This is a genomic window from Stenotrophomonas sp. YJH_SMC_48-3, from assembly GCF_059369375.1.
Genome location: NZ_JCAFSQ010000009.1, coordinates 111,532 through 168,059 on the forward strand (window position 1 = coordinate 111,532; position 56,528 = coordinate 168,059).

Genomic DNA, 56,528 nt, shown 5'->3' on the forward strand with positions numbered 1-56,528 from the left:
TTCGGGTGGAATCCGGGTGTGGATGTAGGCGGCAAGGAGGATGAGGCCGAGGGTGATGGTCGCCAGCAGCGCGATCACCATGGAGAAGCGTTTCAGGAACTCCAGATCGTAATTCCGCACTCTTCGTTACCCCTGGCTGATAGTCGTTGGACCACGGCTGAGCGACTGCGTGATGGGCCGAGTATAGAACGCGCTATGCGTGCGACAACAGGCGTCATGCTGGTGCGGCGCAGCATGCGGCCGTGGCCGCATGCGGGTAGCGCCGGGCCGTGCCCGGCGAGCGCGAAGCGCGGCAACAACGGTCGAGGATGGCAACAGCCGCCGGGCATGGCCCGGCGCTACCGAATTGCCGGGGCACCGATCGCGCGCAGGCAGAAGCTGCAGATTGCGTTCACCAGTGCATCTTCGTCGCGGTGTGCTTCGCGGCTTGGCGCGGTCGGGCCGACCATCGCCTCGGTGAAGGCGCCGACCAGGCACGCAGCGGCCACATGCGCGTCCTGCGCAGGCAGCTCACCGGCCGCCACGCCCTCCTCCACCAGCCGCAGGAACACGTCGCCGAAGGCGCGACGACCGCGCATGCGCTCGGCTTCCACGTCCGGGTCGACCGGTTCGACGATGAAGGCGTGCGCCAGCCCCGGCCCAGCCAGGGCACGGCGTACGAAGGCGGTGATCGCCAGCCGCAGGCGCTCGCTGGCCGCCTCCGGGCCACTGGCGATGCGCTCCATGATCGCCACCTCGTGGGCCACCGCGGCGTTGAGCACCTCCACGAACAACTCGGCCTTGGACGGGAAGTGCCGGTAGATCAGGCCGGTGGACACCCCCGCCAGGGTCGCCACGGCGGTCACCGGGGCATTGCGCCAGCCGCCAGTGGCGACCAGTTCACGGGTGGCCAGCAGGATCCGTTCACGGGCCCCGGCCAGGCGTTCTTCCATCAGTGCAGAGCGTTTGTAGGCCATGTTTTGATTCTGGTTTCAATTTTTGAATTTGTATTCACTTCTTATCCGAACCCCGCTACGCTGGGGTCCAATCGCCCGTGCGGGCAGCGGTCCTGCAGACCGCCGCCCGCTCCCCCGCCGGGTGCGTCCATTTCCTGCCATCCCGTCGTGGAGCCACCACAATGCACGTGCCATCCCTGAACTTCGACCTTGGCGAAGACATCGACCTGCTGCGCCAGAGCGTGGCCCATTTTGCCGCCGCCGAGGTCGCGCCGCTGGCCGCCGAGGCCGATGCCAGCAACCAGTTCCCGCTGGCTCTGTGGCCGAAGCTGGGCGAACAGGGCCTGCTCGGCCTCACCGTGGAAGAAGCATACGGTGGTACCGGCATGGGCTACCTGGCCCACGTGGTGGCGATGGAAGAAATCTCGCGCGCTTCCGGTGGCATCGGCCTGTCCTATGGCGCGCACTCCAACCTGTGCGTGAACCAGCTGCGCAAGAACGGCAACGAAGAACAGAAGCAGCGCTTCCTGCCCGGCCTCTGCAATGGCAGCCTGGTCGGTGCGCTGGCGATGAGCGAGCCGGGGGCCGGTTCGGACGTGGTGTCGATGAAGCTGCGCGCCGACAAGCGCGGCGACCGCTACGTGCTCAACGGCAACAAGATGTGGATCACCAACGGCCCGGATGCTGACGTGCTGGTGGTCTATGCCAAGACCGACATGGAGGCCGGCGCCAAGGGCATCACCGCGTTCCTGGTCGAGAAGGGCATGAAGGGCTTTTCCACCGCGCAGAAGCTGGACAAGCTGGGCATGCGTTCTTCGCCCACCTGCGAGCTGGTGTTCCAGGACTGCGAGATTCCCGAAGAGAACGTGCTGGGCCAGGTTGGCGGTGGCGTGCGCGTGCTGATGTCCGGCCTGGACTACGAGCGCGTGGTGCTGTCCGGTGGCCCGCTGGGCCTGATGGCCGCGGCCATGGACGTGGTGATGCCGTACGTGCACGAGCGCCACCAGTTCGGCGAGCCGATCGGCAGCTTCCAGCTGATCCAGGCCAAGATCGCCGACATGTACGTGGGCCTGGGTGCCTGCCGCGCGTATGTCTATGCCGTGGCACGCGCCTGCGACCAGGGCCGCACCACCCGCCAGGACGCCGCCGGTGCCATCCTGTACGCCGCCGAGAAGGCCACCTGGCTGACCGGCCAGGCGATCCAGATCCTCGGCGGCAACGGCTACATCAACGAATACCCGACCGGCCGCTTGTGGCGCGACGCCAAGCTGTATGAAATCGGCGCCGGCACTTCGGAGATCCGCCGCATGTTGATCGGCCGCGAACTGTTCCAGCGCACCCTGTAAGGCCAACGCGATGACCGTCCTGAACAGCCAGCTGCAACCGGGCAGCGAAACGTTTGAAAGCAACCGCGCGGCGATGCAGGCCGTGGTCGACGACCTGCATGCCACCCTCGCGCGCACCGCGCTGGGTGGCAGCGAAGCCGCACGCGCCAAGCACACCGCGCGCGGCAAGCTGCTGGTGCGTGACCGCATCGACGCCCTGCTCGACCCCGGCAGCGCCTTCCTGGAAATCGCGCCGCTGGCCGCGCACGGCATGTACGAAGACGCCGTGCCGGCCGCTGGCGTAGTGGCCGGCATCGGCCGCGTGAGCGGCGTGGAATGCGTGATCGTGGCCAACGATGCCACGGTCAAGGGCGGCACCTACTACCCGATGACGGTGAAGAAGCACCTGCGCGCGCAGGAGATCGCCGAACAGAACCACCTGCCGTGCATCTACCTGGTCGATTCCGGTGGCGCGTTCCTGCCACTGCAGGACGAAGTCTTCCCCGACCGCGATCATTTCGGCCGGATCTTCTACAACCAGGCCAACCTGTCGGCGCAGGGCATTCCGCAGATCGCCTGCGTGATGGGCAGCTGCACCGCCGGTGGTGCGTATGTGCCGGCGATGAGCGACGAGACGGTGATCGTGCGCGAGCAGGGCACGATCTTCCTCGGCGGCCCGCCGCTGGTGAAGGCGGCCACCGGTGAAGTGGTGACGGCCGAGGAACTGGGCGGTGCCGACGTGCACACGCGCATCTCCGGCGTGGCCGACCACATGGCCGACAACGATCTGCAGGCGCTGGCACGGGTGCGCGCAATCATCGCCCAGCTGAACTGGCGCAAGCCGGAACCGGCGATGGCGGTACAGCCTTCCGAGGAACCACTGCTGCCGGCGCATGAACTGTATGGGGTGATTCCCGCCGATACGCGCAAGCCCTACGACGTGCGCGAAGTGATCGCACGCCTGGTCGATGGCTCGCGCTTTGACGAGTTCAAGCCGCGCTATGGCGCAACACTGGTTACCGGCTTCGCGCATCTGAACGGCTACCCGATCGGCATCATCGCCAACAACGGCATCCTGTTCTCCGAGTCGGCACTGAAGGGCGCGCACTTCATCGAGCTGTGCACCCAGCGCAACATCCCGCTGGTGTTCCTGCAGAACATCACTGGCTTCATGGTCGGCCGCAAGTACGAACAGGGCGGCATCGCCAAGGACGGCGCCAAGCTGGTATTGGCGGTGGCCTGCGCCAAGGTTCCCAAGTTCACCGTGGTCATCGGCGGCTCGTTCGGTGCCGGCAACTACGGCATGTGCGGCCGTGCGTACTCGCCCAACTTCCTGTGGATGTGGCCGAACGCGCGCATCGGCGTGATGGGCGGCGAGCAGGCCGCCAGCGTGCTGGCCACGGTCAAGCGCGATGGCATCGAGGCCAAGGGCGGCCAGTGGCCGGCGGCGGAGGAAGACGCGTTCAAGGCACCGATCCGCGAGCAGTTCGAGCAGCAGGGCCACCCGTACTACGCCAGCGCGCGCCTGTGGGACGACGGCGTGATCGATCCGGCCGACACCCGCCGGGTACTGGCCCTGGCGCTGTCGGCCAGCCTCAACGCCGCCCCGCAGCAGACGCGCTTCGGCGTGTTCCGCATGTAACCCGTGCCATGACCGAGCACGCTCCCATGAAGCCCGTTGCCATGTTCACCAAAGTCCTGATCGCCAATCGCGGCGAAATCGCCTGCCGCGTCATCGCCACCTGCCGCCGCCTCGGCATCGCCACCGTGGCGGTATATTCCGATGCCGACCGCAACGCGCGCCACGTGCGCCTGGCCGACGAAGCCATCCACATCGGTCCGGCCGCTGCACGTGAAAGTTACCTGCGCGGCGATGCCCTGCTCGACGCCGCACGCCTGACCGGCGCGCAGGCGATCCACCCCGGCTACGGCTTCCTGTCAGAGAATGCCGACTTCGCCGATGCCTGCGCCGCCGCCGGCATCACCTTCATCGGGCCGCCGGCCAGCGCGATCCGCGCGATGGGCGACAAGAGCGCGGCCAAGGCGCTGATGGCCAAGGCCGGCGTACCGCTGACCCCGGGCTACCACGGCGACCAGCAGGCACCGGACTTCCTGCGCACGCAGGCCGACGCCATCGGCTACCCGGTACTGATCAAGGCCAGCGCCGGTGGCGGTGGCAAGGGTATGCGCAAGGTCGAGCGCAGCGAGGACTTCGTCGATGCGCTGGCCAGCTGCCAGCGCGAGGCGGCCTCGGCGTTCGGCAATGACCACGTGCTGGTCGAGAAGTACGTCGAGCGCCCGCGCCATATCGAGATCCAGGTGTTCGGCGACAGCCACGGTGACGCGGTGTACCTGTTCGAGCGCGACTGCTCGGTGCAGCGCCGCCACCAGAAGGTGCTGGAAGAAGCGCCGGCCCCGGGCATGAGCGCGGAACGTCGTGCTGCGATGGGCAAGGCGGCGGTCGATGCCGCGCGCGCGGTGGGCTATGAAGGTGCGGGCACGGTGGAGTTCATCGCCGGCCCGGACGGCGATTTCTACTTCATGGAAATGAACACCCGCCTGCAGGTCGAGCACCCGGTCACCGAGTACATCACCGGCACCGACCTGGTGGAGTGGCAGCTGCGCGTGGCCTCAGGCTTGCCGCTGCCGCTGCGCCAGGAGCAGCTGGCCATCCACGGCCACGCGATCGAAGCGCGGCTGTATGCCGAGGATGCCGATCGAGGCTTCCTGCCGTCCACCGGCACCCTGCGCCGCCTGCGCCTGCCGGCGCCGTCGGCCCATGTGCGCGTGGATACCGGCGTCGAGGAAGGCGACAGCATCACCCCGTACTACGATCCGATGATCGCCAAGCTGATCGTCTGGGACGTGGACCGCGACGCTGCACTGCGCCGCATGAGCCAGGCACTGGCCGACTGCCAGGTGGTGGGCGTGACCACCAATGCCGGTTTCCTGCGCCGCCTGGTGAACACCGATTCGTTTACCCACGCCAAGCTGGATACCGCGCTGATCGAGCGCGAGCAGGCGGCATTGAGTGCCGTCGTCGACGCGGGTGCGGACCTGTGGCTGCTAGCCGCCGTGGCCGCAGTGGCAAGCACGGCACCCGCCAGCACCGACGCGCGCGATCCGCATTCGCCGTGGCAGTCACAGGACGGCTGGCGCCTTGGCGCGCCCGCGCCGCGCGTGCTGCCGCTGCAGCAGGGCGAACGCCGGCACACGCTGAAGGTGTGGGCGCAGGCCGATGGCTGGCGTGTGCAGTGCGATGACGCGGCACCCGTGCAGGTGGTCGGCACAGCCGATATGCGCGGGCTGGTGGTGCAGCTGGGCGGGCGCCGCTGGGCACTGCAGCTGCTGCGTGACGGAGACCAGCTGTACCTGTTCGGTGCTGACGGCCAGCATCGTTTCACCCTGCATGATCCGGTGGGCGAATCGGACCACGCCGTGGCCGATGCCGGCAGCCTGCTGGCACCGATGCCGGGCAGGATCGTCGCCACGCTGGTCGCCGCCGGTACCGAGGTCAAGCGCGGCACGCCGCTGGTGGTGCTGGAAGCGATGAAGATGGAGCACACCCTGCAGGCGCCGGCCGACGGGACGGTGAAGGGCTACCGCGCCAAGGCCGGCGACCAGGTCGGCGACGGCGCGGTACTGGTGGACTTCGAGGCGGCGTGAACGCTGGGGTGGCGACCGCTCAGCGGTCGTCGCCCGCTACCACCCGCCCGGCGGGATCGAATTCGGCCGTGTCCAGCGTGGCACTGCGCCAGCCCAGGCCGCAGATGGCCATCGCGCTCTGCCCGATGCCGTCGAAACCGAAGGCACGATCGACATCGGCATCGTTGATGGCCGCCGTCACGAACGCCGCCAGCCCGCGCTCGGTCGCACACAGGTACAGCAGCTGCGAGATGTGACCGACATCCAGCGTCACCGCACGATGCGCCTTGGCGTGGTTGCGGTACTTCCAGAAGCAGCGGTCATAGCGCGGCGCCAGCACCAGCAGCGCCGGCGCATCGGCGAACCACGCCTGCCCGGACAGCATCCGCCGCGCCAGCGCCGGCAGTGCCTGCGGCGGTGGCGAGGGCAGCGGCAGCACGGCGTGCTGCACCGGGTGGTAGTGGTACAGGCCCGGTGCCAGTCCTTCCACGTTCTGCACCAGCAGGAAGCCTTCGGTGGGATGCAGGCCGCCACCGGAAGGCACGTTCTTCTTCAGGAACTCGGTATCGCGCTCGACCTTCTGCACCGCGTGGGCCATCAGCGTGCGCTGCAGCACCTGGGCCAGCAACGGCAGCGGCAGCGCGCGCTGGGTATCGAAATTGCGGCAGGTGCTGCGGCGCGCCAGCAGTGTGTCGAACGGCGCCTCTTCGCTGCGCGGCAGCGGCTGGTAATCGCCCTGCATCGGCTGCACCACCGGCGGTGGCGGCCCGAGGCGCTGGCGCAGGCCGGCAGCGGTGTCCAACCCTTGCCGACGCATGTCCTCCACGCTGTCCACGGCCTGCCAGCGCGCATGACGATGGGCCAGCGCCGCCAGCGGCCACCACTGGCTGCGCCGCAAAGCCTCGTCGCGCAGCTGGTGCCCCACCTCGCTCGGTGGGTCGGTCAACAGCAGGCCCTGCTCGACCAAGCGGGCCAGCATGGCCGGGCAGGCATCGGCGGGCGGTTCGCACCAGCGGTGCGCACTGAGCTCGCCGAGCAGCTGGCGCTCCTCGGCGTCCACCGGCAGTGGCTGGTCCAGATGCGCGGCCAGGGCCACCCAGCTGATCTGGCTGTCCATCTCGGCGTGGCCGGCCAGCATCGCGCGCAGGTCGAGGGTGATCGCCTCGCGGGGCTCGAACATCAGGCTGGCGCAGCGGCGCAGGCGCATGGGATTCCTTCCTTCTGCCGCACAACCGGCATAGCAGCAACGACCGCAGCGCGGCCAACTTTAGCGACGTACGCAGCGCGGCCCTCAATGGCAGGCTGTCGCGGCCGATACGAGAACTTCAGCCTACGGACGATCCCCATGAGCACCCATCCCCGCCTTTCCGCCGCAGACGCCAGCACCCTGCTGGACCACCTGATCGGCAACGACGACTTCCGCAGCCACTTCACCGCTTCGCCGGCCAAGGCCCTGGCCTCGATCGGGCTGGACGGTGCGGTCGGCGAAAGCGACTGCATGAAGATCGGCACCCTGGCTTCGGTCGAGGAGCTGAGCCAGGTGCGTGACAGCCTGCAGGCCCACCTGTCCGGGTCGGTGGCGGCGATGACCGTGGTGTTCTGCTTCGAAGCGGGCAAGGTCGGCGAGCGCATCGACGGCTGACCCGTCATCAGGGCGCGCCGGCCGCGGCCGGCGATGCCCACGTGGACACGTCGTGCACATTCAGTGGTTGCCAGACCTGCATGGCGGTGACCTCGGCAATGGCCTGGCCGCGATGCTGGGACAGCCAGGCCTGCTCGCGGCGTACGGCAGCTTCATTGCCCTGTGCGCGCAGCGCGAGCAGCAGCACGACGTGTGCCTGCACCGGCTCGCTGCCATCGAGCATTGGCTCGATCAGGGCGCGGGCAGCTTCGGGCCGCTGCATCTGCAGTTCATCCACGGCGCTGACAATGCGCAGCCAGCGATCGGCGACCGGACTGCGCAGGCTGCGCAGCAGCGGCCGCTGCTCGTCCAGCCAGCGCCTAGCCAGCTCGAACTGGCCCTGTCGCTGGGCCAGATGGACCAGAGCCAGCCATTGCAGGCCGCGGGCATGCAGCATGGGATCATCGCGCTGCTCCAGCAACGGATGCAGCAACGCAGCGATGGCCTGCAACTCGGCGCGGTCCGCGCTCGGGCACAGAGCTGCCACGCTGGCGTGCTGCAGCCGCTGCTGCACCTGGAAGTCGACCAGCGCCGGCGCCGACGCGTCGTCGCGTACCGCCTGCTGCATGGCCGCGCAATCGCGCTGCGTGGCCGCCAGCAGCAGCTGCGCACGCAGCTTCATGCGCTGCTGCAGGGCATCGTTGGCACGGATCTGCGGCAGCAGTTGGGCCGCCTTGGCGTACTTGCCCTGCGCGACCAGTACGTCCACGCCGGTCTCATCGGCATCATCACGACCGCGCAGGACCTGTGCCTGGGCCAGTGTCTGGGCCGCAAGCTGCGGTTGGTTGGCGGCGATCTGTATCCGCACCAGGTGGATCAGCGGATACAAGCGCAGCGGATCCTGCGGCACCGCAGCCGCACGCGCGTAGGGTTCGGCCTCGCTGAACTGGTTGGCCTGCAGCAGGTACCACGACGTGTTGGACAGCCCGGCGAACGAATCCGGGTAGACCTTGGCCAGCGTGCGCCAGTGCTCCAGCGCCCAGCCACCAGGCTCCAGTTCGGCCATCCAGGCCTTCAGGTACAGGCGCTCGCGTGGCGGCAACCGATCCTGCAGGTCCAGCGCGTGCTGCATGGCTTCGCGTGCGCGCCGCCCTTCATCGACGCGCGCATGCAGTTTGGCCACGCCCATGTAGGCCAGGGCGAAACCGGGATCAATATCGATTGCAGCCTGATAGAGGTTGCGAGCCTCCTCGAAGCGACGCTGGCCCAGTGCATTCTCGGCCAGCGCGAACGCTCGCAGTGCGCGAAGGTCCTGGGTCGATGCCCGCGGCAGCGGCAACGACTGTTCCAGGCTCGCCACCGATTCGCCCAGTCCGCGACGCAGGCGCCCGACCACGTCGTCCACCGCGAATACCATCTGGTCGGATCGATCCGTGGTGGCGGTGAACGTCTGGATCACCTGGCCGGTGCCGGGTGCGGCGACATCAATGGCCAGCTCGTAGCCACCGATCTTCTGCCGCACCGTCGGCAGCAGCACGGCGCGCGCGCCCTCCCGCACCGCCACGTTGGCCGCGGTATCGCGGCTGAGCCGGGTATCGCCCGAGAGCCGCGCCATTTCCAGGCTTTCGCGGATCTTGCCCTCCGACAGCACGTTCACGTAGCGCGACTGCTCCAGCGCGATCCGGATCGCGTGCCGCATCGAGTCGTCGAAAATCGGGTCGCCGGTGAGGTTGTCGACATCGCCAAGCACCACCCAGTCCCGCTCGGCGAACGCGATCGCCGGTTCCGACCGCAGCAGCAACCAGCCGCCCAGCACGGCCACCGTCAGCACCAGGCCCTCGGCGGCCAGCACCAGCGGCTGCCGCCACAGCGGCAGGTCACGGCGTGCCTTGGCAGTGGCGCGTGGCATGCGCAACGGCGCTGAACCGATCTCACCCACTTCGATCACTTCCTGCACCACCGGCATTCCCTTGAAGCGCCAACGGCCGTGCGACTTCCACAGCAGGCGCGCACCCCGTTCCCCCAGCGCGCCGGTGGCGCGACGGGTCAGCGATTCGGCCACCGCCGACAACAGGATCTGGCCAGGGCGGGCCAGCGTCATCAGGCGCGCTGCCATCGGCTTGGCCAGGCCTTCCACTTCCATCGACTTGGCGCCGGCCCGGACCGCCTCGGCACTGTTCTCCCAGGTCAGCACGTCACCCACATGCAGGCCGGCACGCGCGCGCAGTTCGATCGCCCGCTGCTGGCCCAGCGCGTGCAGTTCGCGCTGGTAGTCCAGGGCGAAGCCCAAAGCATCGATGGCCCGCTCGAACAGCATGAACAGGCCGTCGGAGCGATCGATCAGCTGGCCGTTCCAGCGCTGCTGCAGGACCAGCACCAGGCGGTCGTGTTCCTGGAACAGGCTGGCGGCCGCCACATCGCCGATCCGCTCGACCAGTTGCAGCGAATCACACAGATCGGTGAACAGCAGGGCGCGTAGCTGTGGGCTATGCGGGGCTGACGTTCCGTTGTCGCCGTCCATCGCCTGCCTCCCCCTATTGGCCGTCCGGATCATTCGCCCAACGCAGGCAGTTGCCGCCATCGCGCTTGGCCTGGTACAGCGCGCGATCCGCGCGCGCGTACCACTCGCTCCAGCCTGCCTCCGGCGCCAGCAGGCACGCACCGATGCTGACCAGGCTGACATGCGGCGTACCGGGGCTGCGTTCGAGCAGGCCATGCACCGCACTGAGGATGAACTCGGCCGCGTGCTGCACGATCTCGTGGTTGCCGCGGCGCAGGATGAGGCAGAACTCATCACCGCCAAGGCGGCAGGCCAGGTCATGCTCGCCGGCCATCGAGCGCAGGATGTTGCCCATGCTCTGCAGCACGCGGTCGCCGGCCTGGTGGCCGTGGCGGTCGTTGATCTGCTTGAAGCGGTCACAATCGATCAGCAGCAACGCCTGCGGCAGCCCCTCGGCACGCTCGCGGCACTCCTGCAGGTACAACGTGAGGCCACGGCGGTTGTGCAGCCCGGTCAGTTCATCGGTGCGCACCAGCTCGCGGGTATGGGTCAGCTGATGAGTGGTGATGTACAGGTTGTCCAGCGCGGTTTCCAGATCGTGGTTGCGGCGCCGCAGCTGGCTGATCAGGGCCTGTTCGTTGGTCAGCACGCGCATGATCGTGCGACGCAGGAAGTAGGCCACCAGCCCGGGATCGGATTCGACCAAGCGGTGGAAATCGGCCGGCCCCAGCTCCAGGACATCGCAATCGACCAGCGCGCGCGCGCTGGCGCTGCGCAGGTGGTCGCCAACCAGCAGGCCCAGTTCGCCGAAGAACTCATACTGCCCGAGTGTCTTGATCACCAGGTCCTCGCCGAAGTCCAGTTCGATCTGGCCGTCGAGGATCACATACATGCGCTCGCCGCGGTGGCCCCGCTGGAACAGCCACTGTCCGGCATGAAGCTTGCATGGGCGGGCGAATCTGGCAAACAATGCCACCTCGGCGTCCGACAACAGCGCATGCACGATCTCGGCCATCGCCACCCGGGCGATACCTGTCGTCATATCACTGTTCTCGGCCGCACCCCTGCCGGTCATTCCCTGCACCCGCCGCCAGCGTCCCCTGGTGAGCCGCGGAGCATAGCACCGCTTTAAAGTGTGCGCCCTATCTCATTTTGAGCCTCAGGGCGCTCTTGTGTGATGTGAAGATCGGTGGTGGCCCGTTCTGGTCACCCATGTCCGGGCAAAACCCCTGCTGGATCAATCCGATGCCGGGTTTCACAGGATTTCGGCCAAGTTGCGGCCAAGGGGGTGCGCCTGATTGACGCTGCCTGCCGGCCGCCGCGCCTTTGCACCGATACAACAACGCCGGCAGGTCCCCCGACCGGCCGGCGTTGTCTGGCCCTTCCCTGGCCACCCTGATCACCCGGTGCCCGGTAGTGCCGGCCGCTGGCCGGCAACTGCATGGGCTTCGGAAACACCGATGGGTTGCCGGCCAGCGGCCGGCACTACCGCATCACGCCGCGCGTTCGCTGCGCCCGCCATGGAACTGCTCTTCCTCAGTGGAGCCGGTCAGCGCGGTGGTCGACGACTGCCCCTGCTGGATCGCCTGGGTCACCGCATCAAAGTAGCCGGTACCGACTTCACGCTGGTGCTTGACCGCCGTGAAACCGCGCTCGGCCGCTTCGAACTCGGCTTCCTGCAGCTCCACGAAGGCGCTCATCTGGCGGCGTGCATAGCCGTGGGCCAGGTTGAACATGCCGTAGTTCAGCGCGTGGAAACCGGCCAGGGTGATGAACTGGAACTTGTAGCCGTAGCTACCCAGTTCGCGCTGGAACTTGGCAATGGTGGCGTCGTCCAGGTTCTTCTTCCAGTTGAAGCTGGGCGAGCAGTTGTAGGCCAGCAGCTTGCCCGGGAACTTCGCGTGGATCGCCTCGGCGAACTTGCGGGCGAACTCCAGGTCCGGCTTGCCGGTCTCGCACCACACCAGATCGGCATAGGGCGCGTAGGCCAGGCCGCGGCTGATCGCCTGGTCCAGGCCATTGCGGGTCTTGTAGAAGCCTTCCACGGTGCGCTCGCCGGTGGTGAACGGCTTGTCGTTGCCGTCGATGTCGCTGGTCAACAGATCAGCCGCTTCGGCATCGGTGCGCGCCACCAGCAGGGTCGGTACGCCCAGCACGTCGGCAGCCAGGCGCGCGGCGTTGAGCTTCTCGATGGCCTCGCGGGTCGGCACCAGCACCTTGCCGCCCATGTGCCCGCACTTCTTCACCGAGGCCAGCTGGTCTTCGAAGTGCACGCCGGCCGCACCGGCCTCGATCATCGCCTTCATCAGTTCGAAGGCGTTGAGCACGCCGCCAAAACCGGCCTCGGCATCGGCCACGATCGGCTGCAGGAAGTCGATGTCGTCCTTGCCTTCGGCATGATGCAGCTGATCGGCACGCAGCAGGGTGTTGTTGATGCGCTTGACCACCGCCGGCACCGAATCGGCCGGGTACAGCGACTGGTCCGGATACATCTGCCCAGCCAGGTTGGCGTCGGCCGCCACCTGCCAACCGGACAGGTAGATCGCCTTCAGGCCCGCCTTGACCTGCTGCATGGCCTGGTTGCCGGTCAATGCACCCAGCGCGTTGACGAACTCGCGCTCATGCAGCGACGCCCACAGCTTCTCTGCACCCAGGCGGGCCAGCGAATGCTCGATGTGGACGGTGCCGCGCAGGCGCACCACGTCGGCGGCGCTGTAGTTGCGCTGGATGCCTTCCCAGCGCGGGTTGGTGTCCCAGTCGTGCTGGATCTGTTCGGCAGTGGGCAGCTTGCTCATGTCTTTCTCCAGTTCGGTTCGTGCGTGCAGCGGGGAGTGAAACGGCAGGAGGGCCGGCAGTCGGTCAATCGATGCGCGCGTAGGCCGGCAGGGTCAGGAAATCGGTCAGTTCGTCACTGCGGCTCAGTTCGCCGAGCAGGGCGATGGCCTCGCCGATGCGCGCACCACCGGGCAGTACGGCGGTATCGCCCAGCCGTGCCGGCAGCTGCGAGAGGGTGGAATCCAGCAGCGCCAGATCGATCGCAGTGCCATCGTCCAGCTGCTGGCCCGGCGTATGCAGCCACTGCCACAGCTGGCTGCGGCTGATCTCGGCGGTGGCCGCGTCCTCCATCAGGTGATGGATCGGCACGCAGCCGTTGCCATCCAGCCACGCCGCCAGATAGCGCACGCAGACTTCCACGTTGCCCTCGAAGCCGGCGCGGGTGACGGTGCCCGGCGGCCGTGCGATCAGTTCGTCGCGGCCGACGCGCACATCCTGGCGCAGCACGCTGTGCTGGTTCGCACCGGGCATGTGTTCGTCGAAGATCGCCATCGCCACCGGAATCAGCGCCGGGTGCGCAACCCAGGTGCCGTCATGGCCGGCGGTGACTTCGCGCAGCTTGTCGGCGCGCACCCGGGCCATCGCCTGTTCGTTGGCGGCGGCATCGTTGTTGATCGGGATCTGCGCGGCCATGCCACCCATCGCATGCGCACCGCGGCGGTGGCAGGTCTGGATCAGCAGTTCCGAATAGGCCTTCAGGAACGGCTGGGTCATGGTCACCTGGCCGCGCTCGGGCAGCACGCGGTCGGCGTGGCGGCGGAAGGTCTTCAGGTACGAGAAGATGTAGTCCCAGCGCCCGCAGTTCAGGCCGACGATGCGATCACGCAGCGCGTGCAGGATCTCGTCCATCTCGAACACCGCCGGCAGCGTTTCGATCAGCACGGTCACCTTGATCTGGCCGTGCGGCAGGCCGAGCATGCCCTCGATATGCGAGAGCGCGGTCTCCCACAGCGCCGCCTCTTCCATGCTCTGCAGCTTGGGCAGGTAAAAGTACGGGCCACGATCCTTCGCCTGCAGGGTGCGGGCGTTGTGGAAGGCGAACACCGCCGCGTCGAACAGGCCACCGGCAAGGAACTGGCCGTCGATGCGCACGTGCTTTTCATCCAGGTGCCAGCCCCGCGGGCGCACGATCAGCACCGCCTGCTCGTCGTACGGGCGCAGCGTGTAGTGCTTGCCATTGGGGGCGGTGTATTCCAGATCGCCGCGCACCGCCGCCGCCAGCGACTGCTGGCCGGCCAGCAGGTTGCGCCAGGTCGGCGAGGTCGAATCCTCGAAGTCGGCCATGAACACCTTGGCGCCGGAGTTCAGCGCGTTGATGACCATCTTCGGGTCGGTCGGGCCGGTAATCTCGACGCGGCGGTCCTGCAACGCGGCCGGCAGCGGGGCCACGCGCCAGTCGCCGCTGCGGATGGCGGCGGTGTCCTCGCGGAAGTCCGGCAGGCCGCCCTGGTCGAAGAATGCCTGGCGTTCACGGCGGGCCTGCAGCCTCGCCTGCCGGCCCGGTTCCACCGCACGGTGCAGCGACACCAGCAGGGCCAGCAGCGGCGCCGGCAGCAGGGTGTCCTGGCCGGCCACGCGGGTCGCCAGGGCGACGCCGGGGGTAGCCTTCGCGGCGGGGGTGGGAACAGCGGAAGCGACGGCGGACATGAGGCGACTCCAGCGGTGGGGGAACGGCTCCACGGTGCCGCCGGGCCTGAGTATTTGGCAAAACAGTTTTTGCAATGTTCTACATAAGTTGTGCTAATACTCGTGACACGATGAGCACACGCACCCCGCCAAGTCCGCGTTTTTCCTACAAATCCGACCGGCTCAAGCCGTTGCGTGCGTTCTGCCAGACGGTGCGCCTGGGTTCGGTCTCACGGGCGGCTGAGGCACTTTTCGTCAGCCAGCCGGCGATCAGCCTGCAGTTGCAGGCCCTGGAACGGGAGCTGGGGGTGCCATTGTTCGAACGCAGCGGGCGGCGCCTGGTGCCCAGCCGCGAGGGCCAACTGCTGTACGAGATGGCGCAGCCGCTGGTGGAGAGCCTGGACGGGCTGGAGGCGCGCTTCCGCGACAAGGTGCGCGGCCTGGACGCGGGCGAGCTGAACATCGCCGCCAACAGCTCGACCATCCTGTACCTGCTGCCGAAGATCGTCGAACGCTTCCGCCTGCACCATCCGGATGTGCGCCTGACCCTGCACAACGCGATCAGCGCTGACGGCACCGACCTGCTGCGCGAGGATGCCGCCGACCTGGCCATCGGTTCGATGACCGATGTACCGGCCGACCTGACCTACGCCCCGGCCTACCGCTTCGAACAGGTGCTGATCGCGCCGCACGACCATCCGCTGGCCAGCGGCGGCGAGCTGGAGCTGGCCGACATCGCGCGCTATCCGCTGGTACTGCCGCCGAAGCGGCAGATCACCTACCGCCTGGTCGACCAGGTATTCCAGCGCCACCGCATTGCCTACACCGTGGCGCTGGAAGTGGGTGGATGGGAAGTGATCAAGCAGTACGTGGCGATGGGCATGGGCATTTCCATCGTGCCGGCGCTGTGCCTGCACGAAGCCGACCGCGAGCGGCTGGCGGCGCGGTCGATGAAGCGCTGGTTCCCCGAGCGCAGTTACGGGGTGATCGTGCGCCGCGGCAAGGCACTGTCGGCGCAGGCGCGGGCGTTCATCGAGCTGATCCAGCCGGAGTTGTTCAGTCCGCGCGATTACGACCAGAGCGGGCATTCGGAGCGGTGAGGGGTGTTCTGGTTTGCAGGGCTGCCGCCCTGCACCCGCCGAAGCCAGATCAACGTCAACATCAAGAGCGGCATTCGGCGGGATGGCGAGGTGGGTCCGGTTGCGGGGGACGCTGCAAGTACGTCCCTGTAAGCTCGGTCGCGCCATCCATGGCGCTCACGCCCCCGCAACCGGCCCCACCCCGCCTTCGACAGTTGGTCGCTGCTGTTGGTGCCAGCTGCTGTTGGTGGGTGCCGACCGTTGGTCGGCACGGGATCGGATCCCATCTCTGATTCATTTCCGGCTGACGATGAATAAACTGGCCCCATGTCCATCGAACTGCGCCACCTGCGCTACTTCCTCGCTGTTGCCGATACGCTGCACTTCGGCCAGGCGGCCGAGCGCCTGGGCATGTCACAGCCGCCGCTCAGCCAGCAGATCCGGCAGCTGGAGGAACTGATCGGCGCGCGCCTGTTCGTGCGAAGCCATCGCCGCGTGCAGCTGACGCCTGCTGGGGAGCGGCTGCAGGAGCGCGCGCGTGCGATCGTGCAGCAGGTGGAAACCGCGGTGGACGAGGTGCAGCGTGCGCAGCGCGGCGAGCAGGGTGAACTGCATATCGGCCTGACCCGGGCCACGCCGCTGTCGCCACAGATCCCGCGTTCGATCCTGCATTACCGCCAGCAGTATCCGCAGGTGCGGCTACAGCTGAGCGAGATGAATACGCTGCAGCAGATCGACGCGCTGCTCGATGGTTCACTGGACGTGGGCATCATCCGCAAGCGTGCGTTGCCGCCGGAACTGGTGGCACACAGCCTGTTCGTCGATCCGCTGGCGCTGATCGTGCATGCCGACCACCCTGCCCTGCGCAGGCTGTCGAAGCAGGGCACGGTGTCGTTGCGCGACTTCGCGCAGGAGCCGTTCGTGGCATTCCGGCGCAGCGCGGGCGCGGGCATCCACGACCACATGATCGCGTTGTGTGCGGCGGCGGGCTTCACGCCGCGCATCGTGCAGGAAGCCGGTGAAGCATCGACGTTGATCAGCCTGGCCGCTGCGGGCCTGGGTGCGGCGATCCTGCCGTCGTCGTGCGATCACATCCGGGTGGAAGGATCGCGCTTCGTGGCGTTGGCCGATGCTGGCGCGCATTCGGAAGTGCAGCTGGCGTGGCATCGCGAACGGGTGACGCCGCTGATCCGAAACTTCGCCGGGCTGCTGCGCGGCGCGTTCGCCGGTAGAGTCGACTGTTAGTCGACTATCGCGCGCAGCGCGGGTTTTCGCGATCTGATGGAAGAGCAGTCGACTGACAGTCGACTCTACCTCGGCAAAGCCGCTACACCGTGGTTGCCGGCCAGCGGCCGGCACTACCGTGCGTTGGGTCACGCGGTCACCGGCTGCGGGGCGCGGTGCTGCAGCGCCCAGACGATGCCACCACCGATCAGGGTCAGCACCGCGGCGAACGCACACACGCCCCACCAGTCCCAGGCCGCGTAGGCCAGGCCGCCGACCCCGCCCAGCACGCTGGAGCCCAGGTAGTAGGCGAACAGGTACAGCGCCGACGCTTCCGCGCGCATCGTACCGGCACGGCTGCCGACCCAGCTGCTGGCCACCGAGTGGCCACCGAAGAAGCCGAACGTGACCAGCGCGATGCCCAGTGCCATCGTGCTCAGCCACGGCATCGCCAGCAGCGCGATGCCGGCGCCGATCAGCGCGAACGAGATCGACAGGATGCGGCCGCGCCCGTACCGCGTAGCCTGCTGGCCCATCCACGCCGAACTGAAGGTGCCCACCAGGTACACGCTGAAGATCAGCCCGACCACGGTCTGGCTGAGGTGGTACGGCGGCGCCAGCAGGTGATAGCCCAGGTAGTTGTAGAGGGTGACGAACACGCCCATCAGCACGAACGAGGTGGCGAACAGCCACGGCAGGCCCGGGTCGGCGAACAGCAGGCGCCAGCGCGACGGCAACTCGCGCAGGCCATCGCGGCGGGGATGGAAATGGCGCGACGGCGGCAGCTGCAGCCACAGCAGCACGGTACTGGCGATGGCGATGATCGAGACCACGCCGATGCCCCAGCGCCAGCCCCAGTGATCGGCGATGATGCCGGCCAGCAGGCGCCCGCTCATGCCACCGATGGCGTTGCCGCCGATGTACAGGCCCATCGCCAGGCCCAGCGCGCGGCTGTCCATTTCCTCGACCAGGTAGGTCATCGCCACTGCCGGCACGCCGCTCAGCGCCAGGCCAAGCAGGGTGCGCAGCACCAGCAGCGTGGTCCAGTCGTCCACCAGCGCCGTGCTCAGCGACAGCATGGCCGACGCCAACAGCGCAACGATCATCAACGGGCGACGGCCGACCACATCGGACAGCAGGCCGGCCAACAGCATCGCCACCGCCAGCGTACCGGTGGTCAGCGACAACGACATCGCGCTGCCTGCGGCCGACACTCCGAAGTGGCGGCTGAACTCGGGCAGCAGCGGCTGCACGGTGTACAGCAGGCCGAAGGTGGAGAAGCCGGCCAGGAACAGTGCCAACGCGGTGCGGCGGAAGGCCGGGGTGCCCTGCTGGATGCGGGTGTCGGTGCCGGTATCGAGAGTGGAGGGACGGCCTTCAACGGCCGCCGCAGTTTCGCCAGTCATGGAATCGAAGGGCCGGTGGGGACGGCCGGGCGTGGGAGGGAACGGGCCTCAGACTAGGCCCGTCGATCCAGTCGATCCATAACCTGATAGATCAGGATTGATATATAGGAAGTATCAATTCAGCTTACAGGCGTTGCCACTCGAAACCGTCACCGCGGCGGTAGTACACCGCCACCGCGCGGCCGTAGATCCTGTCTGCATCGACGAAACCGAAGAAGCGGCCGTCGAAGCTGTTGCCACGGTGGTCACCCAGCACCAGCACCTTGCCCGCCGGCACCACCAGGTCAGCGATGTCAGGACCGCCCCCCATACCCAGATCGAGGCGGGCTCGGCGCTCGCCGAAGGCTTCCACGTCCTGCAGGTCGGCGGTCTGTAGCGGCTGGCCGTTGATGCTCAGGTGCCCTTCGTGCAGCTGCACATGGTCACCGGCCACCGCGGCCACCCGCTTGATCAGGCGGGTGCCGTCGGCCGGCGAATCGAACACCGCCACCTCGCCGCGCTGCGGGGTGCCGGTCGCCATCAGTTCCTTGCCGGTAAACGGCAGGCGCAGCCCATAGGCACGCATGTCCACCATCACCCGGTCGCCGGGCTGCAGGGTCGGCTGCATCGAGCCGCTGGGCACCACGTAGTGGTTGGCCAGGGTATCGCGGGCGGCGGCGAGCAGGCCGAGCATCACCAGCAACGGTAGCGCCTCCTTCTTCAGCCAGGCCAGCGCGCGTTCGGAAAAGGGAGTGCGGGCAACAGCATCCATGACAGGCTCCGGGTGGGTGGTCGCTGCATCAGACCACACTCGGGCGGGAGAGGTTCCCGCGCCGGCTTGTTGTAGAGCCGAGCCCGCGCTCGGCTGCTCTTCGAGTGTCGGTGCACGCCAGCCGAGCGTAGGCTCGGCTCTACAGGAAGGGTTACGCAGGTTTTACGCGCGCACCCGGCCACGGGCATCGCACCTTTACGGCCAGCACGTGCATCGTGTGCCCACCGCGCCGCAGGGCGCATTCCGCAAGGTGTTGTATGACCCTCCTGGTGATCCGCCACGCCTCTTCGTCGGCACCGCGTCCCCAACTGCCGGCGCAGCTGGCCGGCCATCGCGTGCTGTGCAGCGACTGCGCCAGCCTGTCCGAAGTGCGCCAGTGCCTGTGCCAGCCGCAGGCGCGCTCGGCCGACTGGGTGCTGCTGGATGTCGGCGTGGCCGACGAGGCGCAATGGCAGGCCGAGGGTGGCGCACTGCAGGCGGCGCTGGAACGGCTGCCGGCGCAGTACATCGAGCTGCAGTCGCCCAGCGAGCCCGGCCTGGATGCGCGGCTGCGCCTGCAGCACGGCCCCGCCGCGGTGGTGGTCGACCAGCGCAGCCAGCAGGCCGGCTATCCGCTGTCGCTGGCCATCGTCGGCCGTCGCCTGGCGCAGGAGGGCTGAGCCATGTCGATCTTCATCATCCGCGGCCCGGAAGCCGCCGGCGCCTTGATCCGCACGGCAATGCCACTGCCGGCGCCGGTACTGAAGTCGCTGGTGCATCGCGCGATCGATGCCGGCACCAGCGTGGCGATCCGTGCCTGTGGCTCGGAACAGGAACTGCTGGACGCACTGCGCGTGGCCGATCACAGCCGTGGCGAAGTGACACTGCTTGACCCGGGTGCGTGCGCCAACAGCCTGCGCCTGCAGCGTCTGCTGCCGTACCTGCACAACGCCTACGTGGAAGTGCATGACGACGGCGCGGTGGCCGAGCCGTGCCTGCCGCCCGGTGTCGGCCAGCGCCTGGGCATTGCGGCCGGTTACGGTGCACAGAGCTATGTGCTGGCGCTGGATATCGCGCTCGATCACCTCGGGTTGGCCGAGCAGGCCAACCGGGTGCACGTGGGGACGTGATCCGCTTGTGTAGAGCCGAGCCCATGCTCGGCTGCGTCTCCAGAAAAAGCCAGCCGAGCATGGGCTCGGCTCTACACAAAGAAAAACGGCGGGGTTTCCCCCGCCGTTTTCGATTTCTTACTTCAGCCCGCGGAACTTCAGCAAAGGTTCCACCGACGGGTCCTTGCCGCGGAAATCGCGGTACAGGGTCGACAGCTCCACGCTGTTGCCGCGCGAGAGGATCTTGTCGCGGAACTCCTGGCCGTTGGCCGCCGTCAGCCCACCGTGCTCGGTGAACCACTGGTAGGCGTCATGGTCGAGCACTTCGGCCCAGAAGTAGGCGTAGTAGCCGGCCGAGTAACCGCCACCCCAGATGTGGTCGAAGTAGGTGGTGCGGTAGCGCGGCGGCACCTGCGGCAGGTCGACCTTGAACTTCTTCAGCGCGCTGGCTTCAAAGGCGCCGACATCCTGCAGCGGCGCGTCGGCCTTCTGGGTGTGCCAGGCCAGGTCCAGCAGCGCGGCAGACAGGTACTCGGTGGTCGCATAGCCCTGGTTGAAGCTGCGCGCCTTGAGGATCTTGTCGACCAGTTCCTGCGGCATCGCCTCGCCGGTCTTGTAGTGCTTGGCGTAGTTGGCGAACACCTTCGGATCCAGCGCCCAGTGCTCGTTGAACTGCGACGGGAACTCGACGAAATCACGCGAGGTGGCGGTGCCGGCAATCGACGGGTACTTCACGTTCGAGAACATGCCGTGCAGCGCATGGCCGAACTCATGGAACATGGTGGTGACGTCGTCGAAGCTGATCAGCGCAGGCTGGCCGGCGGCCGGCTTGGTGAAGTTGCAGACGTTGTAGACCACCGGCTTGGCACCGGTCAGGCCGTCCTGTTCGACGAACACGTCCATCCAGGCGCCGCCGGACTTGCTGTCACGCTTGAAGTAGTCGGTGTAGAACAGCGCCAGCGAGGTGCCGTCCTTGTCGAACACTTCGTACACCTTCATGTCCGGGTTGTAGGTCGGAATGTCGGTACGCGGCTTGAAGGTGATGCCGTACAGCTGGGTGGCGGCGTAGAAGACGCCGTTCTGCAGCACATTGTCCAGTTCGAAGTACGGCTTGATCTGCGATTCGTCCAGATCGTACTTGGCCTTGCGCACCTGCTCGGCGTAGAAGTCCCAGTCCGAAGCGGCGACCTGGAAACCACCCTTCTGCGCGTCGATCACCTTCTGGATCTCGCCGGCTTCGGCGCGCGCCTTGGCGGTGGCGGCCGGCACGGTGTCGGTCAGCAGCTTGAGTGCCGCAGCCGGGGTCTTGGCCATCTGGTCGCCCAGCTGGTAGTCGGCGAAGGTCTCGAAGCCGAGCAGCTTGGCCTTCTGCGCACGCAGCTGGGCCAGGCGCTGCACGGTCTGCCGGGTGTCGTTGGCATCACCGCGCTCGGCGCGGGTCTCCGAGGCCTTCAGCACGGCGGCGCGCTGGTCGCGATCGCTCAGCGAGCCGAGCACCGGCTGCTGGGTGGTGTTCTGCAGCGGCAGCAGGAACTTGCCGTCCAGCTTGCGTTCCTTGGCGGCGGCCGCGGCGTTGTTGATCGCATCCTCGTCCAGGCCGGCCAGCTTGGCCTTGTCGTCGACGACGACGGCCGCAGCGGCGGTGGCGGCCACCAGGCGGGTATGGAACTGGGTGGAGAGGGTGGTCTCTTCCACGTTGAGCTTGCGCAGGGTCGCCTTGTCAGCGTCGGATAGCTGCGCACCGGCGCGCACCAGGCCGTCGTAGTAGTGCTCGACCAGGCGCTTCTGCACCGGATCCAGTTCCAGCGTGTCGCGCTGGTCATAGATCGACTTCACGCGCGCGAACAGCTTCGGATCGAGATTGATCTCGTCCTGGTGCGCAGCCAGCTTTGGCGCCACTTCTTCCTGGATCTTCTGTCGTGCATCGTTGGTATCGGCCTGGACCAGGCCGAAGAAGATGCGCGAGACACGGTTCAGCGTCTCGCCGCTGCGCTCCATCGCCACGATGGTGTTGTCGAAGGTGGCCGGCTCGCTGCTGTCGGCGATCTTGCGCACGTCGGCCAGGTGCTGGCGCATCCCCTCTTCGAACGCCGGCAGGTAGTCGCTGTCCTTGATCTTGTCGAACGGCGGGGCCTGGAACGGCAGCGTGCTGGCGCTCAGCAGCGGATTGGTGGAGGCTTCGGCCGGCTGCTGGGCCGGGGCTTTCTGGGCATCGGACACGGGGGTGGACTCCTTGCCGGAACAGGCCGCCAGCGCCAGGCTGATGGCGGCGGCCAGGACTACGGTACGCGACATGTAAAACACTCCTTGGGCAGACGGTACGGGATACCAGCCCTCCACCCTACTCCTGTCGCGCTCGCCCGGCATGTGCCGGACGTGGCGTCTATGCGGCGGCCTGTGGCAGGCTCAGACCGTACCGCGGGTCTTGCCGATCCAGGGCCGGTAGAACTCGCGGATGGCGGCCATGTCGGCGGCGTCATCGCCGCTGGGGGTGAACAGCGGGCCGATGCCGATGGTCTTTTCCGGGTAGTGGAAATACGCGGCCAGGATCGGCACGTCGGCCATCCGGGCGATCTTCAGGAAGCCGGCCTTCCAGTCCTTCACGGCCTTGCGGGTGCCCTCGGGGGTGATGGCGAACCACATCTTCTCGTTGTTGCGCAGCAGGTCCACGGCCTGTCCGACGGTGCCCTGCGGCGAGCTGCGATCGAGCGGGATCACGCCCAGCCTGTGCAGCAGCGGGCCCAGCGGCCACCAGAACAGCGACGCCTTGCCCAGTACCTTCACCTTCATGCCCAGCGCGATCTTGGCCGCCATGCCCCACAGCCCATCCCAGTTGGACGAATGCGGGGCGATGATGAAGACCAGCCTGGGGATGTCAGGCAGGGTGCCGGTCACCTTCCAGCCGCCCATGCGCAGGGTGCAGCGCGCCAGCCAGCGCAGGAAGGCGTTGGGTTTGACCTGCGGCATCTGCGGCGGCACGGCCGGCAGCAACGAAGTCGGGTTGTTCAAGCAATCACTCCCAGTCACGTGATGAGCGACCGCGCTTGATCTGCGCGCGCCCGCGTTTGGCGTCCAGACGACGCAGTTTCGACCCGAGGGTCGGCTTGGTGGCCTTGCGCGGCTTGGGCACGCTCAGCCCGGCCTGGATGAAGGCCGCCAGCCGCTCGCGCGCATCCTCGCGATTGCGATCCTGGGTCCGGAAACGTTGCGCATCGATGACCAGCACGCCTTCGCCGGTCATGCGCCGGTCACGCCGCGCCAGCAGGCGCGCGCGCAACGGTTCGGGCAACGAAGGCGAGTTGGCCACGTCGAAACGTAGTTCCACCGCGGTGGAGACCTTGTTGACGTTCTGGCCACCGGCACCGCTGGCACGCACGAACCGCTCGACGATCTCGCCGTCGGGGATTTCAAGCTGCGCGCTGATGGTGACCGGTCCACTGCCCATCCGCGCATTGTAGCGGCAGCCACGTGCCGGAGTGCGGGATCGCGCGCCGTATGCCGCCGATCAGGTACCGAACACGCCGCCTTCGCCTTGGCTGCGGGTATGCTGGCCGTCCCATGTACCGCAGGAAGCCCGCATGACCCGCACTACACCCGCCCTGCCGTCCCTGCTGCGCCGCGCCGCCCTGCTGCTGGCGCTGGCCGTGGTCAGCGTTCCGGCCCTGGCCGCGCCACCGACCGATGGCGACATCAACCGCCTGCTGTCCGCGTCACGGGCGCAGAGCATGATCGACACCATGCTGCCGCAGATCGAGGCGATGCAGCAGCAGCAGTTCCAGCAGGTGGCCGCACAGCGCCAGCTCAACGCCCAGCAGCAGGAACAGCTGAAGCGGATCCAGGCGCGGACCAGCCAGACCCTGCGCCAGGCCCTGTCCTGGCAGCAGCTGCGGCCGATGTACGTGGACCTGTACAAGAAGACGTTCAGCAAGGAAGACGTGCTGGCGATGGCCGAGTTCTACGAGAGTTCGGCCGGCCAGAGCCTGCTGGACAAGACCCCGGCGCTGATGCAGAACGTGATGGTGGCCATCCAGGCGCGCATGCAGCCGCTGTTCGCGGATCTGCAGAAGGATCTGGAGGCGATCGTCAACGAGCCGGAAAAAAAGTGAGGTAGTGCCGGCCGCTGGCCGGCAACCTCGTACGGTTGGGATCAGGCAGGTGCCGGCCAGCGGCCGGCACTACCGTCTATAGGTCCACCTGCCAGCCAAACAGGTCCAGCGCCTTCTGGAACTCACGGTCCAGCGGCGCCCTGACATCCACGTCGCCGCCCTCCGGATGCGGGAAGCGCAGGCGCTCGGCGTGCAGCAGCATGCGGTGCACGCCCTGCATGCGGAAGATGCGGTTGTGGCGGCCATCGCCATGGCTGGTGTCGCCAATCATGTGGTGCGAGAGGTGCTTGAGGTGCCGGCGGATCTGCCGGAAGCGCCCCGTCTGTGGCTGGCAGCGCAGCAGTGCATAACGCGAACGGGTGAACTCACCGACCGGCACCGCCAGCTCGCCCGTTGCCAGGCGCTGGAAGTCGGTGATCGCCGGCTTCTTCACCGGCTTGCCCGGGCCGCCATCCAGATCATGGTCCACCCGCCAGGACAGTTCCGCCGGCCATCCCCGGCAGACCGTCAGGTAGTCCTTCAACACTTCGCCGCCCATCAACGCCTTGCCCAGCGCGCTGGCGGTCTCGCGGTCGAAGGCCAGCAGCAGGCAGCCACTGGTGGCCCGATCCAGGCGGTGCACGAGGAAGATCGGCCGCCCCAGCTGCTCGCGCAGGCGGTCGGCCAGGAAGTCGTCTTCGCCACGGGCCAGCTTGCTGTCGTGGACCATCAGCCCGGCAGGCTTGTTGACCACGGCCAGGCGCTCATCCAGGTGCAGCAACTGCAGGGGCGCGGTGTCGGTCTCGACCGCGGCGAGGGTATCGGGTTCGGTGCTCACCGCGGGATTATCGGGGCTGGGCACTGAATGGGGTAGAGCCGGCCGCTGGCCGGCTGCCTCAGGGTCGTCTGGCTGCTGGGGTTGCCGGCCAGCGGCCGGCACTACCAGATCAGGCGCGGCCGGCCCTGCCGGATCAGGCGCGGGCAACGCTGCAGTCAGGCGCTGCGTACGGCCAGCAGCTCGCCGTTGCCAACCGGCACCAGGCTGACGCTGAAGTCCGGATCAGCGTCCAGCAGCACGCGCAGCGGTTCCATTTCCTGCGCATGCGAGGTGGCGTTGTCCACCACCAGCAGGCCCCCCGGCCGCAGCACGCGGCGCAGCTGCGGCCACCAGCCGGCGTACTGCCCGCGGTCCGAATCGAGGAACAGCAGGTCAATGCTGGCATCGACGGCCTGTGCCAGCCACGGCCCTGCATCGTCGTGAACCAGCGTGATGCGATCGGCCAAGCCACTGCGCGCGAAGGTGTCACGCGCCATCGCCGCCTTGTCCTGTGCGTATTCCAGCGTGATCACGTGGCCGTCGATGGTGGCGGCAGCCTCGGCCAGCCACAGCGTCGAATAGCCGTTGGAGGTGCCGATCTCCAGCACCCTGCGCGCGGCGCCGAAGCGGACCAGCACGGACAGGAATTCACCCGTGTCCGGCGTGATGTTGAGCATGCGGCGGCCACGCGCGCTCTCGCGGGCGTCGTTGTCGGCGCCGAAGCGTGCCAGTTCGTCCTTGAGCGCTTGCAGCATGGGACCTACTTCCACCACGCGCGCGCCAGCGCCACTGCGCCCAGCGCACCGGACAACCAGCTCCACATTGGCAGGTCGCCCCAGTACCAGCCCGGCGGCTGCAGCACGTACATGAGCGCGGCAATGGCCAGCAGGCCCACGCCAGTGATCGCCCCCACCGCGCGCTTCTGCAGGCGCTGCACGCTGGCGTCCAGAGCGGCCAGGTCGCGCGACCGCATCGACAGTTCATGGCGGCCTTCCACCTGCTGGGTCAGCCAGGCGTGTACCAGACGTGGCATGTCCGGGGCATGGGTCATGATTTCCGGCAGGCGCTTGCCGATCTCGCGTACCACCCGGCGCGGGCTGTAGCGCTCGCGCAGGATCTTCGCCAGCACCGGCTTGGCCACCGCCCAGATGTCGATCTGCGGGTCCAGCTGGCGGCCGACGCCTTCGATGTTCAGCAGGGTCTTCTGCAGCAGGATCAGCTGGGGCTGCAGGGTCAGCTGGTAACGCTGCGCCACGCGGAACAGCTTCATCAGCACTTCGGCCAGCGAGATCTGCGACAGCGGCCGGGTGAAGTACGGCTCGCAGACCGATCGCACCGCCGCTTCCAGATCGTCGATGCGTACGTGGTCCGGCATCCAGCGCGCCTGCACGTGCAGTTCGGCAATGCGGCGGTAGTCACGGTTGAAGATGGCCATGAAGTTCTCGGCCAGGTAGTACTGATCTTCCTGCGAGAGCTGGCCCATGATGCCGAAGTCCAGCGCGATGAAGCGCGGGTTGGCGCGACGCGCCGGATCGGTGTCGACCCAGATGTTGCCGGCATGCGCATCGGCATGGAAGAAGTTGTCGCGGAACACCTGGTTGTAGAACACCCGCACGCCCTTTGCGGCCAGCGCCTTGCGGTCGATGCCGGCCTTGTCCAGCGCGGCGATGTCGTCGGACGGAATGCCCCACACGCGCTCCAGGGTCAGTGCGCGCTCGGCCGTATGGCTCCAGATCACTTCCGGCACGTACAGGTCGTCGCTGTTTTCCCAGAAGCGGCGCAGCACGCTGGCATTGGCGCCTTCGCGCTGCAGGTCCAGCTCGGCGGACAGGGTGTTCTCGACCTCGGCCACCACTTCGCGCGGACGGATCTTGTCGGCGCGTGGATGGGTGCGCTCGACCAGCGCGGCCAGCGAATTGAGCAGGGCGATGTCGGCGTCGATCTGCTTCTCGATGCCCGGGCGAAGTACCTTGACCACCACCTGGCGGCCATCGGCCAGCGTCGCCGCGTGCACCTGCGCGATCGAGGCCGAGGCCAGCGGTTCGGTGTCGAAGCTGGCGAAGGCCGCACTGACCGGCAGGCCGAGCGCGTCCTCGACGATGCGGCGCGCGGTCTCGCCATCGAACGGCTTGACCCGGTCCTGCAGCAGGGTCAGTTCATTGGCCACGTCCGGTGGCACCAGGTCGCGGCGGGTGGACAGGATCTGGCCGAACTTGACGAAGATCGGGCCGAGGTCCTGCAGCGCCAGGCGCAGGCGTGCACCGCGCGACTGTGCGGCGATGTCGGCCGAGGCCCGCGGCACGAACGGCTTGGCCAGGCGCAACCAGCGCTCGGCCGGTGTGCCCTGCAGCAGGTCGTCGAGGCGGTAACGCAGGATCACCCGGCCGATGCGGCTGGCGCGCAGCACGGCCTTCATGCGGCACCCCGCAGGCGCTGCACGCGTGCACCCAGACGCTCGACGTCATCGCGCAGCACGTCCACGTCATCGTGGAAGGCGTCCAGCTCGGCACGCGGCACCACATCGCGCGATTCCTCGGTGATGAACTCGGCGGCGCTGTGGGCCAGATCGATCGCGCCCTGGCGCGCGTGCTGCAGGCCGTTGCGCAGGGTGTTGGCAACCTGCACGCCCAGTACCTCGCCGAATACGCTGACGAAGGGCTGCTGCCAGTCCGGGTCGAAGCCCTTGGCCAGCTGCTGCAGGCGTCGCGCCAGTTCGGCATCGCCGGCCACGCGCACGCGACCCTTGCCGTTGCTGTCACCGCGCCGTGCGTTGGCCAGCAGCGGCAGCTGCGCCAGCACGCCGGCCAGGCTGCTGCGCACGGCCAGGTCGGCTTCCTGCGCGTCCACCGGACCGACCCGCAGCTGGTCGCCGTCGACGCTGATGCGCATCGCCAGCGACGACGCTTCCAGGGTCAGGTCGATGTGGCGGCCGTCGAGGCTGGCCAGGGCATGGCGGGTATCCGGATCCAGCGCCAGGGCGCGGTTCAGGGCGATCTGCAGGGCGCGGCCAGCGACCGGCTTGAGGGACTTGAGCAGGGAAGGAGCCATGGGCGCATTCTACCTGCGTGGGTGGGGGGCTTGGGCCGGGCTGCCGCCCGGCACCCGTGGTAGTGCCGGCCGCTGGCCGGCAAGATCAACATCAAAAGCTGGCTATCCGTGGGATGGCGGGGTGGGTCCGGTTGCGGGAGACGCTGCAAGTACGTCCATATAAGCTCGGTCGCGCCATCCATGGCGCTCACGCTCACGCCCCCGCAACCGGACCCACCCCGCCTTCGACAGCTTGCTGCGATCTGTCGGGACGGCGTTCTGTGTTGCTGTTGGTGGGTGTCGACCTTGGTCGACACGGTAGATCCACGCCATGCGTGGATGGATTTCTGGTTCATCTGTGCCTCACGCGGTGGGCCGATGAAGGTTCATGCTATGGGGTCACGCAACGCACAGGACATCGCATTCCCCATGGCACGGACCCGGGTCGGCATCATTTTCGGAGGCAAGTCTTCCGAGCACGAAGTTTCGCTGCAGTCGGCGAAGAACATCCTCGATGCACTTGATCGCGAGCGCTTCGAGCCGGTGCTGGTCGGTATCGACAAGCAGGGTCAGTGGCATCTGAGCCAACCCGATACCTTCCTGATCAATGCCGATGATCCGTCGCGCATCGCGCTGCATCGGTCCGGTACGTCGCTGGCGGTGCGCCCGGGCGCCGAGCAGGCGCAGCTGCAGCCGTGCGATGCGGCCAGCGCGCTCGGCCAGATCGATGTGGTGCTGCCGATCGTGCACGGGCCGCTGGGCGAGGACGGTGCGCTGCAGGGGCTGCTGCGCATGGCCAACCTGCCCTTCGTCGGTTCACCGGTACTGGGTTCGGCGGTGGCGATGGACAAGGACGTGACCAAGCGCCTGCTGCGCGACGCCGGGCTGCAGGTGGCACCGTGGCTGTGCATCCGTCGCCATCAGGCGGCGGCAGTCGATGTCGATGCGGTGATCGCGCAGCTCGGCCTGCCGTTGTTCGTGAAGCCGGCCAACCAGGGTTCGTCAGTGGGGGTGAGCAAGGTCAAGGATGCAGCGGGCTTCGCCGAGGCGCTGGCATTGGCGCTGCGCTACGACCACAAGGTGCTGGTGGAATCGGCGGTGGTCGGCCGCGAGATCGAGTGCGCGGTGCTGGGCAATGCGCATCCGCAGGCCAGCCTGTGCGGCGAGGTAGTGGTACACGACGAGTTCTACGCCTACGACACCAAGTACATCAACGACGATGGCGCCGACGTGGTGGTGCCGGCAGACATTGATGGCGCAACGCAGGCGCGTATCCAGCAGATCGCGCTTCAGGCCTACCGGGCGCTGGAGTGCGCGGGCATGGCGCGCGTGGATGTATTTCTTACCGAAGCGGGCGGGATCGTCATCAACGAGGTCAACACGCTGCCGGGCTTCACCCGCATCAGCATGTACCCGAAGCTATGGGGCGCCAGCGGCGTGGACTACACCACGCTGATCACGCGCCTGATCGAACTGGCGCTGGAGCGCCACGAGGCCGATCGCGGACTGCAGAGCGCTGTGTAGCGGCGCTGTGTGTAGCGTCGAGCCATGCTCGATGATCCTCTGTAGAGTCGAGCCATGCTCGACTCACGAGAAGCAGTCGAGCACGCTCGACTCTACAAAGGGGCGTGCCGACCAACGGTCGGCACCCACCGGAAAGAGCAGTGCCGGCCGGCGGCCGGCACTACCCTGCGGTCTACTAGCCTCGCTTGCGGAACATCGAGATCACCGCAAGGATCAGGAACACCACGAACAGGATCCAGGCGATGTTCGTTGCGGCGCCGGCGATACCGGAGAAACCCAGAACGGCGGCGATGATGGCGATGACAAAGAAGATGATGGCGTAGTGCAGCATGGCGCTCCTCGCGGGTGGTCGAGCCTTGGATGGCGTGGGTCCATCCTCCCGATCCTGCGGTGTGCAACCAGTGATGGCGATCTATGCAGCAGATGAAGCCTTCAGCCTGCGCAGCCCTTCTTCGATGCTGACTTGCGGCACGTAGCCGAAGTCACGGCGCGCCGGTTCCATGCTGTACCAGTGTGGCGTACACAGCTGTTCGGCCAGGAAACGGGTCAGCGGCGGCTCCCCGCGCAGTCGCAGCAGCGGCCACAGCCGCTCGCAGACAGCGCCGATGCGGTAGGCAGTCTTGAAGCTGATCGCCTTGTCCACCGTCGGCGCACCCACCGCAGCCAACAGCTTGTTCACCAGCTCGCGCATCGGCAACGGCTCGCCATTGGAGATGAAGTAGGCCTTGCCCGCGCACGCAGCGCCCGGTGCCAACGCTTCGAAGGCGAGGAAGTGCGCCAGCGCGGCATTGTCGATGTAGGTGGTATCGACCTTGTTGCTGCCATCGCCCACCAGGCGCAGGCGGCCCTGCCGCGCACGCTCGGCCAGGCGCGGCACCAGCTGCTGATCGCCAGGGCCCCAGATCAGGCGCGGACGCAACGCCATCGTCGCCAACGCGGCATCGTTGGCGGCCAGCACGCGCTGTTCGGCGATCGCCTTGGTGGCCGCGTACGGCGCCTGGAAATCTTCGCCGTACGGCACCTCGTCGGCGCCGAGGCCTTCCACCGGATGGGTGGCGCGATGGGTCACGCTGGGCGTGGAGGTGTAGACCAGCCTGCCGATGCGGTGCGCGCGGCAGGCTGCGATGACGTTGTCGGTGCCGACCACATTGGCCTGGTGGTAGCTGTCATAGCTGCCCCACGCGCCGGCCTTGGCACCATTGTGGAACACCGCATCGACGCCGGCCACCGCATGCAGCACCGCCTGCGCATCGGCCAGATCACCGCGGATCTGGCCCACGCCCATCGCCTGCAGTTCGGGGTAGTGGCTGCGGTTGAACGCCAGCACTTGGTGGCCACGCTCAACCAGCCCTCGGCACAGCGCCTGGCCGAGGAAACCACCGCCGCCGGTGACCAGGATTTTCATGCGCGCTTCTCCAGTTCGGCGCCGGCCCAGACGGCGAGCTTTTCGCGGCCGATCTTGGCGTTGTGACGGATATCGACGGGGAACGCCGGATGCACCAGGACGTGCTGCAGGTTCGCATCGGGCAACCGTGCGGCGGCTTTCGCACGCAGGGCCTCGCGCAAGGCCGGGCTGTCGCTCTGCCCGCGCTGCAGTTCCACGCACAGCACCGGTACCTGTGCACCGGCCGGGCCAACACCCACCAGGGCCGTGCGCGCCACGCCGGGCACGGTGTTGAACACCGGCTCGACCTGTTCGGTGTACAACGGCCCCTGCGCGGTTTCCACGCGATGGGTCTTGCGGCCGCAGAACCACAGACGGCCCTGTGCATCAAAGTAGCCCACGTCGCCCATGCGATGGACGATGCGGGTGCTGCCATCGGCCAGCGTCTCACGGATCTTCGCCGCCGCGGTGGCCTGCGGGCGGTTGAAGTAGCTGTCGGTGGCGGTTGGGCCGGCCACAGTGATTTCTCCCACCTCGCCGGTGGCCAGCACACGTGCCTGCGACCAGTCGGCCAGCGGCGCGTCATCGATGGCGATGATGCGGACCTCGTTCGGTTCCACCACGCTGCCCACGCAGGTGCCAGCGCCGGCCTCGGTGGCGGCGCGGGTGCGCTCCAGCTCACGCCCCTCCACCACTGCCACCGGCAGGCACTCGGTGGCGCCGTACGGCGTCCAGAACTGCGCGTCGGCCGGCAGCAGGCTGCGGATGGTGGCGACCACGTCCGGCGGCACCGGTGCACCGGCCGAGGTCACCCGGGTCACCGTCGGCAGCGGCCGGCCATGCTTCGCCAGCACCCGCATCAGCGCGGGCGAACCAAACAGCTGGGTCACGCCGAAGCGCTGGATGGCATCGTGCAGGCGTGCCGGGTCAGCCTGCGCCGGCCGCGTCGGGTCCATGTCCGGGATCACCGAGGTCAGGCCCAGCGCCGGGTCGAACAAGGCAAACGGCGGGAAGGTCGGCAGGTCCACCCCGCCCGCTTCCATGCCGAAGGCACTGCCCAGCAGCTGGATCTGGCCGACGAAATGGCGGTGGCGGTAGACCACGCCCTTGGGCACGCCGGTGGAGCCACTGGTGAACAGGATCGCGGCCATGTCCTCGCCATCGGTCTCGGCCAGCATCGGCCCAGCGCTGGCGCCGGCGCGCTCCAGCGCGGCCAGGCTGGTGCCGCCCCAGCCGAGGCGGCGGCCGACAGTGACCAGGCGGGTCGCCGAGGGCGCCCAGCGCAGCGCCAGCCGCGCCACATGGGCCAGTGGAATGCCGATGAAGGCCTGCGGCTGCGCCTCGTCCAGGCACTGCTTCAGGGCGCGCTTGTCGATGCCCGGGTCGACCAGCACCGGCACCGCCCCCAGCTTGAACAGCGCGAACATCAGCAGGAAGAATTCCGGCGAGGGCCGCACCATCACCACCGTGCGCACCCCGCGGCCGATCCCGTAGCCGGCCAGACCGGCGGCCATGGCGTCGCTGCGGGCATCCAGCTGGCGGTAATCGAGGGTGACGTCGTAGGCGGCCATGCCGTTGCCGGCGCCTCGGCGGCCCGGGCAGCGGATGGCGATCTGATCGGGGCGTTCACGCGCCAGTTCAGGCAGGCGCGCGGCAATGTTGCAGGGTCGGTTCATCCGTTCATTGTCGCCGCTTACGGAATTTCTTGCGCGGCGGCCGACTTCGTGGAAAATCCGCACCCTCGTTCCCGATTCCGACTGCCGCCCGAGGCGGCTTGCCCATGCAACATCCCTGCATGACCTGCGGCGCCTGCTGCACCCAATACCGCGTGGCCTTCCACTGGATGGAATCGGACGAGGTCACCCCCGGCGGCGTGCCGCACCAGCTTACCGAGGTGCTGGACCCGCACCGCCTGTGCATGCGCGGCACCCATTCCAAGCCGGTGCGCTGCGTCGCGCTGGATGCGCAGATCGGCGTGTATTCACGCTGCACCATCCACCCCAACCGGCCCAGCGTGTGCCGCGAGGTGGATGCATCGTGGGAGTATGGCAAGGCCAGCCCGCAGTGCGACAAGGCGCGCATCGCCTATGGCCTGGATCCGTTGACGCCGGCCGACTGGCGCTGGCGCGATGACGCCGACAATGACGACGACCATCCGGACGACAACGGCAACAGCCCTTCCTCGCCGCCGCAGGCGCCGGTCGCCGCGTAATGGTAGTGCCGGCCGCTGGCCGGCAACCTCATCAACCCTTCGGGTGTGCCGACCAACGGTCGGCACCCACCGGAAGAGGAAGGGGTGGATGCCGACCGTTGGTCGGCACATCGATCAGATCGGGTTGGCGTCCAGGAACGCGCGGATTTCCGGCACCAGCACCTCGTGCTTGTCCTCCAGCACGTAATGCCCGGCGTCCTCGAACGCATGTACCTGGGCCTTCGGCAGCGCGGCCTGGAAGCCCTTCAGGAAATGATGGTCGAACACGAAGTCGCGCAGGCCCCAGCCGAGAAAGGCGGGACGGTCGGCGAACGACGGCAGCGCCTTGCCGGCGCGTTCCAGCAGCGACCAGGCCTTGTCGGCCGGCGACAGCGGGATGTCCTGCATGAAACGGATGGTGCTGATGCGGTTGGCCCAGCTGTTGTACGGCGACACGTAGGCGCGGCGCACGTCGGCCGGCATCTTCCGCTCCACGCCCAGCCACGAGGCACCGGAGGAGAACGCGTTGAAGCTGCGGATGATCCACTCGCCGATCTTCCAGTGACGGCCCAGCGCGATCTGCCACGGCATCTTCTTCGCCGCCGGCATCGGGAACGCGGCGGTGTTGAGCACCACCAGGCGCTTGACCTGGTCGTGGTGCGACAGCGCCCAGCCGAAACCGATCATGCCGCCCCAGTCGTGCACGGCCAGGGTCACCGGTCCGGTGATGCCCAGGTGCTTGAGCAGCGCATCGAGGTCGTCCACGCGCGACTGCAGCGTGTACTCGTAGCGGCTGTCATCAGGCTTGTCCGACAGGCCCATGCCGATATGGTCCGGCACGATGCAGCGGTAGGTGTCCGACAGGCCGGCCACCAGCGTGCGCCAGTAATAGCTCCACGACGGATTGCCGTGCACCATCACCACTACCTCGCCGTCGCGCGGGCCTTCGTCGAGATAGTTCATCGACAGGCCCGGGCGCACTTCGAAGCGCTGCGGGTGGGCGGGGTAACCGGGAAGATCGCGCATGCGGAGCACCTTGGAAGAATCGCGGCGCGGTGTAGCGCCGAGCCATGCTCGGCGGCTCTCCGGTCAGGCCGCGGAAGAACCGCGCTGTGCGCGTGAGCCGAGCATGGCTCGGCTCTACAGGAGGTCGGGCAGCGGGCTGCTTACCAGACCACTTCAGCCATCGAACAGTTCAGGCCGGAACCAATGCCCAGAAGCGCGATGCGATCACCCTTCTTCAGCTTGCCCAGCTGCTTGAGCTTGCTCAGCACGATCGGCACCGAGGCCGGCCCGATGTTGCCGTGCTCGCCGAAGATGGTCATGACCTTCTTCGGGTCGATGCCGAAGTTCTTGATGAACGCAGCGGTGTGCGGCTGGCTCACCTGGTGGATCACGAACTGGTCCAGCTCTTCCACGGCCCAGCCGAGTGCGATCTTGGCGGCGGTGAAGGTCTTCTGTGCCAGCTTGATGCCTTCGATCAGCAGCAGGCGGGTGTCAGTGACCATGCGGTCCAGGTTGCCCAGGCACAGCTGGTTCCACTCGGTCGCCGAGCGGGTGACGCCACCCTTGTAGCGCGGCGCGTCCGGCACCAGCTCCGAGCGCGCCATCACCATCGCCGCAGCACCCGAACCGGTGGTCAGGGCCGCCAGTTCGTTGCGGAAGTCGTCGGCGGTGACGTCCGGAGCGGTCATGCGCTCCAACGTCTTCTCGTACACCAGGTTGGCGGTCTCGCCATCCACCACCAGCGCGTAGTCGATGTCACCGCGCTCGATCATGCGCGCGGCGATATCCATGCCGTTGATGAAGGCCAGGCAGGCGTTGGCGACGTCGAAGGTCATGCATTCGTCGCTGACGCCGAGGTTGCCCGACACGATGGAGGCGGTGGACGGCTCCAGGTAGTCGCGGCTGACCGAGGTATTGACCAGCAGGCCCACCTGCGTCGCATCGATTCCAGCGTCTTCCAGCGCCTTGCGGCCGGCCATGGTGGCAGCGTCGGACGCCAGCACGCCGTTGTCCCACAGGCGGCGCGCGTGGATGCCGGCGATATCGCCGAGCACGTCGGTGCGGATGCCCAGACGATCCAACGTCGGCTGCAGGCGTTCGTTGATTTCCTTGGTGGTCAGCGTATGCGGTGCGTCGACGTGTGCCAGGCCGGCGATCGAGACATTCTTGAAGAGCATCGAGGTTAGCGCCAAGGCTCAGGCAAAAGGGGGCGCTATTCTATAACCCCGGGGGCCTTCACCGCATCTTTACGAATTCAGCGCTGGCCGTATGGTGAAGCGTTCAGCGCGGTGGGCACTGGAACGCGGCGAAGCGCTGGCTGCCATCGGCCGGGGCCGCAGCGGCCTGCACGGCATTGGCACCTGCGCTCGGGGCCTCGTTGCGGGCCAGCGTTTCCAGCTCTTCCTGCACGCGCAGCGGGTTGCGGTTGTAGAAGCCGACCTTGCTCTTCACGGTGACGACCACTTCGCCCTTGGCGATGCAGCCAGCGGGAACGGGGCCTGCCGGCAGTACGCGGGTCGCCTTGCCGGCCGGTTCGATCGGCACCCAGGTACAGGCGGTGACGGTGAGCAGCAGGGAGGAAAGCAGCAGAACGCGCATGGGCAGATCCTGGAAGGGTATGGGGGGATTCTGCCTGAACAGCCTGAATCGGGGGTAGCCGGGGCGGAGCCCAGGTAGCGCCGGGCCATGCCCGGCGAGCGCACAGCGCGGCATGGCTGGCCGCCGGAAAGCCGCCGGGCATGGCCCGGCGCTACCACGGGAGAACTGCCCGCCGTGGCGGGCAGGCACATCCCTTATTTCTTGACCGGGTTGCCTTCGGCATCGATTACGGTCACCTCGCCCAGGTTCAGCGCACGCACGGCCGCTTCGGTCTGCTTGAGATCACCCACCACCACCCAGGTCAGCGCCTGCGGCTTGATCTCGGCGGCGGCCTGCTGCACCTGCGCCGGGGTCATCGCCTCGATCTCGGCCTTGCGACGCAGCACGTAGTCGTCCGGGCGCTTGAACTGCACGATCGAGCCGATGGTCGAGGCCACCGCGCTGGCGGTCTCGTAGGCACCGGGCAGGCTCAGGGTCTGGATATTGCGGATGCGGTTGACCTCGGCAGCGGTGGCCGGCTTGCTGCCATCGGCGAACGCGGCGATTTCCTTGCGCATTTCCGCCAGTGCCGGGCCGGTCTTGTCGATCTGCACCGGCGCGCTGGCCATCCACGGGCGCTGGCCCACCGAATTGACCGCGCTGCTGCGCGCACCGTACGACCAGTGCTTGTCTTCACGCAGGTTCATGTTCAGGCGCGAGGTGAAGTCGCCGCCGATCACACCGTTGGCGATGTCGAAGCGGGTCGAGCTGGTGGCGCTGGAAGGTGCCACCACCTGGCCGGCGAACAGGTTGGCCTGCACCGCGCCCGGCTGGTCGATCAGGAACACGCGCGGGCCCTTCGGCAGCGCCACGTCGGTGGCCGCCTTCACCTGCGGGGCATCGCCGGCAGCCTTCCAGTCGCCCAGCTGCTTGTCCAGCAGCGGCACGATCTCGGCCAGGGTGGTGTCGCCGACCACGATCAGGGTGCCGTTCTGCGGGCGCAGCCAGTCGTGATGGAAGTCGACCAGGTCCTCGCGGGTCAGGCCGTTGATCGCCGCCTCGTCGCCGCTGCCGGTGAACGGAATGGCATACGGGTGGCCCTTGCCGTACAGCAGCGGGGGCAGCACGCGCATCGCCACCGCACCCGGGTTGACCTTCTCCTGCTGGATGCCCGCGATCCAGCTCGCCTTGACCCGGTCGATCTCGCCCTGCTCGAAGCGCGGTTCGCGCAGCAGGTCGCGGTACAGCGCCAGCGACGGCACCAGGTTTTCCTTCAACGCCGACAGGTCCACGCTCATCGAGTCCAGGCCGGCCGAGGCATCCAGGCTGGCGCCCAGCGCATCCGCCGCATCGGCGAAGGCCAGCGAGCCGAGCTTGCCGGCACCCTCGGTCATCAGGCTCATGGTGAAGTTGGCGGTGCCCGGTTTGCGGCCCTGGTCGGCACTGAAGCCGCCCGGGAACTGGTAGCTGAACTGCACCACCGGAATCTCATGGCGCTCGGCCAGGATCACCTGGGTACCGTTCTTCAGTGTCGCGCGCTGCAGCGCCGGGAACTTCAACTGCGGGAACTCGCGGGTCTGCGGCACGCCGGCCTTGCGGTCGACCTGCTCCGGCAGCGTGCTGTACTTCGGGTCCACCGCTGGCACGGTGAACGGCTTCGGCGCCTGGCTCGGATCTTCCTTCAGCGCCACGCGCTCACCCGGTGCGATCACCAGGGTGTGGCTGCCCTTGTCCAGCCACTGCGCGCCGAGCCGGCTCAGATCGGCGGCACTGGCCTTCTCGATGTTGGCCAGCGAGGTGCGGAAGCAGCCCGGGTCGCCGGTGAACACCGCACATTCTGCAAGGGCGTCGGCCTTGCCGCCGAAGCCACCGATGCGCTCGATGCCGCGGATGAAGCCGGCGCGGGCGCCGGTCTTGGCGCGCTCCAGTTCCGCGGCGGTCGGGCCCTGCTTGATCAGCCGGTCCAACTCCTCGTCGATGATCTTCTCGACCTTGGCCGGGTCCTGGCCCTGCTTGACCGTGGCCATGATCACGAAGTTGGAGCCCAGCTGTGACGTGGAGAGTCCGGCAGCAATGCTGTCCACCAGCTTGTCCTGGTGCTGCAGGCGCTGGCTCAGGCGCGAGGACTTGGCACCGCCCAGCACCTGCGCGAACAGCTGCAGCTGATCGACCTCGGTGGTGCCGACCTGCGGCACGTTCCAGGCGCGGTAGATACGCGCCTGCGGCACCTTGTCGGTCATCGTCTCGCGCGTATCGGCGCTGCGCTTGGCCACGTTCACCGCCGGCTGCGCCATGGTCGGGCCGGCCGGGATGCTGCCGAAGTACCTGGAGACCTTTTCCTTGGCGGTGGCCAGGTCGATGTCGCCGGCCAGCACCAGCACCGCGTTGTTCGGGCCGTACCAGGTGCGGAACCAGGTCTTCACGTCGTCCAGCGACGCCGCGTTCAGATCGTTCATCGAACCGATCACGCCGTGGTGGTACGGGTGGCCCACCGGATACAGCGCCTTGTTGAGCTGGTCCCAGGCCTGGCCGTAGGGCTGGTTCTCGCCTTGGCGCTTCTCGTTCTGCACCACGCCACGCTGCTCGTCCAGCGCCGCCTGGTCGATCGCACCGACCAGATGGCCCATGCGGTCCGATTCCATCCACAGTGCCATGTCCAGCGCGGTGGTCGGCACGTTCTCGAAGTAATTGGTGCGGTCGGTGTTGGTGGTGCCGTTCTGGTTGGTGGCACCGACCTGCTTGAATGGCTCGAAGAATTCGCCGTCGTGGTTTTCGCTGCCCTGGAACATCAGGTGTTCGAACAGGTGCGCGAAGCCGGTACGGCCGGCCGGCTCGTCCTTGCTGCCCACGTGGTACCAGACGTTGACCGCGACGATCGGCGCCTTGCGATCGGTGTGCACGATCACGCGCAGGCCGTTGGGCAGGGTGAACTGCTCGTACGGGATATCGACCTTGGCCGGTGCGGCCGGCTTGGCCGCCAGCGCATGGGAAGGCACAAGCGTGCCCAGGGCGGTGCTGAGGGCGACAGCCAGCAGTGCAGCGCGCGGGCGAAGGGCGATAGACATATCCGGATCCTTGGTCACGAAGGTGAACCCCGATCCTAGCCTGCGCGCACAGCGGCCGGAATCGGCCAGCAGTCACTGGGGGTGTTTGCCTCCTTGCCCCTCCACCCCTGCTTTGCGGCCCGGGAGGGGCGGTCACAAGCGCCCGCAGGCAACGTCCGGACAGTGTCCGCGGCCCGAGGAATGGACAGGTGTCCGCCCACCGGACACTTCTCTACCCGAACAAACCCCTTCTAAATCAACAACTAAAAGTTGGCACGCGGATTGCTTGGTAGTTCCTGCGCCAGGAAGGGCTTCAGACGAAAGCTGACTGAATACTGAACAAATGCAGGAAATCGGAAATTTTCCTTGCAAGCCCAGAATTGGTGTACTACATTACTACCACACCACTGATCACCAACACTAAACAGGCCCCGTCATGAACGCCAAGACCATTGCCATCGCCATCGCCCTGATTGCCGGCACCGCGGTTGTTTCGTCGGTGCAGGCCTCCGAATCCATCAAGACGCTGTCCACCGTGCAGGTCCGCCCTGCCGCCGACCAGCTGGCCCAGCAGGCCTGGGAACAGGCCAGCGGCATCCCGACCCTGGCCACCGTGGAAGTGCGCCCGAGCGCCGACCAGCTGGCCGAGCGCAACGGCTACGTCGCCGCCCCGGTTGCGGCCGCGATGCCGATCACCACCCTGGCCTCGGTGGAAGTGCGCCCGAGCCTGGAACAGCGCGTCGCCCTGGCCGCCGAGCTGGAAGCCCAGCGCTACGCCGCGACCCTGGCTGCCGCCGCCACCAACGTCGCCAACTCGGTCATCGTCAACCTGCCGGCCCTGCAGGTGCGTCCGAGCGCCGCCGACCTGCAGGCCCTGGCCACCGAAACCGCCCAGGTCCTGCTGCGTCCGTAACCGGTGCCGCCCTGCCTCGCGCAGGGCGTGCGCCGTAAAGGCGGCCGCCGTCGCAGGTACACTGCGCCGATGAATGCCGCGCCCCAGTTCCACGTGATCCTGTTCCAACCGGAAATCCCGCCCAACACCGGCAATGTGATCCGGCTCTGTGCCAACACCGGCGCGCAGCTGCACCTGGTCGAGCCGCTTGGCTTCGCACTGGAAGACAAGCAGCTCAAGCGCGCCGGGCTGGACTACCACGAGTATTCACGCCTGCAGGTGCACCCCGACCTGGACACCGCGCTGGCGCGGATCGCACCGAATCGGTTGTTCGCACTCAGTACCCGCGCCAGCGTGCGCTACGACAGCGTGGCCTTTGAAGAGGGCGATGCCTTCCTGTTCGGGCCGGAAAGCCGTGGCCTGCCGCAGGACGTGCTCGATGCCCTGCCCGACGGCCGCCGCCTGCGCCTGCCGATGCGGCCGGGCAACCGCAGCCTCAATCTTTCCAACACCGTTGCGGTGGTGATGTACGAGGCGTGGCGGCAGCATGGGTTTGCCGGCGGCGCGTAGCGCCACGCGCCTCTCTTCTGCCTGATTAACGCGCCGCCATCCGCGAGCCGGTGCTGCGCACCGGTACCCTGCGCTCCTCGGCCCGCCGGGGGACGGCGCGGAACTCGCTGCGCTCAGACACCCGCGCCTCTTCGCCCCCGCCGGACCTGCGGTGCTCGGCTCGCTTCAAGGCGGACCCGACAGCCGCGCGGTACAGGCTGTCCTTGAACCCATCGCGGTCCGGTGCGCGGTTCGGCACACCGATCGCTCGCCTGCGAATACGCTAATGGACAATGCCGGCCAGCGGCCGGCACTACCGGTGCACTCAGAACGCGTTGATGCCGGTCAGCTCGCGGCCGATCACCAGCTGGTGCACGGTCTCGGTGCCTTCATAGGTGATCACCGATTCCAGGTTCAACGCATGCCGGATCGCCACATGCTCGGTGGTGATGCCAGCCCCACCGAGCAGATCGCGACACTCGCGGGCGATGTCGATGGCCATGCGGCAGTTGTTCCACTTGGCCAGGCTGACCTGCTGCGGCTGCAGCTGGCCGGCTTCCTTCAGGCGGCCCAGTTGCAGGGCCAGCAGCTGGGCGGTGGTGATGCGGCGGGCCATCTCGGCCAGCTTGATCTGCGCGCTCTGCGTGGCCGCCAACGGGCGGCCGAACAGCACGCGCTCCTTGGCGTAGCCCAGCGCTTCATCCAGGCAGGCGATGGCCGCGCCGATCGGGCCCCAGCTGATGCCGTAACGGGCCTGGGTCAGGCAGCCCAGCGGCCCCTTCAGGCCCTTCACGTTCGGCAGGCGATGGCTGTCGGGCACGCGCACGTCATCGAAGAACAGCGCACCGGTCAGCGACGCGCGCAGGCTCATCTTGTGCTTGATCTCCTGCGTCGTGAAGCCGGCCATGCCCTTTTCCAGCACGAAGCCCTGGATGCCGTCCTCGGTCTGTGCCCAGACGATCGCGAGGTCGGCCACCGGGCCGCTGGTGATCCACATCTTGCTGCCGCTGATGCGCCAGTCACTGCCGTCGCGCACGGCGCGGGTCTTCATGCTGGCAGGATCGGAACCCCCATGCGCCTCGGTCAGGCCGAAGCAGCCGATCAGCTCGCCGCGCGCCATCGCCGGCAGCCACTGCTGGCGCTGTTCCTCGCTGCCATAGGCGTAGATCGGGTACATGCACAGCGAGCTTTGCACCGAGACGAAACTGCGCAGGCCGGAATCGCCGCGCTCCAGCTCCTGGCAGATCAGGCCATAGCTGACCGCGCCGAGGCCACCGCCGCCGTACTCGGTCGGCAGCGTTGCGCCGAGCAGGCCCAGTGACGCGATCTCCGGCACCAGTTCAGACGGAAAACGGGCCTGGTCGAAGGCATCGCCGATGATCGGCAGCACGCGCTCGTCGGTGAAGCGGGCGACACTCTCCTGCACCGCACGCTCTTCCTCATTGAGCAGGGAACGGACATCGAACAGATCGTACGGATGCAAAGCCATGGCACTCACACGCAGTCAGGACCCGGCCATTGTCGGTCATCCGGGCAGCGCGTGCCGACCAGGGTTGGCCCCCACCAGGGCTGAGGCACTACGCTGCGCTGCAGCAATCATGCGGTGAACGGCGTCTATCTAGCTCGATCACGCGCGGCCCGGTACCCTGACACATTCAAACAACCGTTTCGCCCGTGGCCGCACGCGCGATTCCCAGGCACCGCCGGTGGCCCCGATGCCGGCCCTACCCACGAGTCATGCAATCGATGAGCGCTGAAGCCAACGCCCTGCCCCCGCGTGAAGTAATGGAGTTCGACGTGGTGATCGTCGGCGCCGGTCCTGCCGGCCTGGCCACCGCGATCCGCCTGCGCCAGCGCGCGATCGAAGCCGGTCGCGAGCTGTCGGTGTGCGTGCTGGAAAAGGGCTCCGAACCGGGCGCGCACGTGCTCTCCGGTGCGGTGATGGACCCGCGCGCACTGACCGAACTGTTCCCGGACTGGGCCGAACGCGGCGCACCGCTGAAGCAGAAGGTCACCCGCGACGAATTCCTGTTCCTCAGCGAGACCGGCGCACGCAGCACGCCCAACGCGCTGCTGCCGGAGTGCTTCCACAACGAAGGCAACTACATCATCAGCCTGGGCGAAGTGACCCGCTGGCTGGCGCAGCAGGCCGAGGCGCTGGAAGTGGCGATCTTCCCGGGCTTTGCCGCCGCCGAAGTGCTGTTCGGCGACAACGGTGAAGTGATCGGCGTGGCCACCGGCGACATGGGCATCGAGAAAGACGGCAGCATCGGCCCGGCCTTCGAGCGCGGCATGGCGCTGCACGCCAGGTACACGGTCTTCGCCGAAGGCGCGCGCGGCCACCTCGGCCGCCAGCTGATCGCCCGCTACAAACTGGACGAAGGCAAGGACCCGCAGGCCTACGGCATCGGCATCAAGGAACTGTGGCAGATCGACCCGGCCAGGCATGAGCCGGGGCTGGTGGTGCATGCGGCCGGCTGGCCGCTGGACAGCGACACCTACGGCGGCGCGTTTCTGTACCACGCCGACGGCGGCAAGGTCGCCATCGGCTACGTGGTCGGCCTGGACTACAGGAACCCATGGCTGAGCCCGTTCGAGGAGTTCCAGCGTTTCAAGACCCATCCCTCCATCCGCAAGCACCTGGAGGGCGGCACCCGCATCGGTTACGGCGCCCGTGCAATCACCGCCGGTGGCCTGCTGTCGCTGCCGAAGACGGTGTTCCCCGGGGGCGCGCTGGTCGGCTGCGAGGCCGGTTACCTCAACGCCAGCCGCATCAAGGGCAGCCACGCCGCGATCAAGACCGGCATGCTGTGCGCCGACGCCGCGTTCGACGCGCTGGCTGCTGATCGCCAGCACGATGAACTGAGCGCCTACCCGAAGGCGTTCGAAGCCAGCTGGCTGTTCACCGAACTGCAGCAGGCCAAGAACTTCAAGCAGTGGTTCAAGAAGGGCCAGACCGTGGCCACGCTGATGACCGGCGTGGAGCAGTGGCTGCTGCCCAAACTGGGCGTGCGCAACCCGCCGTGGACCCTGCATCGCACCCAGCCGGATCATGCCTGCCTGGAGCCGGCGGCCAAGCACACCCGCATTGCCTACCCGAAGCCGGATGGCGTGCTGACCTTCGACCGCCTCAGCTCGGTGTTCCTGAGCAGCACCAACCACGACGAGAACCAGCCCAGCCACCTCACGCTGAAGGACCCGAGCATTCCGGTGAAGGTGAACCTGGCCGAGTACGCCGGTCCGGAAGCGCGCTACTGCCCGGCCGGCGTGTACGAGTTCGTCGGCGAAGCCGACAGCGCGCGCCTGCAGATCAACGCGCAGAACTGCGTGCACTGCAAGACCTGCGACATCAAGGACCCCACCCAGAACATCGTGTGGGTGACCCCGCAGGGCGGCGGCGGCCCGAACTACTCTGGCATGTGATCGCCCCGGGCTGCGACCGCGTGTCGCAGCCCGGCGGCTCGACCGCACCGCTATCCTGCCGCCCATGCGCGCCGACCGCCTGCTCATTGCCATTGCCGTGTCCCTGCTCGCCACGGCCTGCCAGCGCCCGCCTGCTGCGCCCGCCACGCCCGAACAGGCCCGGCAGCAGGCCATGCAGCGCGCGTTCGAACTGTGCGCCGGTTGCCACACCGTGCAGCCCGGCGGCATCCACCGCTTCGGGCCGAACCTGCATGGCGTGATCGGCCGCCGCGCCGGCAGCTTGCCCGACTACGGCTATTCCGAGGGCATGCGCCGCGCCGACATCACCTGGAGCGCGCAGACCCTGGATGCCTTCCTGCAGTCGCCCACCCACGTGGTGCCCGGCACCCGCATGTACAACGCCTTTCCCAGCGCCGAACGCCGCGCGCTGGTGATCGCCTACCTGCAACAGCAGTCGGCTCAGTGAGCGAGGCGCTGCAGCTGATGCTGCAGCCGGGCCACGAACGCCGTTACGGCTGCGAACAACGGTGCCGGATCGGTTTCGCCCGCATCCTGCAGGCGCTCGACCAGTGCGTTGGCCTGCCCGGCCAGCACCGTCGCCCCAACCGCACCCAGGCCGCCGGCCAGGCGATGCAGGTGCAGCGCCGCGGTTTCGCGGTCGCCGGCCTGCACGGCGCATTGCACGGTCGCCAGATCGCCCTCGCTGGCCTGCAACAGGCTGTCGCGCAGCTGCTCGGCCACCACGCGTGAGCCGAACCGCCGCTGCAGGCTGGCCAGATCAGGCAGCGTCCCGCCATCGTCGGCAGCGGGTCCGGCCTGCGGCTCCACAACCGATAGTCCCTGCGCCTGCGGCAACCAGCGCAGCAGCGCGGCGCGCAGGGTTGCCAGCGACAGCGGCTTGGACAGTACTTCGTCCATGCCGGCCTCGCGGCAGCGCCGTGCATCGTCGTCCAGTACGCTGGCGGTGAGCGCCAGTACGGTCAGCCGCGGCTGGCCGTTGCGACCCTCGCGTTCGCGCAGCAGGCGGGTGAAGGCGAAGCCATCCAGCACCGGCATCCGGCAATCGGTGATGACCAGATCGAACGGCTCCGACGCCAACCGGTCCAGCCCCTGCTGGCCATCGCCGACCAGCACATGCGGCACACCCAGCTGCTGCAGGCGCCAGGCCATCATCGCCTGGTTGGTCGGATGATCTTCGATCACCAGCACGCGTGCCTCGCGCAACGCCGGCGGCAGCAGCGCCGCCTGTTCCTCCTCGGCGGCAAGCGCTTCAACATCGCCACGGCCGGCTTCCACCAGCGACAGCCGCACCTCGGCGCGGGTACCCTCGCCCAGCGTGCTGTGCAGCTCCAGTTCGCCGTCCATCATCTGCACCAGGCGCTGGCAGATGCTCAGGCCCAAGCCGGTACCACCATGGTCACGCTGGATGTATGCACCGGCCTGGGTGAACGGCGCAAACAGGTGCTGCAGCTGTTCCGGCGCGATTCCGATGCCGGTGTCGGTGACGCTCAGGCACAGCGGCTGGCTGCCGTCTTCGGCGGTCGGCCCCAGCACTTCCAGCTGCAACCGCACTTCGCCGCGCACGGTGAACTTGATGGCGTTGCTGAGCAGGTTGAACACGATCTGGCGCAGGCGCACGCCATCCACTTCGTGCGCCGCTGCCAGCTGTGGGTCGATCTGCACGTGCAGGTCCAGCCCACGTGCACTGGCCTGCGCCGACAGCAACCGGCAAACGCTCTCCAGCAAGGGCCGCAGCGGCTGCGGCACCGGTTCCAGGCGCAGTGCGCCGGCCTCCAGCCGCGAGTAATCGAGAATATCGTCGAGGATCTGCCGCAGCATCTGCGCGGAATCCTCGATCACGTCGAGAATGCGCTGCTGCTCGGCATCCAGCGGCGAATGGGCCAGCACCTCAAGCATGCCCAGCACGCCGCTCATCGGCGTGCGGATCTCATGGCTCATGGTTGCCAGGAAACGCGACTTCGCCTCCGCGGCCTGTTCGGCCTCTGCCTTGGCCGCAGTCAGGGCCTCGGCCTGCGCACGCGCCTCGCTGACGTCCACCCAGTAACCACTCCAGATCACCGCGCCCGCTTCCGCAGCATAGGGATGGGCCTGGCTGCGCACCCAGCGCGCGCCGGTGCCTTCAGGACGCAGCCGGAACTCGAGAATGAGCGGCGCGAACTGCCGCGCCGCCTGCTCGACCGCATGCAGGATGTGCTCGCGGTCATCTTCCTCGATGCGCTCCAGCAGGCAGGTTGCATCCTGTTCGGCCTGCTGCCGGCTGATCCCGAACAACGCCTGCAGGTCACCGGCAATGAACGGGAAACTGAGGGTTCCGTCAGCCGCACGGCGTGCCTGATAGACCACGGCGGGCAGGTTGTCGGTAACTTCGGCCAGGCGCTGTTCCAGATGGCGACGCCCGGCTACCTCACGGCGCAGCCGCCAATGCCCGATGGCGTGCACCAGCAGCGCGGTAAGCAGCACCAGCAGCAGCGGCACGCCCCAGCGCGCCACGCGGGTCCACTCGAGGCCGTTGCGGTATTCGACGGCCAGCCAGTCGCCGCGCAGGGCTTCGCGCTTGCGCGGGGTCATCTGCAGCAGCAGGCGGTCGAAGGTGGTGGCCAGGGCGGCATGGCGACGCTCGACAGCCAGCACCAGCTGATCGTTGAAGCCGGCCGGTGCGGCCACCTGCAGGCGCCCCGGGAAGCGGTTGCGCAGCAGGTGGTCCACCACGGCCAGATTGCCTATATAGGCGTCGGCGTCGCCATTGATCAGGCGCTGCAGGGCCTGTTCCGCGCTGCGCGCCGCGATGATCCGGGCCTGCGGTGCCTGCTGCAGCACATAACCACGCACGCGCTCCGGATCGGACAGCAGCACCCGCTTGCCCTGCAGGTCTGACAGGCCCAGCAGCGCCGGGCTGTCGCGCCGGCTGACGATCACGTTCGGCACGCTGATGAAGGGCTGGCTGAACACCCAGTCTGGGCCCAGGTAGCGCGAATCGGCCGGAATGCCCATTACCGCCTGCAGCTCGCCGCGGCGCGCCTTCTCGCGCACTTCGTACCAGTCATGGCTGTTTTCCACCTGCAGGTTGGCGCCAGCCTGCAGCAGGCGGCGCAGGTATTCGCTGGCCAGGCCGCTGGGGTTGCCATCCTGGTCGGCGAACGACAGTGGCGCCGCGTTCGGCGCGAAGCCGATCCTCAACGGTTGCTCCAGTACCCGCTTCTCGGCCTGGCTCAGCGCCAGCTGCGCCGATGCCGACCACCGCGGAGGTGGCAGCCAGCGCTGCGCCAGCGCATCGCGCTGGGCCTGGCTGGTCGCGGCCAGCGCCAGGTCCAGCGCTTCGGCCAGTGGCTGCTTGCCGTTGGGAATGCCGAAGTGCAGTCGCTCCGGCGGGAGATCGCTGGGGCGCAGCAGCACGACGCCCCGCAGGTCCTCGCGGGCGATCAGTTCGGTGGCCACATAGGCATTGCCGATGTAAACGTCGGCCTTGTCGTCTCTGACCATCTCCAAGGCCGCCAACGAGTTGTTTGCGACAAGCTGGCGCGCATGCGGAAAGCGGGCGCGCACCTGGGGCCCGGTCAGGAAGTCCTGCTCGATCACCACCCGCAGTCCGTCCAGATCGGGATTGTCGGAGGCACGCAGGTCGTCCGGGCGCCCCACCAGGGCCAGCGGGGCCTCGCCATAGGCGGCGGTGTAGACCATGCAACGGGTGCGGTCGGCACTGAGCCCGACGTTCATCACCACATCAATCTCGCCACGACATGCCGCATCCAGCACGGATGTCCAGTCGGAGTAGCGCCTTGCCTCCACCTTCACGCCCAACTGACGGACAAGAAGCGACAGATAATCCGGACCCAGGCCAACCTGTTGGCCATCACGGAGGGACTCGAACGGTGGCCAGCCACTGTCATACTGACCCACGACGATGCTCGGATGGGCGGCCAGGTACTCGCGCTGCAGGGGGCTGAGCGGCAACGGCCCGGGCGCCGCCTGCGCCAACGCTGCCGGCAGCGCCAGTACGACCAGCAGCAGGACCAGCCCGCGAACAGCCCAGCTACGCATCGGCGTCGATCTCCTAGAATCCTGCCAGGGACCGCGATGGTCGCGGCCCAGCCAGCCCGGTGGCCATACTAGAGCATGAGCTTGCGCATCATCATCGCAGACGACCACCCGGTGGTCCGTATCGGTACCCGCGCCGTCATCGAATCGAGCGGGGTGGGCCGCGTGGTCGGCGAAGCCGACAGCGCGCAGGCGCTGATGGCCCTGCTCGGCAGCCAGCCCTGCGACCTGCTGGTGACCGACTACTCCATGCCGGGCAGCCCGCAGGCCGACGGCTTCGCCATGATCGGCATGATCCGCCGCCGTCATCCAGACCTGCCGGTGCTGATGCTCAGCGTCTCCAGCAATCTGGCGATCCTGCGCATGGTGCTCGACAGCGGCGTGCTCGGCCTGGTCGACAAGAGTTCGTCGATGGACGAGCTGCCGCAGGCCATCCAGTCGGTCTACCGCGGCCAGCCCTACATCAGCCGCAGCCTGCGCGAGCGGGTCGAGGCTGCCGGCAGCTGGCGCATGCGCGAGGGTGACGGCAAGCCGCTGTCGCCACGCGAGGTGGAGGTGCTGCGGCTGCTCGGCACCGGCATGACCGTGAAGGAAATCTCGCTTCAGCTGCACAAGAGCGTCAGCACCATCAGCCGGCAGAAAGGTGATGCCATGCTCAAACTGGGCCTGAAGGGCGACGCCGAGCTGTTCGATTACCTGCGCGACGGCAAGATCTGAGAGCCAGATCGCACAAGAAGGGCATCTGGCACTGCCCTCTTTGACGGGCCGCCGATCTGTGCCAAGATGGTGGGGCATGAGTTCCCAATGCGAGGTCGAAGGAATCGACCGGCTCATGTCCTCGCTCCCGTCCCTGGTGGACGTGGCGCGGTTCCCTGCCGGCCGTCTGGCCCGGCAACGCTGACCATGGAGAGGCGCATGCAACATCCCCCCAAGCTACGCTGGACCCTGCCGTTGCGGCCTCTGCGCGCATTCGCGGCGTGCCTGCTCGTCTCTCTTTCCGCTGCCGCCTGCAGCGCCGCCGATCCGGTCCCCTCGTCCTCCCAGCCCGGCGCCCCTGCGCAGGCTGCCAATGCGCCCCGACAGGATGTTGCCACGATGCAGAACACCTCTCCCGACACCGCCGTTACCCCGCCCGACGCGCCGACCGTGATGTATTTCACCTATCAAGTGGATGGCGATGGCGCGACCTCCTATGAGGTCCAGAACGGCAGCGTGGCGACCTTCTGGTTCGGCCATACCTTCACCCTCGACGGCACCACGTATTACACGGGTTTCTCCTGGGATACCCGCGAGCACTACGGCAAGCCGGGCGAGCAGTCGCCGGCCGGCCCGGATGACCGCGCCAACCTCGCCGAGGCCACCTTCGTGCTGGCCGGCAGCGACGCGAACAAGCCCTGGAAGTTCCGTGGCCAGGAATGGACCATCGGCGCACTGGGCGCTTACGACAAGGCCGACGATATCGATACCCGGCGCAAGCTGCTTGAACATCGAACCGCCGACGGTCGCCTGCTGCTGGCGGTGCCGACCAGCAGCTTCGACCGCGGCATCAGCAGCACCGGCTATGCACTGCTGCTGTTCAACCCCAAGCGCAGCGAAGACGACGTGGACAGCAAGGTCTGGCGCTATGTCGGTTCGGTGCGTACGGGCGAGGACAACAGCGCCGCCTGCGACGAAGGCAACGTGATGCCCTGCACCGGCAGCGACGGCGAACTGGCCTTCGCTGCCGACGGCAACGGCCTGCCGCGACTGACCGTGACCTTCAAGGGCACCACCCTCGAAGGCCCCGGCAGGACCCGCACCCTGGGTGCCGGCGACACCGTGCACTACACCTTCGACAGCGCGACCCAGCAGTACCTCGCGCGCTGAAAGCACCCGCCACGCGCGGGTCCCCTGTTGACCGACATGTTCTTGACTCACGGATGAGTCCGGTTGGCGATTCGCGGCATGCGCCGCTCCATCAACCCCGAGGAAAAACGTCATGGCACAGCATGACTACAGCAGAAAGGAAGTCCTGGACATCGTCGAGCAGGTCGCCAGGCAGAAGAGCATTCCGGTCGACGACTTCATGCGCTTCGCGTACATCGAGACCGGTGGCACGTTCAACGAGCGCGCCCACAACGCGTCATCCGGCGCCAAGGGCCTGTTCCAGTTCGTGCCCGGGTCCGCACGCCAGTACCACCTGACCGGCCACGAGTTCGACCCCACCCGCAACACCGAAGCGGCCGCGCAGATGTACCAGGACAACCTGGACTCGATGGCACGCCGCAACGAGCGCACCGGCCACCCGTACCTGTCCGGCGGCAGTACGCCGACCGGGCTGGACCTGTACCTGGCCCACCAGCAGGGCAGTGCCGGCTATGGCTCGGTGCAGACCGCCATTGCCACCGGCACCTTCGGCGTGGTCCGCAACAGCCACGGCGACGAGATCAACATGCGCCGCAACGTGCTGAACCAGATCGGGTCGGACGCGAAGGCGCTGACCGGCCACAGCCTGGCCGAAATGCGCGGCATGAACGATGGCGACCTGGCACGGGCCTTCTCCAGCTACTACATCCACAAGTACGCAGCGATCAGCATCCCGGAAAAGAACATCGAACCGCAGGCGGTGGCACAGGGCCAGGCCCCGGCCGCGCCTGCACAGGCCAGCGCAGCCGTGGCGGCCGGTGCTGCCACGCTGGCGGCAACCGCAACAGCCGCTGCCGCGCCGAAACCGGGCATCGAACTGCAGGCCGCCTACGAGGCCGGCGTGAAGTACGACGATGTGAAGTACGCCATCAACATTCCGGGCCACGCGCTGTACGTACCGGGCAAGACCGGCAAGAACGTGGACCAGGGTTACATCGATTGCTCCGGCTGGGTCGGCACGCTGCAGAACCGGACCATGGACGAGATCAACCAGAAGGCCGGGCATGCGGTGTTCAGCAAGGCCGATCGCATCGACCTGGGCAACCTGGGTTCCGGCGGCATCGTGCGCAAGGCATTCGACCAGTCCGGCGTGCTGCTTGACCGCGACGCGATCCTCAAGCCCGGTGCGCTGAAGGAAGGCATGATCATCGGCCTGGATACGGCCAGGACCCGCCATGAACACTGGAACGGCATCGACCACATCGTGATGGTGGTGCGCGACCCGAACACCGACAAGCTGCTGATCAGCCAGTCCACCGGCAGCAAGGGCGTGCACACCATGCCGGTGGAGGACTACCTCAAGCAGGTGAAGGACCACCCGCACTGGAAGCTGTTCGCGTCCGATCCATTGTCCAAGGCCCGTGACCTGCTGGAAAACCGCACCCAGTCGCACGAGCAGACCCAGGGCAAGGCCAACGCCGAGCACAAGGCGGCCGCCACGCCGCACGCCGAACTGTACAAGCAGGGCGCACACAGCGAGGGCGTGCGCAAGGTGCAGGAGCAGCTGGGCCACCTGGGCTACGTCGGCGCCGACGGCAAGCCACTGGTCGAGGATGGCCGCTTCGGCCGCAACACCGACGCGGCAGTGCGCCAGCTGCAGAAGGACAACGGCCTGGTCGTCGACGGCATCGTCGGTCCGAAGACGCTGGAAGCGATCAAGGAAGCACGCGAACGGCCCTTGCTGAACGACGAGCGGCACCCACGCAATCCGATGTACCTGCAGGCCACCGAGGGCCTGGAGCGGCTGCCGGCAGGTACCTTCAAGGATCGCCACGCGCTGGAAAGCGCCGCCGCGGCCCTGACCAAGGAGGCGCATGCCGCCGGCCTGCAACGCATCGACACGGTGGTGCCGAGCCCGAACGGTGAGCGCCTGTTCGCCGTGCAGGGCACGATCGGTGACCCGGCGGCCAGCCGCGTGGCGGTGGAGACCCGTGCCGCCAGCGAGCAGAGCCTGGCGCTCAGCAGTGGTGCCGTGCAGGGCGCCCCAAACGTGCTGCACCAGCAGCAGGATGCCCAGCAGGAGCAGGCCCGGCAGGCACAGAAGGCGATGGGCGTCTAAGCCCGCAGCGCCTTGGGAGAGAAGGGAGGGCCACGTCCGCGTGGCCTTTTCCCTTTCTGCCAGCTGAGCGGCCGAGGCCGCTTTCAGCCTTGCTTCATGCCGCCTGCCGCTAGATGAATGCGCAAGCCGCACGGTGGACCAGGCAATGTTCCGGCAATGTTGGAACGCCAGCGTGGACACCACGGCAGCCGGGGCGCCCGCGCCCTCCCTGCCCAGCGTGGCATGCACCTCACAGGAGAACGAACATGCTCAGTACTTCCACACTCAGCTTCCGTGGTCTGGCGATGGCTCTGGCACTGGTGGCCAGTGTGGCCGTGGTCAGCGATGCCAGCGCGATGTCGAGGAAGGACAAGCGCACCCTGGTCGGCGCCGTGGTCGGTGGCGTGGCCGGCAACCTGCTCTCCAACGGTGATCCTGCCGCCACCGTGGGCGGCGCCGTGGCCGGCGGCGCGATCGGCAACCTGACCACCTCCGACCGCCGCGACCGTCGTTACTACGACAACCGCCGCTATGACGACCGCTACGATCGTCGTTACGACCGTGGCTATTACCGCAGCGGCTACTACGACCGCGGTGACAACCGTCGCTGGCAGCGCGAGCGCTACTACGACAACCGCTACTACCACGACCGCGGCCGCCATCGCGGCTGGTAGGCAGCGCGGCGGCATCACCGCAGCTGATGCACGGACGGGCGGGTCGATGACCCGCCCGTTTGCGTTGGCCACGTGCATGGCGTTGAATGCGCAGCCTTGGATGCGACTTTCCCCACCGGGGCTGCGGCATGACTTCTTCCTCCCACCGCGTGCAGGGCCTGAACAACGACGAGGTTGCTGCCGACTGGCCACCGATCAGCGCGGCGGACATTGCGTGGCTGCGCCAGCGCTACCCTCAGCTGGACGAGCAGAGCCAACCGCGCTGGCACAGCCCGCGGCCACTGTCGGCCGCCGCCATCGTCAATGGCAGGGACGGCGCGGTGTTCATCAAGCGCCACCACCACAGCGTGCGCAGCGCGGCCTGCCTGGAAGAAGAACACCACTTCATCGCCCATCTCGCCGCAGCGGGCGTGCCGGTGGTGCAGGTGCTGCCAGCGGCCGATGGCCACAGCGCCGTCGAGCATGGCGAATGGACCTTCGAGCTGCATGCGGTTGGCGTCGGTGAGGACCTGTATCGCGACGCGGTGTCGTGGTCGCTGCTGACCGATATCGCGCAGGCCCGTGAAGCCGGACGCGCACTCGCACAGCTGCACCGTGCCGCCGCCAGCTACCACGCGCCCCAGCGCAGCACCCATGTGCTGGTCGCGCGCGACGATCTGATCCGCGCCGACGATCCGGTCGCGGCCATCAAGGCAGGGCTGCACGAGCGCCCCGCGCTGGCCCGCTATCTCGCGCGCATTCCGTGGGAAGCGCAGCTGCAGCGTGACGTGCTGCCGTGGCATGCCGGCCTGGCCAAGCGCCTGCGCGACGAGCCGCGGCTGTGGGCCCACAACGACTGGCATGTTTCCAACCTGCTGTGGCGCGATGGGCAGATCAGCACCGTGCTGGATTTCGGCCTGGCCTCGCCCACCAGCGCACTGTTCGACCTCGCCACCGCGATCGAGCGCAACGCGGTGGCGTGGCTGGAGCTGGAGCGCGGCATGGAGGCGGTGCGCATCGATATCGCGCTGGCCCTGCTCGACGGCTACCGCCAGGTACTGCCGCTGTCGGCGGCACGCGTGCACCTGCTGGCCGACCTGCTGCCGATGGTCCATTTCGACTTCGCACTGTCCGAAGTGGAGTACTTCGAAGGTGTCACCGGCTCGACCGCGAATGCCGACGTGGCGTGGCAGCCCTTCATGCTGGGGCACCCGGCGTGGTTCCACAGCGCGCCGGGACAGGCATTGCTGCAGGCCCTGCACGCGGCAGCCTGAAGGGCGCCGGCTCGCAAATCCGTACCATTTGTAGTGAAATGGTCACCTGAAGCGGGGGTGCCTGGATCTGCCAGGCTGAGAGAGTCCCTTGGAACCTGATCCGGTTTGCACCGGCGTAGGGAGCTTTGAGCCGCAGCCACACCCCCGTCATGGGCAGGTGCACCTGCGCGCCGTCGCTTCGTCTCCCTTGTTGTCCGAAGACGAATCGAATGAACCGCTGCCTGCGCCCCACCCTGCTCTCCCTCGCCCTCTGCGCCGCGCTGCCGCTGCACGCCAGCGAGGCCGAGGCGTCCCCCGATGCGGCTGCCACCGGCGCCGAGCATTCGCCGACCGAACTGGCAGCGGTGCGCGTGCAGGCCGGCAAACCGAAAGCCGATACCTCGCGCGTGAACGCCTTCGGTGGCGGCAGCTGGAAGGACACGCCGGCCTCGGTGAACGTGCTCGAGCGCGACTATCTCGACCGTCGCCAGGTGCGTTCGCTGTCCGAGCTGGCCAGCAACGATGCCTCGCTCGGTGATGCGTATGCGCCGGTGGGTTACTACCAGAACATCGCCATCCGTGGCTTCGCGCTGGACGCCGCCACCGGCTACCGCTTCAACGGCCTGTCCATCGCCGGCGAACAGCGCCTGGCGCTGGAGAACGTGCAGTCGGTGGAGATCCTCAAGGGTGAAGCCGGCCTGGCCGCAGGCGTGATGGCACCGGGTGGCATCATCAACTACATCGGCAAGCGCCCGGCCGAAGTGCGCACCGCCACGCTCGGCACCGATTCGGAAGGCTCGCGCTACGTCGCCGTCGATGTCGGCCACTGGATCACCCCGCGCTTCGGCCTGCGCCTGAATGCCGCGTGGGATTCAAGCAATTCCTATGTCGAGCACGCCGATGGCCGCCGCAATTTCTACTCGCTGGCGGCCGACTGGCTGATCGGCGAACGCGGCAAGCTGGAGGTGGACGCCAATTACCAGACCAGTTCGCAGCGTTCGGTGTCCGGTTACCAGCTGCTGGGCGCACGCGACCTGCCGCGCGGCGTCGACCGCGAGCACCTGCTCGGCTACCAGCCGTGGCAGCGTCCGGTGGATATTGCCAGCACCAACATCACCGCGCTGCACACCTACGATTTCAACGACGCCTGGCAGTCCCGCGTGTCGGTCGGCCACAGCCGGTCGGTGATCGATGACAACGTCGCCTTCGCCTACGGTTGCTACTACGCCGTGCAATGCGCCGATGGCAGCGTGCCGGGCAACTACTTCGCGCCCAACGGCGACTACGACGTCTACGACTACCGCAGCCCGGACGATACCCGCCGCAACCAGCAGGCCCGTGCCGAGCTGCGTGGCCGTTTCGAGACCGGCAGCGTCGGCCATGAGCTGACCCTCGGCGCCGACTACTTCCGCCGCACCGTGGACAGGCGCCCGAGCGTCAACGAGTACGTCGGCACCACCAACATCCACGAAGCACCGGTGCCGGTATTCGCGCCGTCGCCGAAGATGCCTGGCCCGTCCGCACGTCGCCTGGACAGCCGCCAGACCGCCTTCTTCGCGCTGGACCGGATGAGCTTCGGTGACGACTGGCAGTGGCTGGCCGGTGGCCGCTTCGTGCGCCTCGATGAGCGCGCCTACGACAAGCGCGGCACCCCGCAGCGCCACAGCCGCCTGTCACGCTTCCTGCCGCAGACCGCGCTGGTGTGGAAGGCCACCGACCAGCTCAACGCCTATGCCAGTTACGTGCGCGGCATTTCGCTTGGCCAGGAAGCGCCGTTCTGGACCAGCAATGCCGACACCTTCCTGCCGTCGGTGCAGTCGCGCCAGCTGGAAGTGGGCGTGAAGTACGTGCCGGTCGAGGCGTTGACCCTGGGTGCGGCCGTGTTCCGCATTTCGCAGCCGTACCAGTACGCCAGGCCGGACAACAGCGACGTGGGCTACACCTTCGTCGAGGAAGGCACCCAGACCCACACCGGCCTGGAGCTGACCGCCAACGGCCAGCTGACCGACGCATTGCAGATCGTGGCCAGTGCCAGCGTGCTGCAGGCGCGTGCGCGCGACACCGGCACGCCGGCCTATGAAGGCCATCAGCTGGTGAATGTGCCGAAGGTGCGGGCCAGCGTGCATGTGGCCTATGCGCTGCCGTTCGTGCAGGGCCTGGATGTCACTGGCGGCTGGCGTTATGCCGGTGCCAACGTCGCACGTGCCGACGGCGGCGTGCGCGCACCGGACTACTCGGTGTTCGACGCTGGTCTGCGCTTCCAGCATCGCCTGCACGAGCGTGCGGTGACCTGGAACCTGTCGGTGGACAACGTGTTCAACCGCTTCTACTGGCGCGATACCGGCAGCAGCGGCGGTGACTACTACCTGTTCCCCGGCGCACCGCGACAGGCCCGCCTGTCGGTGACGTTCGCGCTGTGAGCGGCGTGATGCTCGAGTGGACCGCCGCACTGTGCAGCATCCTTGGCGTCTGGCTGATGGCCCGGCGCCGGCTGGTGGCGTGGCCGGTGGGCCTGCTGTCGGTGACGCTGTACGGGCTGGTATTCGCCGAGGCCAAGCTGTACTCGGACACCCTGCTGCAGGTCGCCTTCGGTGGCTTCCTGGTCTACGGCTGGCTCAACTGGCGGCAGCATGCCGCCGATGAGGGCAGCATCCGCATCGTGCCGCTGGCACGCGGCACGCTGCTGCGTGACCTGGCCATCGGCCTGTGTGGTGGCGTGGCGCTGGGTGCAGCCATGCACAGCTTCACTGATGCCGCCCTGCCGTGGTTGGACGCGCTGCTGACCGGCCTGAGCCTGGTCGGGCAATGGTGGCAGGCACGCCGCCACGTGGCCTGCTGGTGGGTGTGGATCGCGGTGGACGTGGTCTATGTGGGTGCGTACCTGTTCAAGTCGCTGCATGTGACCGCGGCGCTGTACGTGTTCTTCCTCGGCCTGGCCGTGTTCGGCCTGCGCGCATGGAGCGCCGCCGCGCGCGAGCCACAGGTGGCAACGCAGTAGAGCCACGCCATGCGTGGCGGGCTACCGGTAGTCGCCAACCCGGGTTGGCGCGCGCCTGCCGACCAAGGTCG

General features: G+C 67.7%; 47 protein-coding genes and 1 riboswitch (1 of these 48 running past the window's edge). Of the genes, 22 read left to right on the top strand and 25 right to left on the bottom strand.

The window, feature by feature from the left end; genetic code table 11:
• Nucleotides 1-120, bottom strand: partial view of a c-type cytochrome gene (locus tag AC5P65_RS15085; RefSeq protein ID WP_005407662.1) — the 5' portion only. It extends 399 nt beyond the left edge of the window; only the first 120 of its 519 coding nucleotides appear in the window; it begins with the start codon at nt 118-120; the stop codon falls past the left edge of the window.
• A gap of 218 nt (nt 121-338) precedes the next feature.
• Nucleotides 339-956, bottom strand: a complete 618-nt coding sequence (locus tag AC5P65_RS15090) for a TetR/AcrR family transcriptional regulator (RefSeq protein ID WP_021203751.1) — start codon at nt 954-956, stop codon at nt 339-341.
• 161 nt (nt 957-1,117) lie between these two features.
• Between AC5P65_RS15090 and AC5P65_RS15095 the strand changes: the two genes are divergently transcribed.
• From AC5P65_RS15095 to AC5P65_RS15105, 3 genes are read left to right on the top strand one after another with little or no spacing between them, the layout of a single operon-like run.
• Nucleotides 1,118-2,281, top strand: coding sequence for an isovaleryl-CoA dehydrogenase (locus AC5P65_RS15095; protein ID WP_014035590.1), 1,164 nt, complete (start codon nt 1,118-1,120; stop codon nt 2,279-2,281).
• A 10-nt stretch (nt 2,282-2,291) separates the two neighbouring features.
• Nucleotides 2,292-3,902 carry a carboxyl transferase domain-containing protein gene (locus AC5P65_RS15100; protein ID WP_021203750.1) on the top strand — a complete coding sequence of 537 codons (1,611 nt, stop codon included), beginning with the start codon at nt 2,292-2,294 and terminating at the stop codon, nt 3,900-3,902.
• An 8-nt stretch (nt 3,903-3,910) separates the two neighbouring features.
• Nucleotides 3,911-5,926, top strand: coding sequence for an acetyl/propionyl/methylcrotonyl-CoA carboxylase subunit alpha (locus tag AC5P65_RS15105; RefSeq protein WP_495215685.1), 2,016 nt, complete (start codon nt 3,911-3,913; stop codon nt 5,924-5,926).
• 19 nt (nt 5,927-5,945) lie between these two features.
• On the opposite strand, the gene AC5P65_RS15110 is transcribed toward AC5P65_RS15105, so the two are convergent.
• Nucleotides 5,946-7,112, bottom strand: a complete 1,167-nt coding sequence (locus tag AC5P65_RS15110) for a putative peptide maturation dehydrogenase (RefSeq protein WP_058979737.1) — start codon at nt 7,110-7,112, stop codon at nt 5,946-5,948.
• A gap of 138 nt (nt 7,113-7,250) precedes the next feature.
• On the opposite strand from AC5P65_RS15110, the gene AC5P65_RS15115 reads away from it, so the two are divergent.
• Nucleotides 7,251-7,547 carry an NHLP-related RiPP peptide gene (locus tag AC5P65_RS15115; RefSeq protein WP_021203747.1) on the top strand — a complete coding sequence of 99 codons (297 nt, stop codon included), beginning with the start codon at nt 7,251-7,253 and terminating at the stop codon, nt 7,545-7,547.
• 7 nt (nt 7,548-7,554) lie between these two features.
• Here the strand turns inward: AC5P65_RS15115 and AC5P65_RS15120 are convergent, their stop codons facing one another.
• From AC5P65_RS15120 to aceB, 4 genes are all read right to left on the bottom strand, one after another.
• Nucleotides 7,555-10,047, bottom strand: coding sequence for a putative peptide modification system cyclase (locus AC5P65_RS15120; RefSeq protein WP_495215686.1), 2,493 nt, complete (start codon nt 10,045-10,047; stop codon nt 7,555-7,557).
• A 13-nt stretch (nt 10,048-10,060) separates the two neighbouring features.
• Nucleotides 10,061-11,101 carry a GGDEF domain-containing protein gene (locus AC5P65_RS15125; RefSeq protein ID WP_019661878.1) on the bottom strand — a complete coding sequence of 347 codons (1,041 nt, stop codon included), beginning with the start codon at nt 11,099-11,101 and terminating at the stop codon, nt 10,061-10,063.
• Nucleotides 11,102-11,519: 418 nt separating this feature from the next.
• The gene (gene aceA, locus AC5P65_RS15130) at nt 11,520-12,821 is read right to left on the bottom strand and encodes an isocitrate lyase (protein WP_019661879.1); all 1,302 of its coding nucleotides are present in this window, start codon (nt 12,819-12,821) and stop codon (nt 11,520-11,522) included.
• 64 nt (nt 12,822-12,885) lie between these two features.
• Nucleotides 12,886-14,508 carry a malate synthase A gene (gene aceB, locus AC5P65_RS15135; RefSeq protein WP_111099317.1) on the bottom strand — a complete coding sequence of 541 codons (1,623 nt, stop codon included), beginning with the start codon at nt 14,506-14,508 and terminating at the stop codon, nt 12,886-12,888.
• Between the two features lie 110 nt (nt 14,509-14,618).
• On the opposite strand from aceB, the gene AC5P65_RS15140 reads away from it, so the two are divergent.
• Complete coding sequence (locus AC5P65_RS15140) at nt 14,619-15,587, top strand: LysR family transcriptional regulator (protein ID WP_019661881.1); 969 nt, start codon at nt 14,619-14,621, stop codon at nt 15,585-15,587.
• 306 nt (nt 15,588-15,893) lie between these two features.
• Entirely contained in the window at nt 15,894-16,811 is a 918-nt protein-coding gene (locus AC5P65_RS15145; RefSeq protein WP_164145245.1) for a LysR substrate-binding domain-containing protein, read from the top strand.
• A 128-nt stretch (nt 16,812-16,939) separates the two neighbouring features.
• On the opposite strand, the gene AC5P65_RS15150 is transcribed toward AC5P65_RS15145, so the two are convergent.
• Nucleotides 16,940-18,196, bottom strand: a complete 1,257-nt coding sequence (locus AC5P65_RS15150) for an MFS transporter (protein ID WP_495215687.1) — start codon at nt 18,194-18,196, stop codon at nt 16,940-16,942.
• Nucleotides 18,197-18,320: 124 nt separating this feature from the next.
• A complete protein-coding gene (gene lepB, locus AC5P65_RS15155; protein ID WP_134729715.1) occupies nt 18,321-18,947 on the bottom strand; it encodes a signal peptidase I in 627 nt (208 codons plus the stop codon).
• A gap of 257 nt (nt 18,948-19,204) precedes the next feature.
• On the opposite strand from lepB, the gene AC5P65_RS15160 reads away from it, so the two are divergent.
• Both AC5P65_RS15160 and AC5P65_RS15165 read left to right on the top strand, forming a co-directional pair.
• Entirely contained in the window at nt 19,205-19,606 is a 402-nt protein-coding gene (locus tag AC5P65_RS15160; protein WP_021203742.1) for a hypothetical protein, read from the top strand.
• A gap of 3 nt (nt 19,607-19,609) precedes the next feature.
• Entirely contained in the window at nt 19,610-20,056 is a 447-nt protein-coding gene (locus tag AC5P65_RS15165; protein WP_057493985.1) for a hypothetical protein, read from the top strand.
• Nucleotides 20,057-20,173: 117 nt separating this feature from the next.
• Here AC5P65_RS15165 and dcp read toward each other — a convergent pair whose 3' ends face one another.
• The 3 genes from dcp to arfB form a co-directional block, all read right to left on the bottom strand.
• Nucleotides 20,174-22,330 carry a peptidyl-dipeptidase Dcp gene (gene dcp / locus AC5P65_RS15170; RefSeq protein ID WP_111097769.1) on the bottom strand — a complete coding sequence of 719 codons (2,157 nt, stop codon included), beginning with the start codon at nt 22,328-22,330 and terminating at the stop codon, nt 20,174-20,176.
• A gap of 111 nt (nt 22,331-22,441) precedes the next feature.
• The gene (locus AC5P65_RS15175; RefSeq protein WP_010487088.1) at nt 22,442-23,044 is read right to left on the bottom strand and encodes a lysophospholipid acyltransferase family protein; all 603 of its coding nucleotides are present in this window, start codon (nt 23,042-23,044) and stop codon (nt 22,442-22,444) included.
• 4 nt (nt 23,045-23,048) lie between these two features.
• Nucleotides 23,049-23,480: an alternative ribosome rescue aminoacyl-tRNA hydrolase ArfB gene (gene arfB / locus AC5P65_RS15180; RefSeq protein WP_005420755.1), complete on the bottom strand. Its 432-nt coding sequence runs from the start codon at nt 23,478-23,480 to the stop codon at nt 23,049-23,051.
• 133 nt (nt 23,481-23,613) lie between these two features.
• On the opposite strand from arfB, the gene AC5P65_RS15185 reads away from it, so the two are divergent.
• A complete protein-coding gene (locus AC5P65_RS15185) occupies nt 23,614-24,141 on the top strand; it encodes a DUF2059 domain-containing protein (protein ID WP_134735273.1) in 528 nt (175 codons plus the stop codon).
• Between the two features lie 76 nt (nt 24,142-24,217).
• Here the strand turns inward: AC5P65_RS15185 and AC5P65_RS15190 are convergent, their stop codons facing one another.
• The 4 genes from AC5P65_RS15190 to AC5P65_RS15205 form a co-directional block, all read right to left on the bottom strand.
• Entirely contained in the window at nt 24,218-24,958 is a 741-nt protein-coding gene (locus AC5P65_RS15190) for a pseudouridine synthase (RefSeq protein WP_495215688.1), read from the bottom strand.
• Nucleotides 24,959-25,113: 155 nt separating this feature from the next.
• The gene (locus AC5P65_RS15195) at nt 25,114-25,692 is read right to left on the bottom strand and encodes an O-methyltransferase (protein ID WP_021203739.1); all 579 of its coding nucleotides are present in this window, start codon (nt 25,690-25,692) and stop codon (nt 25,114-25,116) included.
• Between the two features lie 5 nt (nt 25,693-25,697).
• Nucleotides 25,698-27,353, bottom strand: a complete 1,656-nt coding sequence (gene ubiB / locus AC5P65_RS15200; RefSeq protein ID WP_495215689.1) for a ubiquinone biosynthesis regulatory protein kinase UbiB — start codon at nt 27,351-27,353, stop codon at nt 25,698-25,700.
• Nucleotides 27,350-27,985, bottom strand: coding sequence for a ubiquinone biosynthesis accessory factor UbiJ (locus AC5P65_RS15205; protein WP_495215690.1), 636 nt, complete (start codon nt 27,983-27,985; stop codon nt 27,350-27,352). Before AC5P65_RS15205 ends, ubiB begins: the two co-directional genes overlap by 4 nt.
• A gap of 408 nt (nt 27,986-28,393) precedes the next feature.
• On the opposite strand from AC5P65_RS15205, the gene ddlA reads away from it, so the two are divergent.
• On the top strand, nt 28,394-29,488 hold the full coding sequence (gene ddlA, locus AC5P65_RS15210; protein WP_031269342.1) for a D-alanine--D-alanine ligase: 1,095 nt from the start codon (nt 28,394-28,396) through the stop codon (nt 29,486-29,488).
• Between the two features lie 175 nt (nt 29,489-29,663).
• Here the strand turns inward: ddlA and AC5P65_RS15215 are convergent, their stop codons facing one another.
• The 3 genes from AC5P65_RS15215 to oleC form a co-directional block, all read right to left on the bottom strand.
• Nucleotides 29,664-29,819 (bottom strand): DUF1328 domain-containing protein, encoded by a 156-nt coding sequence (locus AC5P65_RS15215; protein WP_005407633.1) that lies wholly within the window; start codon nt 29,817-29,819, stop codon nt 29,664-29,666.
• 81 nt (nt 29,820-29,900) lie between these two features.
• The gene (gene oleD, locus AC5P65_RS15220; protein WP_134735589.1) at nt 29,901-30,893 is read right to left on the bottom strand and encodes a 2-alkyl-3-oxoalkanoate reductase; all 993 of its coding nucleotides are present in this window, start codon (nt 30,891-30,893) and stop codon (nt 29,901-29,903) included.
• Entirely contained in the window at nt 30,890-32,548 is a 1,659-nt protein-coding gene (oleC, locus tag AC5P65_RS15225; protein ID WP_134729726.1) for an olefin beta-lactone synthetase, read from the bottom strand. The genes oleD and oleC overlap by 4 nt, the downstream gene beginning before the upstream one ends.
• A 104-nt stretch (nt 32,549-32,652) precedes the next feature.
• On the opposite strand from oleC, the gene AC5P65_RS15230 reads away from it, so the two are divergent.
• Nucleotides 32,653-33,084, top strand: coding sequence for a YkgJ family cysteine cluster protein (locus tag AC5P65_RS15230; RefSeq protein ID WP_005407630.1), 432 nt, complete (start codon nt 32,653-32,655; stop codon nt 33,082-33,084).
• Nucleotides 33,085-33,198: 114 nt separating this feature from the next.
• Here the strand turns inward: AC5P65_RS15230 and AC5P65_RS15235 are convergent, their stop codons facing one another.
• The 4 genes from AC5P65_RS15235 to AC5P65_RS15250 form a co-directional block, all read right to left on the bottom strand.
• The gene (locus AC5P65_RS15235) at nt 33,199-34,089 is read right to left on the bottom strand and encodes an alpha/beta fold hydrolase (RefSeq protein ID WP_021202089.1); all 891 of its coding nucleotides are present in this window, start codon (nt 34,087-34,089) and stop codon (nt 33,199-33,201) included.
• A gap of 140 nt (nt 34,090-34,229) precedes the next feature.
• Nucleotides 34,230-35,246 carry a 3-oxoacyl-ACP synthase III gene (locus AC5P65_RS15240; RefSeq protein ID WP_014035559.1) on the bottom strand — a complete coding sequence of 339 codons (1,017 nt, stop codon included), beginning with the start codon at nt 35,244-35,246 and terminating at the stop codon, nt 34,230-34,232.
• Nucleotides 35,247-35,349: 103 nt separating this feature from the next.
• The gene (locus tag AC5P65_RS15245) at nt 35,350-35,667 is read right to left on the bottom strand and encodes a DUF4156 domain-containing protein (protein WP_005407628.1); all 318 of its coding nucleotides are present in this window, start codon (nt 35,665-35,667) and stop codon (nt 35,350-35,352) included.
• Between the two features lie 194 nt (nt 35,668-35,861).
• Nucleotides 35,862-38,711, bottom strand: coding sequence for a M16 family metallopeptidase (locus AC5P65_RS15250; RefSeq protein WP_019661897.1), 2,850 nt, complete (start codon nt 38,709-38,711; stop codon nt 35,862-35,864).
• A gap of 415 nt (nt 38,712-39,126) precedes the next feature.
• Here AC5P65_RS15250 and AC5P65_RS15255 point away from each other — a divergent pair, with 415 nt between their 5' ends.
• Both AC5P65_RS15255 and AC5P65_RS15260 read left to right on the top strand, forming a co-directional pair.
• Nucleotides 39,127-39,603, top strand: coding sequence for an XAC0231 family protein (locus AC5P65_RS15255; RefSeq protein ID WP_014035556.1), 477 nt, complete (start codon nt 39,127-39,129; stop codon nt 39,601-39,603).
• A gap of 69 nt (nt 39,604-39,672) precedes the next feature.
• Nucleotides 39,673-40,152, top strand: coding sequence for a tRNA (cytidine(34)-2'-O)-methyltransferase (locus AC5P65_RS15260; protein ID WP_021202091.1), 480 nt, complete (start codon nt 39,673-39,675; stop codon nt 40,150-40,152).
• Nucleotides 40,153-40,456: 304 nt separating this feature from the next.
• On the opposite strand, the gene AC5P65_RS15265 is transcribed toward AC5P65_RS15260, so the two are convergent.
• Nucleotides 40,457-41,620 carry an acyl-CoA dehydrogenase family protein gene (locus AC5P65_RS15265; RefSeq protein WP_495215691.1) on the bottom strand — a complete coding sequence of 388 codons (1,164 nt, stop codon included), beginning with the start codon at nt 41,618-41,620 and terminating at the stop codon, nt 40,457-40,459.
• Nucleotides 41,621-41,877: 257 nt separating this feature from the next.
• Here AC5P65_RS15265 and AC5P65_RS15270 point away from each other — a divergent pair, with 257 nt between their 5' ends.
• Nucleotides 41,878-43,554, top strand: a complete 1,677-nt coding sequence (locus tag AC5P65_RS15270) for an electron transfer flavoprotein-ubiquinone oxidoreductase (RefSeq protein ID WP_019661900.1) — start codon at nt 41,878-41,880, stop codon at nt 43,552-43,554.
• Between the two features lie 64 nt (nt 43,555-43,618).
• Entirely contained in the window at nt 43,619-44,020 is a 402-nt protein-coding gene (locus tag AC5P65_RS15275; protein WP_021202094.1) for a c-type cytochrome, read from the top strand.
• On the opposite strand, the gene AC5P65_RS15280 is transcribed toward AC5P65_RS15275, so the two are convergent.
• Nucleotides 44,014-47,613, bottom strand: a complete 3,600-nt coding sequence (locus AC5P65_RS15280) for an ATP-binding protein (protein WP_478434372.1) — start codon at nt 47,611-47,613, stop codon at nt 44,014-44,016. The two genes, AC5P65_RS15275 and AC5P65_RS15280, sit on opposite strands and share 7 nt — an antisense overlap.
• A gap of 75 nt (nt 47,614-47,688) precedes the next feature.
• Between AC5P65_RS15280 and AC5P65_RS15285 the strand changes: the two genes are divergently transcribed.
• From AC5P65_RS15285 to pnuC, 7 genes are all read left to right on the top strand, one after another.
• Nucleotides 47,689-48,327 carry a response regulator gene (locus AC5P65_RS15285; RefSeq protein ID WP_019661903.1) on the top strand — a complete coding sequence of 213 codons (639 nt, stop codon included), beginning with the start codon at nt 47,689-47,691 and terminating at the stop codon, nt 48,325-48,327.
• A gap of 378 nt (nt 48,328-48,705) precedes the next feature.
• Nucleotides 48,706-49,476 carry a hypothetical protein gene (locus AC5P65_RS15290; RefSeq protein ID WP_134729736.1) on the top strand — a complete coding sequence of 257 codons (771 nt, stop codon included), beginning with the start codon at nt 48,706-48,708 and terminating at the stop codon, nt 49,474-49,476.
• Nucleotides 49,477-49,588: 112 nt separating this feature from the next.
• Nucleotides 49,589-51,574, top strand: coding sequence for a peptidoglycan-binding protein (locus AC5P65_RS15295; RefSeq protein ID WP_021202097.1), 1,986 nt, complete (start codon nt 49,589-49,591; stop codon nt 51,572-51,574).
• Nucleotides 51,575-51,819: 245 nt separating this feature from the next.
• Entirely contained in the window at nt 51,820-52,227 is a 408-nt protein-coding gene (locus AC5P65_RS15300; RefSeq protein WP_329859195.1) for a glycine zipper 2TM domain-containing protein, read from the top strand.
• A 128-nt stretch (nt 52,228-52,355) separates the two neighbouring features.
• Nucleotides 52,356-53,480 (top strand): phosphotransferase enzyme family protein, encoded by a 1,125-nt coding sequence (locus tag AC5P65_RS15305; protein WP_495215692.1) that lies wholly within the window; start codon nt 52,356-52,358, stop codon nt 53,478-53,480.
• Between the two features lie 43 nt (nt 53,481-53,523).
• A riboswitch (TPP riboswitch) is annotated at nt 53,524-53,619 on the top strand.
• A 70-nt stretch (nt 53,620-53,689) separates the two neighbouring features.
• Nucleotides 53,690-55,879, top strand: a complete 2,190-nt coding sequence (locus AC5P65_RS15310; protein WP_329859197.1) for a TonB-dependent receptor — start codon at nt 53,690-53,692, stop codon at nt 55,877-55,879.
• A gap of 8 nt (nt 55,880-55,887) precedes the next feature.
• Entirely contained in the window at nt 55,888-56,457 is a 570-nt protein-coding gene (gene pnuC / locus AC5P65_RS15315) for a nicotinamide riboside transporter PnuC (protein WP_031269344.1), read from the top strand.
• The last annotated feature ends 71 nt before the right edge of the window (nt 56,458-56,528 follow it).

What these genes read in the sequence shown, in the direction of transcription:
- AC5P65_RS15090 (WP_021203751.1), bottom strand. Translation starts at nt 956, where the DNA reads ATGGCCTACAAACGCTCTGCACTGATGGAAGAACGCCTGGCCGGGGCC.
- AC5P65_RS15095 (WP_014035590.1), top strand. Translation starts at nt 1,118, where the DNA reads ATGCACGTGCCATCCCTGAACTTCGACCTTGGCGAAGACATCGACCTG.
- AC5P65_RS15100 (WP_021203750.1), top strand. Translation starts at nt 2,292, where the DNA reads ATGACCGTCCTGAACAGCCAGCTGCAACCGGGCAGCGAAACGTTTGAA.
- AC5P65_RS15105 (WP_495215685.1), top strand. Translation starts at nt 3,911, where the DNA reads ATGACCGAGCACGCTCCCATGAAGCCCGTTGCCATGTTCACCAAAGTC.
- AC5P65_RS15110 (WP_058979737.1), bottom strand. Translation starts at nt 7,112, where the DNA reads ATGCGCCTGCGCCGCTGCGCCAGCCTGATGTTCGAGCCCCGCGAGGCG.
- AC5P65_RS15115 (WP_021203747.1), top strand. Translation starts at nt 7,251, where the DNA reads ATGAGCACCCATCCCCGCCTTTCCGCCGCAGACGCCAGCACCCTGCTG.
- AC5P65_RS15120 (WP_495215686.1), bottom strand. Translation starts at nt 10,047, where the DNA reads ATGGACGGCGACAACGGAACGTCAGCCCCGCATAGCCCACAGCTACGC.
- AC5P65_RS15125 (WP_019661878.1), bottom strand. Translation starts at nt 11,101, where the DNA reads ATGACCGGCAGGGGTGCGGCCGAGAACAGTGATATGACGACAGGTATC.
- aceA (WP_019661879.1), bottom strand. Translation starts at nt 12,821, where the DNA reads ATGAGCAAGCTGCCCACTGCCGAACAGATCCAGCACGACTGGGACACC.
- aceB (WP_111099317.1), bottom strand. Translation starts at nt 14,508, where the DNA reads ATGTCCGCCGTCGCTTCCGCTGTTCCCACCCCCGCCGCGAAGGCTACC.
- AC5P65_RS15140 (WP_019661881.1), top strand. Translation starts at nt 14,619, where the DNA reads ATGAGCACACGCACCCCGCCAAGTCCGCGTTTTTCCTACAAATCCGAC.
- AC5P65_RS15145 (WP_164145245.1), top strand. Translation starts at nt 15,894, where the DNA reads ATGTCCATCGAACTGCGCCACCTGCGCTACTTCCTCGCTGTTGCCGAT.
- AC5P65_RS15150 (WP_495215687.1), bottom strand. Translation starts at nt 18,196, where the DNA reads ATGACTGGCGAAACTGCGGCGGCCGTTGAAGGCCGTCCCTCCACTCTC.
- lepB (WP_134729715.1), bottom strand. Translation starts at nt 18,947, where the DNA reads ATGGATGCTGTTGCCCGCACTCCCTTTTCCGAACGCGCGCTGGCCTGG.
- AC5P65_RS15160 (WP_021203742.1), top strand. Translation starts at nt 19,205, where the DNA reads ATGACCCTCCTGGTGATCCGCCACGCCTCTTCGTCGGCACCGCGTCCC.
- AC5P65_RS15165 (WP_057493985.1), top strand. Translation starts at nt 19,610, where the DNA reads ATGTCGATCTTCATCATCCGCGGCCCGGAAGCCGCCGGCGCCTTGATC.
- dcp (WP_111097769.1), bottom strand. Translation starts at nt 22,330, where the DNA reads ATGTCGCGTACCGTAGTCCTGGCCGCCGCCATCAGCCTGGCGCTGGCG.
- arfB (WP_005420755.1), bottom strand. Translation starts at nt 23,480, where the DNA reads ATGGGCAGTGGACCGGTCACCATCAGCGCGCAGCTTGAAATCCCCGAC.
- AC5P65_RS15185 (WP_134735273.1), top strand. Translation starts at nt 23,614, where the DNA reads ATGACCCGCACTACACCCGCCCTGCCGTCCCTGCTGCGCCGCGCCGCC.
- AC5P65_RS15195 (WP_021203739.1), bottom strand. Translation starts at nt 25,692, where the DNA reads ATGCTGCAAGCGCTCAAGGACGAACTGGCACGCTTCGGCGCCGACAAC.
- ubiB (WP_495215689.1), bottom strand. Translation starts at nt 27,353, where the DNA reads ATGAAGGCCGTGCTGCGCGCCAGCCGCATCGGCCGGGTGATCCTGCGT.
- AC5P65_RS15205 (WP_495215690.1), bottom strand. Translation starts at nt 27,985, where the DNA reads ATGGCTCCTTCCCTGCTCAAGTCCCTCAAGCCGGTCGCTGGCCGCGCC.
- ddlA (WP_031269342.1), top strand. Translation starts at nt 28,394, where the DNA reads ATGGCACGGACCCGGGTCGGCATCATTTTCGGAGGCAAGTCTTCCGAG.
- AC5P65_RS15215 (WP_005407633.1), bottom strand. Translation starts at nt 29,819, where the DNA reads ATGCTGCACTACGCCATCATCTTCTTTGTCATCGCCATCATCGCCGCC.
- oleD (WP_134735589.1), bottom strand. Translation starts at nt 30,893, where the DNA reads ATGAAAATCCTGGTCACCGGCGGCGGTGGTTTCCTCGGCCAGGCGCTG.
- oleC (WP_134729726.1), bottom strand. Translation starts at nt 32,548, where the DNA reads ATGAACCGACCCTGCAACATTGCCGCGCGCCTGCCTGAACTGGCGCGT.
- AC5P65_RS15230 (WP_005407630.1), top strand. Translation starts at nt 32,653, where the DNA reads ATGCAACATCCCTGCATGACCTGCGGCGCCTGCTGCACCCAATACCGC.
- AC5P65_RS15235 (WP_021202089.1), bottom strand. Translation starts at nt 34,089, where the DNA reads ATGCGCGATCTTCCCGGTTACCCCGCCCACCCGCAGCGCTTCGAAGTG.
- AC5P65_RS15240 (WP_014035559.1), bottom strand. Translation starts at nt 35,246, where the DNA reads ATGCTCTTCAAGAATGTCTCGATCGCCGGCCTGGCACACGTCGACGCA.
- AC5P65_RS15245 (WP_005407628.1), bottom strand. Translation starts at nt 35,667, where the DNA reads ATGCGCGTTCTGCTGCTTTCCTCCCTGCTGCTCACCGTCACCGCCTGT.
- AC5P65_RS15250 (WP_019661897.1), bottom strand. Translation starts at nt 38,711, where the DNA reads ATGTCTATCGCCCTTCGCCCGCGCGCTGCACTGCTGGCTGTCGCCCTC.
- AC5P65_RS15255 (WP_014035556.1), top strand. Translation starts at nt 39,127, where the DNA reads ATGAACGCCAAGACCATTGCCATCGCCATCGCCCTGATTGCCGGCACC.
- AC5P65_RS15260 (WP_021202091.1), top strand. Translation starts at nt 39,673, where the DNA reads ATGAATGCCGCGCCCCAGTTCCACGTGATCCTGTTCCAACCGGAAATC.
- AC5P65_RS15265 (WP_495215691.1), bottom strand. Translation starts at nt 41,620, where the DNA reads ATGGCTTTGCATCCGTACGATCTGTTCGATGTCCGTTCCCTGCTCAAT.
- AC5P65_RS15270 (WP_019661900.1), top strand. Translation starts at nt 41,878, where the DNA reads ATGAGCGCTGAAGCCAACGCCCTGCCCCCGCGTGAAGTAATGGAGTTC.
- AC5P65_RS15275 (WP_021202094.1), top strand. Translation starts at nt 43,619, where the DNA reads ATGCGCGCCGACCGCCTGCTCATTGCCATTGCCGTGTCCCTGCTCGCC.
- AC5P65_RS15280 (WP_478434372.1), bottom strand. Translation starts at nt 47,613, where the DNA reads ATGCGTAGCTGGGCTGTTCGCGGGCTGGTCCTGCTGCTGGTCGTACTG.
- AC5P65_RS15285 (WP_019661903.1), top strand. Translation starts at nt 47,689, where the DNA reads ATGAGCTTGCGCATCATCATCGCAGACGACCACCCGGTGGTCCGTATC.
- AC5P65_RS15290 (WP_134729736.1), top strand. Translation starts at nt 48,706, where the DNA reads ATGCAGAACACCTCTCCCGACACCGCCGTTACCCCGCCCGACGCGCCG.
- AC5P65_RS15295 (WP_021202097.1), top strand. Translation starts at nt 49,589, where the DNA reads ATGGCACAGCATGACTACAGCAGAAAGGAAGTCCTGGACATCGTCGAG.
- AC5P65_RS15300 (WP_329859195.1), top strand. Translation starts at nt 51,820, where the DNA reads ATGCTCAGTACTTCCACACTCAGCTTCCGTGGTCTGGCGATGGCTCTG.
- AC5P65_RS15305 (WP_495215692.1), top strand. Translation starts at nt 52,356, where the DNA reads ATGACTTCTTCCTCCCACCGCGTGCAGGGCCTGAACAACGACGAGGTT.
- AC5P65_RS15310 (WP_329859197.1), top strand. Translation starts at nt 53,690, where the DNA reads ATGAACCGCTGCCTGCGCCCCACCCTGCTCTCCCTCGCCCTCTGCGCC.
- pnuC (WP_031269344.1), top strand. Translation starts at nt 55,888, where the DNA reads ATGCTCGAGTGGACCGCCGCACTGTGCAGCATCCTTGGCGTCTGGCTG.